General features: G+C 48.0%; 47 protein-coding genes and 2 tRNA genes (1 of these 49 running past the window's edge). 23 read left to right on the top strand and 26 right to left on the bottom strand.

Translation table 11 applies throughout. The features are described 5' to 3' along the window. From DDZ15_RS05850 to ggt, 3 genes are all read left to right on the top strand, one after another. Positions 1 to 1,838, top strand: the 3' portion of a protein-coding gene (locus DDZ15_RS05850; protein ID WP_109646071.1) for an HD family phosphohydrolase. The gene continues 631 nt to the left of window position 1, outside the view; 1,838 of the gene's 2,469 nt are visible here — the last part of the coding sequence; its start codon lies beyond the left edge, outside the window; its stop codon occupies positions 1,836 to 1,838. Next, complete coding sequence (gene xerD / locus DDZ15_RS05845) at positions 1,838 to 2,746, top strand: site-specific tyrosine recombinase XerD (RefSeq protein ID WP_109646069.1); 909 nt, start codon at positions 1,838 to 1,840, stop codon at positions 2,744 to 2,746. Before DDZ15_RS05850 ends, xerD begins: the two co-directional genes overlap by 1 nt. 79 nt (positions 2,747 to 2,825) lie before the next feature. Continuing rightward, positions 2,826 to 4,484, top strand: coding sequence for a gamma-glutamyltransferase (ggt, locus tag DDZ15_RS05840; protein ID WP_109646067.1), 1,659 nt, complete (start codon positions 2,826 to 2,828; stop codon positions 4,482 to 4,484). A gap of 30 nt (positions 4,485 to 4,514) precedes the next feature. On the opposite strand, the gene DDZ15_RS05835 is transcribed toward ggt, so the two are convergent. Beyond that, entirely contained in the window at positions 4,515 to 6,191 is a 1,677-nt protein-coding gene (locus DDZ15_RS05835; protein ID WP_109646065.1) for a sensor histidine kinase, read from the bottom strand. A 156-nt stretch (positions 6,192 to 6,347) separates the two neighbouring features. On the opposite strand from DDZ15_RS05835, the gene DDZ15_RS05830 reads away from it, so the two are divergent. After that, a complete protein-coding gene (locus DDZ15_RS05830) occupies positions 6,348 to 7,340 on the top strand; it encodes a sulfite exporter TauE/SafE family protein (RefSeq protein WP_109646063.1) in 993 nt (330 codons plus the stop codon). Between the two features lie 295 nt (positions 7,341 to 7,635). Here DDZ15_RS05830 and DDZ15_RS05825 read toward each other — a convergent pair whose 3' ends face one another. Further along, positions 7,636 to 8,445, bottom strand: coding sequence for a sulfite exporter TauE/SafE family protein (locus DDZ15_RS05825; protein WP_109646061.1), 810 nt, complete (start codon positions 8,443 to 8,445; stop codon positions 7,636 to 7,638). Then, entirely contained in the window at positions 8,445 to 9,230 is a 786-nt protein-coding gene (locus DDZ15_RS05820) for a PhzF family phenazine biosynthesis protein (RefSeq protein ID WP_109646059.1), read from the bottom strand. Before DDZ15_RS05820 ends, DDZ15_RS05825 begins: the two co-directional genes overlap by 1 nt. A 408-nt stretch (positions 9,231 to 9,638) precedes the next feature. Between DDZ15_RS05820 and DDZ15_RS05815 the strand changes: the two genes are divergently transcribed. Together DDZ15_RS05815 and DDZ15_RS05810 are read left to right on the top strand one after the other, a co-directional pair. Next, positions 9,639 to 12,044, top strand: a complete 2,406-nt coding sequence (locus DDZ15_RS05815; protein WP_109646057.1) for an endonuclease MutS2 — start codon at positions 9,639 to 9,641, stop codon at positions 12,042 to 12,044. 49 nt (positions 12,045 to 12,093) lie between these two features. Further along, positions 12,094 to 12,984 (top strand): alpha/beta hydrolase family protein, encoded by an 891-nt coding sequence (locus DDZ15_RS05810; protein ID WP_109646055.1) that lies wholly within the window; start codon positions 12,094 to 12,096, stop codon positions 12,982 to 12,984. Here the strand turns inward: DDZ15_RS05810 and DDZ15_RS05805 are convergent. Then, on the bottom strand, positions 12,981 to 13,499 hold the full coding sequence (locus DDZ15_RS05805) for a phosphoglycerate mutase family protein (protein ID WP_109646053.1): 519 nt from the start codon (positions 13,497 to 13,499) through the stop codon (positions 12,981 to 12,983). The two genes, DDZ15_RS05810 and DDZ15_RS05805, sit on opposite strands and share 4 nt — an antisense overlap. A 381-nt stretch (positions 13,500 to 13,880) precedes the next feature. On the opposite strand from DDZ15_RS05805, the gene DDZ15_RS05800 reads away from it, so the two are divergent. Further along, the gene (locus tag DDZ15_RS05800) at positions 13,881 to 14,726 is read left to right on the top strand and encodes a glycerophosphodiester phosphodiesterase family protein (RefSeq protein WP_158278632.1); all 846 of its coding nucleotides are present in this window, start codon (positions 13,881 to 13,883) and stop codon (positions 14,724 to 14,726) included. A gap of 157 nt (positions 14,727 to 14,883) precedes the next feature. On the opposite strand, the gene DDZ15_RS05795 is transcribed toward DDZ15_RS05800, so the two are convergent. After that, positions 14,884 to 15,333, bottom strand: a complete 450-nt coding sequence (locus tag DDZ15_RS05795) for a winged helix-turn-helix transcriptional regulator (RefSeq protein ID WP_109646049.1) — start codon at positions 15,331 to 15,333, stop codon at positions 14,884 to 14,886. Between DDZ15_RS05795 and DDZ15_RS05790 the strand changes: the two genes are divergently transcribed. Next, the gene (locus DDZ15_RS05790; protein ID WP_199222893.1) at positions 15,325 to 16,323 is read left to right on the top strand and encodes a nuclear transport factor 2 family protein; all 999 of its coding nucleotides are present in this window, start codon (positions 15,325 to 15,327) and stop codon (positions 16,321 to 16,323) included. The two genes, DDZ15_RS05795 and DDZ15_RS05790, sit on opposite strands and share 9 nt — an antisense overlap. Positions 16,324 to 16,333: 10 nt before the next feature. Beyond that, positions 16,334 to 17,200: an SDR family oxidoreductase gene (locus DDZ15_RS05785; protein ID WP_158278631.1), complete on the top strand. Its 867-nt coding sequence runs from the start codon at positions 16,334 to 16,336 to the stop codon at positions 17,198 to 17,200. On the opposite strand, the gene DDZ15_RS05780 is transcribed toward DDZ15_RS05785, so the two are convergent. From DDZ15_RS05780 to DDZ15_RS05760, 5 genes are all read right to left on the bottom strand, one after another. Continuing rightward, the gene (locus DDZ15_RS05780; RefSeq protein WP_109646043.1) at positions 17,197 to 18,672 is read right to left on the bottom strand and encodes an alpha/beta hydrolase family protein; all 1,476 of its coding nucleotides are present in this window, start codon (positions 18,670 to 18,672) and stop codon (positions 17,197 to 17,199) included. The two genes, DDZ15_RS05785 and DDZ15_RS05780, sit on opposite strands and share 4 nt — an antisense overlap. A gap of 258 nt (positions 18,673 to 18,930) precedes the next feature. Further along, entirely contained in the window at positions 18,931 to 19,665 is a 735-nt protein-coding gene (locus DDZ15_RS05775) for a uroporphyrinogen-III synthase (protein WP_109646041.1), read from the bottom strand. 28 nt (positions 19,666 to 19,693) lie between these two features. Next, positions 19,694 to 20,869 (bottom strand): BamA/TamA family outer membrane protein, encoded by a 1,176-nt coding sequence (locus DDZ15_RS05770; RefSeq protein WP_109646039.1) that lies wholly within the window; start codon positions 20,867 to 20,869, stop codon positions 19,694 to 19,696. 134 nt (positions 20,870 to 21,003) lie between these two features. Next, entirely contained in the window at positions 21,004 to 21,867 is an 864-nt protein-coding gene (locus DDZ15_RS05765) for a bacteriorhodopsin (RefSeq protein WP_109646037.1), read from the bottom strand. Between the two features lie 150 nt (positions 21,868 to 22,017). After that, a complete protein-coding gene (locus tag DDZ15_RS05760) occupies positions 22,018 to 22,743 on the bottom strand; it encodes a M48 family metallopeptidase (RefSeq protein ID WP_109646035.1) in 726 nt (241 codons plus the stop codon). 156 nt (positions 22,744 to 22,899) lie between these two features. Here DDZ15_RS05760 and DDZ15_RS05755 point away from each other — a divergent pair, with 156 nt between their 5' ends. The 3 genes from DDZ15_RS05755 to DDZ15_RS05745 all read left to right on the top strand — a co-directional run bounded on the left by DDZ15_RS05755 (position 22,900) and on the right by DDZ15_RS05745 (position 26,791). Continuing rightward, a complete protein-coding gene (locus tag DDZ15_RS05755) occupies positions 22,900 to 23,547 on the top strand; it encodes a response regulator transcription factor (protein ID WP_146198522.1) in 648 nt (215 codons plus the stop codon). Between the two features lie 404 nt (positions 23,548 to 23,951). Continuing rightward, positions 23,952 to 24,710 carry a DUF305 domain-containing protein gene (locus DDZ15_RS05750; protein WP_109646032.1) on the top strand — a complete coding sequence of 253 codons (759 nt, stop codon included), beginning with the start codon at positions 23,952 to 23,954 and terminating at the stop codon, positions 24,708 to 24,710. Positions 24,711 to 24,766: 56 nt separating this feature from the next. Next, the gene (locus tag DDZ15_RS05745; RefSeq protein ID WP_242978900.1) at positions 24,767 to 26,791 is read left to right on the top strand and encodes an LVIVD repeat-containing protein; all 2,025 of its coding nucleotides are present in this window, start codon (positions 24,767 to 24,769) and stop codon (positions 26,789 to 26,791) included. Between the two features lie 259 nt (positions 26,792 to 27,050). On the opposite strand, the gene DDZ15_RS05740 is transcribed toward DDZ15_RS05745, so the two are convergent. Together DDZ15_RS05740 and DDZ15_RS05735 are read right to left on the bottom strand one after the other, a co-directional pair. Beyond that, positions 27,051 to 27,308: a GIY-YIG nuclease family protein gene (locus DDZ15_RS05740; protein WP_109646030.1), complete on the bottom strand. Its 258-nt coding sequence runs from the start codon at positions 27,306 to 27,308 to the stop codon at positions 27,051 to 27,053. 82 nt (positions 27,309 to 27,390) lie between these two features. Further along, positions 27,391 to 27,464: transfer RNA gene (locus DDZ15_RS05735), tRNA-Met, on the bottom strand. A gap of 587 nt (positions 27,465 to 28,051) precedes the next feature. Here DDZ15_RS05735 and proS point away from each other — a divergent pair. The 4 genes from proS to DDZ15_RS05715 all read left to right on the top strand — a co-directional run bounded on the left by proS (position 28,052) and on the right by DDZ15_RS05715 (position 32,244). Next, positions 28,052 to 29,518 (top strand): proline--tRNA ligase, encoded by a 1,467-nt coding sequence (gene proS / locus DDZ15_RS05730; RefSeq protein WP_109646028.1) that lies wholly within the window; start codon positions 28,052 to 28,054, stop codon positions 29,516 to 29,518. 14 nt (positions 29,519 to 29,532) lie between these two features. Next, positions 29,533 to 31,062, top strand: a complete 1,530-nt coding sequence (locus DDZ15_RS05725) for an NAD(P)H-hydrate dehydratase (RefSeq protein ID WP_158278630.1) — start codon at positions 29,533 to 29,535, stop codon at positions 31,060 to 31,062. Positions 31,063 to 31,064: 2 nt separating this feature from the next. Next, positions 31,065 to 31,478: a VanZ family protein gene (locus DDZ15_RS05720; RefSeq protein ID WP_109646024.1), complete on the top strand. Its 414-nt coding sequence runs from the start codon at positions 31,065 to 31,067 to the stop codon at positions 31,476 to 31,478. Between the two features lie 109 nt (positions 31,479 to 31,587). Continuing rightward, positions 31,588 to 32,244 (top strand): energy transducer TonB, encoded by a 657-nt coding sequence (locus DDZ15_RS05715; protein ID WP_199222892.1) that lies wholly within the window; start codon positions 31,588 to 31,590, stop codon positions 32,242 to 32,244. Positions 32,245 to 32,347: 103 nt separating this feature from the next. On the opposite strand, the gene DDZ15_RS05710 is transcribed toward DDZ15_RS05715, so the two are convergent. Then, entirely contained in the window at positions 32,348 to 32,776 is a 429-nt protein-coding gene (locus tag DDZ15_RS05710) for an NUDIX hydrolase (protein WP_158278629.1), read from the bottom strand. Between the two features lies 1 nt (position 32,777). Next, the gene (locus tag DDZ15_RS05705; protein ID WP_109646018.1) at positions 32,778 to 33,140 is read right to left on the bottom strand and encodes a DUF1844 domain-containing protein; all 363 of its coding nucleotides are present in this window, start codon (positions 33,138 to 33,140) and stop codon (positions 32,778 to 32,780) included. Positions 33,141 to 33,335: 195 nt separating this feature from the next. Between DDZ15_RS05705 and DDZ15_RS05700 the strand changes: the two genes are divergently transcribed. Continuing rightward, on the top strand, positions 33,336 to 34,547 hold the full coding sequence (locus DDZ15_RS05700; protein WP_109646016.1) for a DUF1015 domain-containing protein: 1,212 nt from the start codon (positions 33,336 to 33,338) through the stop codon (positions 34,545 to 34,547). A gap of 19 nt (positions 34,548 to 34,566) precedes the next feature. Further along, complete coding sequence (serC, locus tag DDZ15_RS05695; protein ID WP_109646014.1) at positions 34,567 to 35,646, top strand: 3-phosphoserine/phosphohydroxythreonine transaminase; 1,080 nt, start codon at positions 34,567 to 34,569, stop codon at positions 35,644 to 35,646. Between the two features lie 61 nt (positions 35,647 to 35,707). Here the strand turns inward: serC and DDZ15_RS05690 are convergent, their stop codons facing one another. Continuing rightward, on the bottom strand, positions 35,708 to 36,304 hold the full coding sequence (locus tag DDZ15_RS05690) for a rhomboid family intramembrane serine protease (protein WP_109646012.1): 597 nt from the start codon (positions 36,302 to 36,304) through the stop codon (positions 35,708 to 35,710). Between the two features lie 160 nt (positions 36,305 to 36,464). Between DDZ15_RS05690 and DDZ15_RS05685 the strand changes: the two genes are divergently transcribed. The 4 genes from DDZ15_RS05685 (at position 36,465) to DDZ15_RS05670 (ending at position 44,424) form a co-directional block, all read left to right on the top strand. Continuing rightward, the gene (locus tag DDZ15_RS05685) at positions 36,465 to 37,163 is read left to right on the top strand and encodes a septal ring lytic transglycosylase RlpA family protein (RefSeq protein ID WP_109646011.1); all 699 of its coding nucleotides are present in this window, start codon (positions 36,465 to 36,467) and stop codon (positions 37,161 to 37,163) included. A 126-nt stretch (positions 37,164 to 37,289) separates the two neighbouring features. Beyond that, positions 37,290 to 38,765: a phytoene desaturase gene (locus DDZ15_RS05680; RefSeq protein WP_109646499.1), complete on the top strand. Its 1,476-nt coding sequence runs from the start codon at positions 37,290 to 37,292 to the stop codon at positions 38,763 to 38,765. A gap of 95 nt (positions 38,766 to 38,860) precedes the next feature. Further along, entirely contained in the window at positions 38,861 to 40,924 is a 2,064-nt protein-coding gene (locus DDZ15_RS05675; protein ID WP_109646009.1) for an alpha/beta hydrolase family protein, read from the top strand. 227 nt (positions 40,925 to 41,151) lie between these two features. Continuing rightward, a complete protein-coding gene (locus tag DDZ15_RS05670; protein WP_109646007.1) occupies positions 41,152 to 44,424 on the top strand; it encodes a S41 family peptidase in 3,273 nt (1,090 codons plus the stop codon). A 167-nt stretch (positions 44,425 to 44,591) separates the two neighbouring features. Here DDZ15_RS05670 and fsa read toward each other — a convergent pair whose 3' ends face one another. Then, positions 44,592 to 45,251 carry a fructose-6-phosphate aldolase gene (gene fsa / locus DDZ15_RS05665; RefSeq protein ID WP_109646005.1) on the bottom strand — a complete coding sequence of 220 codons (660 nt, stop codon included), beginning with the start codon at positions 45,249 to 45,251 and terminating at the stop codon, positions 44,592 to 44,594. A 135-nt stretch (positions 45,252 to 45,386) separates the two neighbouring features. Here fsa and DDZ15_RS05660 point away from each other — a divergent pair, with 135 nt between their 5' ends. Further along, positions 45,387 to 45,689, top strand: coding sequence for a YtxH domain-containing protein (locus DDZ15_RS05660; protein WP_109646003.1), 303 nt, complete (start codon positions 45,387 to 45,389; stop codon positions 45,687 to 45,689). 235 nt (positions 45,690 to 45,924) lie between these two features. Here the strand turns inward: DDZ15_RS05660 and rpoC are convergent, their stop codons facing one another. The 10 genes from rpoC to DDZ15_RS05610 all read right to left on the bottom strand — a co-directional run. Then, positions 45,925 to 50,226, bottom strand: a complete 4,302-nt coding sequence (gene rpoC / locus DDZ15_RS05655) for a DNA-directed RNA polymerase subunit beta' (RefSeq protein ID WP_109646001.1) — start codon at positions 50,224 to 50,226, stop codon at positions 45,925 to 45,927. 40 nt (positions 50,227 to 50,266) lie between these two features. Further along, positions 50,267 to 54,082, bottom strand: coding sequence for a DNA-directed RNA polymerase subunit beta (gene rpoB / locus DDZ15_RS05650; RefSeq protein WP_109645999.1), 3,816 nt, complete (start codon positions 54,080 to 54,082; stop codon positions 50,267 to 50,269). A 167-nt stretch (positions 54,083 to 54,249) separates the two neighbouring features. Continuing rightward, the gene (gene rplL, locus DDZ15_RS05645) at positions 54,250 to 54,627 is read right to left on the bottom strand and encodes a 50S ribosomal protein L7/L12 (protein ID WP_109645997.1); all 378 of its coding nucleotides are present in this window, start codon (positions 54,625 to 54,627) and stop codon (positions 54,250 to 54,252) included. A 54-nt stretch (positions 54,628 to 54,681) separates the two neighbouring features. Then, positions 54,682 to 55,206 (bottom strand): 50S ribosomal protein L10, encoded by a 525-nt coding sequence (gene rplJ / locus DDZ15_RS05640; RefSeq protein WP_109645995.1) that lies wholly within the window; start codon positions 55,204 to 55,206, stop codon positions 54,682 to 54,684. Between the two features lie 20 nt (positions 55,207 to 55,226). Next, complete coding sequence (gene rplA / locus DDZ15_RS05635; protein ID WP_109645993.1) at positions 55,227 to 55,925, bottom strand: 50S ribosomal protein L1; 699 nt, start codon at positions 55,923 to 55,925, stop codon at positions 55,227 to 55,229. A 17-nt stretch (positions 55,926 to 55,942) separates the two neighbouring features. Further along, on the bottom strand, positions 55,943 to 56,371 hold the full coding sequence (gene rplK, locus DDZ15_RS05630) for a 50S ribosomal protein L11 (RefSeq protein ID WP_109645992.1): 429 nt from the start codon (positions 56,369 to 56,371) through the stop codon (positions 55,943 to 55,945). Positions 56,372 to 56,430: 59 nt separating this feature from the next. Beyond that, positions 56,431 to 56,997, bottom strand: a complete 567-nt coding sequence (nusG, locus tag DDZ15_RS05625; RefSeq protein ID WP_109645990.1) for a transcription termination/antitermination protein NusG — start codon at positions 56,995 to 56,997, stop codon at positions 56,431 to 56,433. Further along, positions 56,994 to 57,176: a preprotein translocase subunit SecE gene (secE, locus tag DDZ15_RS05620; protein WP_109645988.1), complete on the bottom strand. Its 183-nt coding sequence runs from the start codon at positions 57,174 to 57,176 to the stop codon at positions 56,994 to 56,996. The genes nusG and secE overlap by 4 nt, the downstream gene beginning before the upstream one ends. Positions 57,177 to 57,199: 23 nt before the next feature. Beyond that, positions 57,200 to 57,272, bottom strand: a tRNA-Trp gene (locus DDZ15_RS05615). A gap of 60 nt (positions 57,273 to 57,332) precedes the next feature. Then, positions 57,333 to 57,671: EF-Tu C-terminal domain-related protein (locus DDZ15_RS05610; RefSeq protein WP_479725181.1), on the bottom strand; the 339-nt coding region annotated here is incomplete at its 5' end.

Here is a 57,671-nt window from a genome sequence, read left to right as displayed (position 1 = left end):
CAGGTATCATTGATCGCAATAAAAGCACGCTCAGCCGCAATGATATTACAATACGCAATCTGCAGGAGCGTACGGAGCGGCGTGTGAGCCTTGCCAATACCCGTGATCTTGGAGAAGCACAGGAATATGCCGGAATTATGCTTAACAGAGAGTTTGAATCGGATGTAGCATTGACCGCACTGCAGATATTTACTCAATACATACGGCCTAACTGGATTTACAGTGAGGAGGATACGGAAGCGATTCTGCAGGAGAATTTATCCGAAATCTCCACCACCCGGGGGGCCGTTGAACAGGGCGAAATCATTATCCGCCGGGGCGACATCGTAACGGAAGAGCGTGCCAACAAGCTGCGAAGCCTTGCGGAAGCCCGTTCTGCCACAGCAGGCAACCTGGAGCGCTGGCTTCGCTACGCCGGGGAGGCCCTCATTATCCTGATCGCGTCACTACTTTTTCTGATCTACTTATATCTCTACAGAAGGAGTATTTTTGATAAACCCTCCATGTTTCTACTGGTATTCCTTGCACTGACGCTTATTACGCTCGCGAGTGCAGTTGTTTACCCCATCAGCGGGCTTAACAGCTACATAGTGCCGATAGCCGTTGCCCCGATCATCCTCACCATTATTTTTGACTCGAGAGTGGGTCTGATGGCTACGATAACACTGGCAATCATTACCGGCATTGTTCATGACAACAGCTTTGAGTATCTCGTGGCAACAACGGCCGCGTGTACACTGGGTATATTTTCCGTTCGCGACATTAAAAAACGGTCTCAATTCTTTTTTATCACCCCTGGCATTGTATTCCTCACCTATTTTATCGTTTTGTCCGGCTTTGCACTGGCGCGATACAGCGGTACTGAAGGCCTGCTCACGGATCTGTCCTTTGTAGCCATCAACGCTGTATTTATACTCTTCACGTATCCGCTCATACTTCTTTTTGAAAAGCTGTTCAAGGTTACTACAGACTTTACGCTTTTGGAGCTAGCGGATACGAACCTTCCCTTGCTTAAAGAGTTGATGAACAAAGCACCGGGCACATTTCATCACAGTCTTCAGATTGCCAACATGGCCGAATCGGCTGCCTCCGAAATTGGTGCCAACCCGCTTCTTTGCCGCGTGGGTGCAATGTATCACGATATCGGAAAAATGGAGAAACCCGGTTACTTTATTGAAAACCAAAGTGCCGGCAATGAGCATGACAAGCTCAAACCCCGCATGAGCTCCCTCGTGATCAAAGCGCACGTGAGTGACGGAGTGAAGATGGCAAAAGAACACAATCTGCCGCAGGTGGTGATCGATTTCATTCAAACACACCACGGAACCTCCCTCATCAAGTATTTCTTCAGCCGTGCGAAGGATCAGTCGGATAACGGAGAAGTGGAAGAGAAGGATTTCCGCTATGACGGACCCTTACCGTTTACCAAGGAACAAGGAATTTTACTGCTTGCTGACGGTATTGAGGCAGCTTCCCGGGCTATGAAAGACCCGAATTATAACAAGCTGGAAAGTTTAATCAACCGAATGGTTGAAGATCACATCAGCGACGGCCAGCTGAACAATTGTCCGCTTACTTTCCGACAAATCGAAATCATCAAAAAAGCATTTCTCAATATCCTGGTAGGTGTATATCACAGCCGGATTGACTATCCGGACGAAAAAAAGGAGAAGGAGAAGGAGAAGGAGAAGGAGAAGGAGAAACAGCGCGAAAAGGATCAGCAAAAGTCAAATAAAACCGCTGAACCTGATGGACAAGAGGAAAAGGAGCAAGATGAAAAACCGGACAGGCAAACCAATAATCTGGATTCCGCAATTGAAAAAGGCAACAGGTCATAATGGCTTTTTCGAAGGAACTTCAGCACTACCTTCAGTTTATCAAACTTGAAAAGGGACTCGCAAACACCTCGGCAAATTCCTACGAAAATGATCTGAAAAGATACCTTGGGTTTGTGGCTGAAGAGCTGAAAATCAAAAATCTTGCAGGAATTACCCTGCAGCATATTGAACAATATCTATCGGAATTAACCGACATGGGGCTTGAGGTGAGCACCATTGCACGAAATATCTCCAGTATCAGAAGTTTTCATGAATTTGCCGTTGCCGAACAGATAGCAGAAGCCAACCCGGCAGAGCTTGTGGAACTTCCCAGAAAAGCAAAAAAACTGCCCGAGGTACTTACTGCCGAAGAGGTGATTGCAATTATCGATGAGGCCGATCGCACCGATTTTGCAGGTATTCGGGATGCGGCCATTCTGGAAACACTCTATGCAAGCGGCATGAGAGTGAGTGAACTGACCGAGCTTGAAATGGACCGGCTTTTTTTTGAGATCGGATTTATCCGCGTAATTGGAAAGGGGAACAAAGAGAGACTGGTGCCGGTAGGAGAACATGCCCAGCTTGCAATTGAGCATTATATTGAAACATCCCGGAAAGAGTTTATCAATTCCGATAAACCGGGAAAAACCAAAAACCGGCTCTTTCTGAATCAACGGGGCGGACCATTATCCCGTATGAGCATCTGGAACATTGTTAATAAATATGCAATGAAGGCAGGCATCAGTAAAAATGTGTATCCTCACATCTTCAGACACTCGTTTGCAACACATCTGCTGGAAGGAGGTGCAGACCTTCGAGCCGTTCAGGAGATGCTTGGCCATACATCCATTTTGACAACCGAAATATACACCCATGTCGACCGTTCACTTCTTCATCAGATCCATAAAGAATTTCACCCCCGGGCTTAGGCCGTTATTGACAATTCGCTTACCATTCACGGCAAGAATCACCGCTTCCCCTCTCCTGCTGTTCACTCTGCTGTTTTTAATGATTTCACAACCGTCTGCTGCTCAGGTTGGCAATCCGGTATCGTGGAAAAACGGTGTGGTATCTTCTGCCGACGAATATGCATCAAAAGCAGGCCTTGAAATTCTGCAGAAAGGCGGAAACGCCGTAGATGCAGCAGTTGCAGTGCAATTTGCCCTTTCGGTAACTCTTCCCCGTGCCGGCAATATCGGCGGGGGCGGCTTCCTGGTACTGCACCTGCAGGACGGTACAGCTGCAGCACTCGATTTCAGGGAAAAAGCGCCGATCGCCGCTTCCCGCGATATGTACCTGAACGAAAATGGGGAATATGTATCCCGAAAAAGTAAAATCGGCCACCTGGCAGCCGGCATTCCTGGAACCGTTGACGGCATGATCACCGCCCTGGAACGGTACGGAACACTGCCGCTCGAAATTGTAATGGAACCCGCAATACGCCTGGCACGGGAAGGGTTCATCCTGTCGCATTCTGCTGCACGAAGCCTGAACAGCGCCTCAGAGCGTTTGTCGGAGTACCGCGGTTCTGCGGATGCATTTCTGAAGCCTGGCGGCACTCCATGGGAACCGGGAGATCTTTTCCTGCAACCCGATCTGGCAGAAACACTGGAACGTATTGCCACACTGGGCCGAAGAGGGTTCTATTCGGGAATTACCGCAAGCCTGATTGTTGAAGAGATGAAAAGAGGCGGTGGACTCATCACAATGCGCGACCTTCGTGATTACAGAAGTATCTGGCGTGAGCCGGTCAGGACCAATTTCAGAGGGTACGAACTCATTATGATGCCTCCCCCGTCGAGCGGAGGAATTGTAATGACACAGGTACTTGGAATGATTAATCGACCCGAATTGGATACAACCGCATTTAATTCTGCCGCTTACATCCATCTGATATCCGAAGCTCTGAGACGCTCATTTGCTGACAGAAACTATTGGCTTGGCGATCCCGATTTTGTCCCTGTTCCGGCCGACAGTTTAACCAGCCCGCACTATCTGCGGCTGAGAATGCAGTCGTTTAGTCCGGATACGGCATCAGATAGTGAACGGATTTCTCATGGAGATGTAATACACACTGTACAGGAAAGCAGTGAAACCACGCACTTCAATGTCGCTGATCGGTTTGGAAATGTTGTCAGCGTAAACACAACCTTGAACGGCTCATTTGGAAGTTTTGTAACCGTAACAGGTGCCGGCTTCCTGCTCAACAATGAAATGGACGACTTTTCAGCCAAACCCGGCGAACCCAATATGTTTGGTCTGATCGGTGCCGAAGCCAACTCCATTCAGGGGGGCAAGCGAATGCTGAGCAGCATGAACCCGGTTATCGCGTTGAAGGATGGCAGGTTTCGGTTTGCGGGTGGCGCTGCAGGAGGACCAAGAATTATTACGGCCGTTCTTCAGAACTTTTTGAATATGGCGCTGTTCGGCATGAATGCAAAAGAAGCCATAGCAGCACCCCGGTTTCATCACCAATGGCTTCCCGATCAGATACTGGTGGAAAATCTTTGGTTCTCGGAGGATACCATTGAAAAACTCAATAAAATGGGACATAACGTGCGTCGATCCGGAAATCTTGCTATCGTACACACTATCGCATCAGACCAGGAAGGTAATTACGTAGGTGCAGCTGATCCCCGTGGGCCGGGTTACGTTGCAGGGTACTGAACGGATAATTTGGCTCTTCAGAACCTGAATTTATCCGGTCAATTCTGATGCATTCATTGACTCGTATGCAAACTTATGCTTGCCGGCCCAGATCGCGTCAAAGGATTTTTGGGGAGACTGGCTCACCAGGTTTGGAAACACTACGGCAATGGAATTTTTGGAATCATCTACCAAAAGCTCTCCCTTGATTTGTTTGGTTAATGAGCGTATCAGTTTGTTTCCGAGGTCTACAGTCGATGACCAATCAAAATGGCTGGGCCCGAAGTTTCCGTTTTCACGAACCACGACATAAAAAGCCAGGTCATCGGTATAAAGATCAATACTTATCGCCGAACTTTCCGGGTTACCGTATGTTTTTTCAAAGACACGGCTGATCACTTCATTAATGATCATGCAAACCGGAACAGCCCGTTCGATATCCAGGATCAGGTCTTCAGGATGCACCGTAATATCCGAATCACTTTTGACGTGGCGATAGTCCTGATTGAGCCTGTTGGTGAGCCGGATCACATATGATTTCAGATTGATTGTCCTGTACATGCCCGAATGTGACATAACCTCGTGAATCAGGGAAATAGAGCGTATCCTTGATTTGGAGTCCCTGAGCGTCTCAACCAGGGCTTCGTCGCCGGTTCGTTTAAGCTGCAGTTCGAACAGCGCAAGAATGATGGATAGATTGTTCCTGACCCGGCCGTGGATTTCATTGAGCAGAACACCCCTCTCCTTCAATGACTGTTCAAGTTCCTTTTCGCGTAGCTGCAGGTCGGTCGTTTTTTCATTCACTTCTCTCTGCAGCATACGGTTCCATGATGAAACGATATAGATACCCGTAAAGCCCACCATCAGAATGATGCCCAATGAGATCCAGAAGATGAGCTGATACGATTCCGTTGCCTGCATGACTTTCAGAACCAGGGTCGGATCGCTCTGCGCCACGGCCTGTGAAATACTTTCAGACCCCAGAAATCTGCCACCGATTACAAAAAGAGATACAACGACAACGACGCTGCCGATGGCGCTGTAGACCCAGCCCAGGGTCACTTCCTTGCGCGGGCTGTCCTCAAAAACGGAATTCTTAATACGGCTGATTTTCGGACTGAATATCATCATTATCGGACCGATAATCAGCATCGATTGTAAAAATGCGCCGGTCCACCAACCATTCCATATTTTGACCGTCATAACCGGGTCGAGTCCCTGTTCAAAACTCCAGATAAACGATCCGAGTGAGCTTGCCATGGCAGCAATAAGGGAAACCACGGTAAAAAATGCGATGCTTTTAATATCTCTCAGGTCAATTCGGACACGGACGCAATAATAGGCCAGTGCATAGATACCGAGGCCCAGAATAAAGGAAAAGGCAAACAGCAGTGCCCAGTATACCTGCATTTCGGCCGAGAATGCGATCACAAATGAAGAGAGGAAAACCGGTATAAATCCCCATTCAAAACCCATCCAGAAAACCAATAGAATTCCGATAATCAGCGGGGGATAGATTAGGAAGAATGTCTGGATCGCATTGGTCTCAATTCCCTCCGATACCCAGCTTCCGGGCAGCATCAGCAGCACCGAGTAGATCGACGCTCCGATCATTAGAACCCATCCCAGCAGTATCATCACGGTTCTGTAGTTCGCAAATCCGTACCTGTTTAATAGCTCGTCCAGACCTGTCGGTCTCCAGCTTCTGTCTGTATCTGTACTTTTCATCTTGCCTGAATATTTGACTCTCTCATGATTTATGTAACAATATATTAGAAATTTTTAATAATTCATCTGGTTCGGAAAAATTTTAATTTTCTGGCCGGAATCCGGAACGAAAAAAGCAGCCGGAACTTTCGTCTGTAGAATCCAACATGTGAATCATTGCTACCTGCGAATCTGAGAAAAAAACCACTGCGAATATTTCTGGCCGGCTGCCTCATCGTACTTGCCTCATGGGCTATCTACATGTCGTATATGGATAGCTGGGGCTTGTTTGCAGAGAACTGGTTCATGACGCTGGTTATGATCTTTGGCTCACTTATCGCCGGTGCCAGTTCGGAAGGCGGCGGGGCCATCGCCTATCCGGTAATGACGCTTATTTTCAGCATTGAGCCCGATGTTGCGCGCAATTTCAGTTTTGCGATTCAGAGTTTTGGTATGACCTCTGCTGCCATATGGATCCTCCTGTCAGGTATACGGGTCGAAAAAACCTACCTCTTACTGGCCGGATTAGGGGGATTGGCGGGAATCGTTTCAGGTTCATGGCTGGTTGCGCCTTTTGTAGTGCCATCTTATGCCAAAATGATGTTTGTTTCATTCTGGCTGAGCTTTGGACTTGCTCTTTGGGCCGTAAATTTTTCCAAAACCCGCAAAAAAACCGACCGGCTTCCTGCTTTGACCCGCAATCAGAAACTGGAGCTGGTGCTGGTAGGAGTTGCAGGGGGTGTGTTCAGCTCAATTTTCGGCAACGGACTCGATATATGTACCTTTTCTTATGTTGTACTGAAGTATGGTCTGTCGGAAAAGGTAGCCACCCCAACATCCGTGATCCTGATGGCTTCCAATGCGGTTGCGGGTTACTTTATCCAGGGAGCTGTGCTACAAAATATGCAGCCCGAAGCTATCGGTTACCTGTTGGTTTGCATTCCCGTTGTCATTTTCGGAGCTCCCGTAGGCGCCTATACCATCAATCGATTTGGGCGGAGGTCGATAGCTTTTGTGCTGATATCGATTATTGTCCTGCAGTTTTTCACCGCTATTTATGTGATCAGGCCGGATCTGACTCTCTCTCTTTTTTCAGCAGGAGTCTTTGTTTTCGGGGTGATCTTTTTCTTCCTGCTCACCCGGAATAACAGGGGCATTCATAATAAATAACCTGAGTTTAGGCAGTGAGTTTTTGTATTGTCCATCAATTGTCATGTCTCCCAATTGGGCAATCAATCATCAGGTCTTTCCCGTGAACCCCTCGAAACAAATCCGGGGGGTTGATCAAAATACGGCCTCGGGGTTAGAATGGTTGCTTCTTCTTACCGCGCGCTTCGCGCGCGGCTGTCGATTGCGCGCCTGCAGTGCTTGAGAAATGCCCCATGCAGCAAGCCACTCGCTGCAGGCTTGATAAAAGCGGAAACTTCATAGATCACTATTCGTTATTCGTCCATCAGATATCTCTTTAAATCTGGCTCCAGATCAGCGAAAGGGCAATGAGAAGTACCAATATTGAAAAACCCATCTGCACGCTCTCACTTTTCACCTTCTCATTGATCTTTACACCGAATAACCCTCCGATAAACGCACCGGCAACCAATGGCAGGCTGGTCCCAAAATCGACGAAGCCCGAAGTATAGGGCGATGCGCCGGCTCCACTCTCTGCGAGAAATGCATACTGAGTCCAGCCTGAAAAAGAGATAATAACAATGGCGAGGGATGAGGTACTCACGGCCCTGGCTATCGGAAGCCTGTACCACAAATTCATGACAGGAACCAAAACAATACCGCCTCCTACTCCGGCCAGGGATGCAACGAAACCGCCGAACCCGCCTGCAGTGAACATTTTTAACCAGCCCATATCACCGGCTTTGAGCTGCAGGGTTACTTTGGTCCGGCTTTTTCTGTAGAAGAGTACCGATACAAAAACCAGCAAAATCACAAACAGTGAGACAAACACATCCTCCGTAAAAAAATCTGACGTTACGATCCGCTTGCCCGCATTCACGCCCAGTGCACCGAACAGGCCAATAATGATTCCATCTTTCCAAAATGTATTTTTCTGTCGATTCTGCTGTATGCTGCTGCTTATGGACGCAATGAACGTACAGAAGAGAGACGACGCAATTGCCCAGCTTGCAGGCGACTCCACGCCCGTTCCGGTAAATACAAAAAAGAGAATCGGTGTAAAAAGAAGACCTCCCCCAACTCCAAAAAAGCCTGCTACAATGCCGGCAAAAATACCCAGAATGAGGAGTAATACGAAGAGCAGCATCAATCCAGGCGAATGTTACCGGTCATGTATGTAATTGCTGAACCGCCGATCTGAACGCGGTCTCCGGCCCATTCACACCTCAGAAGTCCGCCTCTTTCAGAGATCTGCCGAGCCTCCAGCTCATTTTTTCCAAGCCTCTTTCCCCAAAAAGGCGTAAGTACCGTATGCGCCGAGCCTGTAACCGGATCCTCCGGCACACCCACTGCAGGTGCAAAAAAACGGCTCACGAAGTCGGTTTCATCACTGTCGGCAGGCGCTGTTACAATAACACCCCTTACCTCCATTCTTTTAAGAATGATCAGATCGGGGTTCATCTTTTTTACGGTCTCTTCATCCTGAACCAGCACCAGAAGGTCAGTATTTACGCCGGTATAGATGGGAACCGTACCCAGTGCCTCGGGAATCAGTTTCGGAACCGGAATCGGATCGGGGGGCTGTGATGGAAAGTTAAGCCAATAAAGCCCTTTTCTTCTTGATACTGTCAGTTCACCGCTTTTTGATGCAAAGCGTATCACGGAATCTTTATAGTTAAGATGGGTAAACAGAACATGGGCCGACGCCAGGGTTGCGTGCCCGCAAAGATCAACTTCGGTAACCGGTGTAAACCAGCGAATCCGGTACCCATCATTCCCTTCAGGAACAAAAAAAGCTGTCTCCGAAAGATTATTTTCCCCGGCAATTTGCTGCATTACACTCTCCTCAGGCCAGCTTTCGAGCGGAACAACTGCCGCAGGGTTGCCCGAAAAGATTTTATCGGTAAAAGCGTCTACCTGGAAAATTTTCATGAAGAGGGATCTGTTCTGGATTCTTTCTGTCTGTTTAATGTAATGTCAGTTCGAGATAAGGAAATGAACCGAAAAATTCCCCCTCTCTCCGTAGGGATCCCTATGGGAGAAGGGTGAAGAGTCCGTCCCGAATGTCGGGACGGACGAGGGGGGATGACCCGCCCCGTAAAGGATCCCTTCGGGGCTGAGCGTTGATTTGACTCTAATAATTAAATTTAGTCGATAATTTCACTACTGTTCATCCCCCATTGCCCACAGTCAGCCGACGTTGGGACACTCTTCAACAAGCTCTTATCTCGAACTCACGTTAATGTAGTAAATCGGTTCATTCAATTCACACCTCTATTGCCCACAGAGTCTGCCTGAAATCATCATTCAAAATTCAACAAAAGATTGCGACCTTTAGGTATGAGTATTCATGCATCTGTTTACCCCGATAGTACCCTTCGCAAAACCGGCTTTGAAACGGTAAGGGAAGCTACGCTGAGAAAGTGCTTTACCCTTTATGGAAAGGAAGAGATCTCATCCTTCAAACCGTTCTCCGATTCAGAGAAAGTCAGGAACGAACTGGGGCGGTCATCTGAATGGATGCATCTGCTGCAAAGCGGCCTTAACCATCCGCTTACTAACCTTGATGACGTACGCCCCCACCTGAGAGAGAGCCGCGCAGGCGGATCCCTGCTGCCCCTCGAGAGCTTTCCCATTATCCTTGCAAATGCTCGTCAGGCCCGCATTATCAAACAATTTTTTGTCCGAACAGAAGTCACATACAAAGCCCTTCAAGAAATTACAAACCGCCTTGTAAATCTCAAGCCTCTTGAGGAGGCCATACAGAGAGTGGTAACCGACAGGGGCGAACTTAAGGATGATGCCAGCTCCGAACTGAAAAGAATCAGGGGTAAATTAAACCGCGAACGAAGCAGGCTCCGGAGCACCATACAACGCGTTATGAAAGATCTGGCCAAAAAAGATGTCGTTTCTGACGAAGGCGCCACAATTCGTGCCGGACGCATGGTAATTCCTGTACAGGCCGAGTTTAAACGCAAGGTTGAAGGCTTTGTGCATGATGTGTCATCCACTGGACAAACCGTTTATATCGAGCCGGTTCAGGCGCTCCAGATCAACAATGAAATCCGGCAGCTTGAATTGGAGGAGGAGCGCGAAATTGAAAAAATTATACGGCAACTTACAACTGAGGTTCGCACCTACAGGGAAGAACTGGAGCTCAATTGCGGGTATATCGGAGAGCTCGATGCCATTCATTGCAGGGTCAGCCTGGGTCTCGATCTGGACGGTGTGATCCCTTTGATTTCCGACTCCGGAAAATTGAACCTGATCCGGGCAAGAAATCCGAATCTGCTGCTAAAGCAAATCGGATCAAAAGATAACAAGGAACCTGTAATTCCGCTGAATCTGGAGATGAGCGGGACCGAGCGGGCGCTGATCATTACCGGGCCCAATGCAGGCGGTAAATCGGTAGCCATGAAAACAGTAGGACTGATTTCTGCCATGCTTCAGTGCGGATACCCTGTGCCTGTTCAGCCCGACTCCGAAATTCCGGTGATATCAGGCCTTTTTGTGGATATCGGTGATGAGCAGTCGATCGAGAACGACCTGAGCACCTTTTCCTCCCGGCTTGACTGGATGAAACATGTGCTCGAAGACGTACCTCGCAGGTCCCTGGTACTCATCGATGAGGCCGGTTCCGGAACCGATCCGGAAGAGGGAGGCGCCCTTTTTCAGGCCTTTATTGAAGCGATGATTGACTCAAATTCACGCGTTATCGCAACCACACATCACGGATCGCTTAAAGTGTTTGCTCACGAGCACCAACAGGTTATAAACGGTGCAATGGAGTTCAACCAGGAGAGCCTCTCCCCCACCTATAGATTCAAAAAAGGAGTGCCTGGATCCAGTTATGCTTTCGAAATCGCTGACCGAATGAACCTGCCCGGCTCCATGATGAAACGCGCACGATCACTGCTTGGTGAACAGCGCGATAAAATGGGTGATCTTCTGGTTAATCTGGAGAAACAGATGCAGGAATCGGAAGAGTTAATGGCCGATTACAAAGAGAGGCTGAGCAATCTTGAAAAGCGTGAAAAGGTGTACATCGATAAAGCATCCAATTTTGAGAATAAGAGGAAGAAAATCCTTGAAAGAGCCTACAAGGATGCGGAAGAGATCATGAAAGGGGCCAACAGCCGAATAGAAGAGGCTGTTCAAAAAATTGTGGAACTTGGCAAAGAAGACAAAGACGCCATTCGTGAAGCACGCTCTGATGTGAGGGATGCGAAGAAGGAGATCAGCCTGAAACGCAGCCTTGCGGAGGAGGAGAAAAAACCGGTACGAACCGGCGAAACTCCTGCGGTGGGCGATACCGTTGTGATCGGTGACAGTGATACAACCGGCGAGCTCATTGACCTTTCCGGTAAACAGGCTACCGTGCTCGTTAACGGAATGAAGATAAAGTCGAAGCTGAATAAACTTGTTAAGACGGAGCCTCCAAAAAAGAAGAAGAAATCACCTGCGAAGCAGAGGTCGTACGGCGGGTCTGAAGCAATTGATCTCTCTGTGAAACCGCGGCTCGACCTTCGCGGTAAGCGAGGTGATGAAGCCATTAAAGAGCTAACCCTCTATCTTGATAAAGCGGTTGCCCGGGGCCTGAATGAAGTTGAAATTGTGCATGGAAAGGGCGAAGGCATTCTGCACAAGCTGGTTCATGAATACCTGGAGCAGCGTAAAGAGGTAAAGGAATTTGATATTGCTCCCTGGGAAAGTGGCGGCAGCGGCTGTACCATTGTCAAACTTTGACTATCTATAGCGTAAACGAGTACCATCCGATAATCCTTATCAAATACAGATGATTCGAGTCTTTTCACTTATACTTGTGCTCTTCTTCATCACCGATACCCTTCAGGCACAACTAATCTCCTGGAGCGATCTGATTGAGAGGGAATTGCCGCAGCCTGATGAGCGCATCCGGTACGGGTCCGACTCTCTGCAGTTCGGTGATCTTTGGATTCCGGAAGAAGAAGCCCGCGCCACAGTGATTCTGGTGCACGGAGGCTGCTGGCTTGATATCTACCCGGGCGTAGAGATCATGAACCATATGGCAAATGCTCTGCGCAGTGAAGGATTTGCCGTATGGAACGTGGAGTACCGGCGGCTGGGACACGACGGGGGCGGCTATCCGGGCACATTTCTTGATGTAGCATCCGGTGCTGACCATCTCACTCAGATTGCTGAACGGTATGAACTACCCATCAATACGGTACTTGTGGCGGGGCATTCGGCCGGCGGACACCTGGCCACGTGGCTTGCAGGCAGAAAAAATATTGACCCGACAAGTCCTCTCTACACCGCAGAGCCCATTCAGGTTCAGGGAGTAATTTCCCTTGCGGGCATCAATGACCTTGAGAGGTATGCAAGCTATGGTGCATCACCCTGCGGAGAAAAAACCGTTGAACGCCTCGTTGATCTGGACTCCCGCGGTGAGAGTGCCTATCTGGATACCTCGCCTCTGCACCTTCTTCCACTCGGAGTGACGCATGCCGAAGTAAACGCTGCATTCGACGCTCCCGTACCACCCTTTTTCGGCTACCGCTTCAATCAGGCCCTGAGCGATGCCGGCGACAGTTCGGTACATGTTGTACTGGCAAACGCAGGGCATTTTGAGATGATTGCTCCGTGGAGTGAAGAGTGGAACCGCGTACTCCGGCTTTTTACCACAATGACGTATGTCAAAAACTAATACCTCAAGTGAAGAAGCCGTGCTTCCCCGACTGGGGTGATCGTGATGATCAGCAGATTGCCGTAATCGGATTCATCAAATGTTTCTTTAAAGTGCTCACGGCCCAGCAGCGCATTTGCAAATGCAGGTGTGGTATTGGAATGGCCGCTGATCAGCACAATATCTCCACGGTGAAGACTCCGCCATTCCGGAACAGTCTCATCCGGTGAGCCCGGGTCGTACTCTGAAAGTTCCAGCCCGTTGTTTTCAGCCAGCGGACGAGCCGTTTCCCGCGTGCGGATATAAGGTGTGGAGTAGACCGCATCAAAATCGATTTCAGCAAGCATTTTGGCCAGCCGCTCTGCACGTTCATAACCTTCCTGAGAAAGATCCGGATCCCTGCTGTTGTCTTCCTTCTCTGCATGGCGCACCAATATGAAGGTGCTGATATTGTCTGCCTCCTGAGCATTACCCTTAAGTGGAAACAATAGGCAAAACAGGGAAATGGCAACGATTGATTTACTCGTACGATTCATATTTGTCCTGGATCTTTGGTTTAAAATGGTATTGAATGGTGAACGAAATTATCATTCAGGCCGGCAGGTTTACAGTTTGAAAATACAATTTTCAAACTGTTTTAGAACCCATTAATTAGATACGATTCATTTCATTTTTCTCGCTGTATTTCGCTGGGTTAGTCACTGATTCAGGCTGATGATTTACTCTATTGGGATGCCTGTATCGTGAGAAACACTGATGACCATTCAATTCCTGTGCCAATTGTACAGTTGATTCTTGAAATAGATAACTTTCACAATATATTGAATCCGGAACAACGCAATCCTGAACCTGACGCACCAGAACATATGAAATCTATTTGCATCCTCCTGTGCACGTTCCTTTTAACATCCTGCACCATGAATGATAACAGCTACAATTTTGATTTACAGGGGCATCGCGGAGCACGCGGACTGATGCCCGAAAATACGATCCCCGCTTTTCTGAAGGCGATGGACCTCGGCGTGGATACGATTGAGCTGGATCTGGTGGTCACAGCCGATGGCCGGATACTGGTGTCACACGAACCCTGGTTCAGCCATCTATTTACAACCCGGCCCGACGGCGAACCGGTAACCGAAGAAGAAGAGCGCTCGCTCAATATTTTTAATATGACCTTTGAGGAGACGCAGCAGTACGATGTGGGAAAGAGGGTAAATCCCAATTTTCCGAACCAGGAAACGATGGAGGTAACCAAACCTCTTTTTTCAGAAGCTGTTCGCACCATTGAACAATATGCGGAAGAAAACAACTTCCCTAAGCCATTCTATAATATCGAAACCAAAAGTAATCCTGAATTTTACGGAGAGATGGTTCCGCAGCCGGAGGAGTTTGCACGTCTTCTTTATGAAGAGCTCACCCAGCTTGATTCACAGCTGGGAGTTGCAGAGCGCATAATCGTTCAGTCATTCGATCCCCGCACGCTAATTGAATTCCGAAAACTGAATAGCGCAATCCCGCTTGCCATGCTGGTCTCCGACCAGCGACCCATGCAGGAGTATATCAGCCGGCTTGGCTTTACACCTGAAATCTGGAGCCCGAACTACCGATTGGTAACACCTGAAATGATTGCCGAAGCCAGGGAAAGAGGCATGCTGGTGATTCCATGGACAATCAACAGGGTTGACGAGATGAGAAGGCTGCTGATGATGGGTGTGGATGGTATCATCACCGACTATCCGGATAGCGCTGCGGTGCTCAGATAAAACATTCACCTCCTCATGCGCAGTTCCACTGCGCATGGCTCCCGGCAGCTCCGCTGCCATTACAAAAACCCCACCATTAATCTATAAGGTAGCCTGACTCTGGAAAAACAGCCCCCCTTATGCTTGCACCCATGTGAAGAAGAATAAAATCGGCACCTTAGTTTATATTCGGAACAGCTGTTGTATCTGCAAGTTTTTTACGATATGCCCTCACCAGTGCATTCGTAAAAGCCGCCTTGTCACTTCTCAACAGCTCCATCTCCTCTCCATTTACAATGGAAGGGTTAAAATCCCGGAGATGGGTATCGCTCCAAATGGCAAGCTCCACGATGATAGGTGCAATTGCCAGCCCCCTCTCTGTTAAGAGATAGAGGTTCGACTTTTTGTTTTCGGGCAGCTTATTCTTGGTAACAATTCCTGCTTCTTCAAGGAGCTTCAGTTTTGCGGAAAGAATATTGGTAGCGATAGCCTCCTCACTCTCTGTAAATTCCTTAAAGGTTTCCTTTCCCTCTAAAAGCATCTGTTTTACTATCACCAGCATCCATTTATCACCCAGAATGTCAAGTGCTGAGGTAATCGGGCAATCACATCTGAATTCATGTTTCATATTATTTCATCAAGATTTACTTGCATCATGCAATTAATTTTATTTATTGCTTGCAATTTAAAAGCAAAAACGTATCTTTACTTGCGAATTAAAAGTAATCAATTTTCACCAACCAAAAAAAGTACTCTATTTCCGGGTACAGGCCTTCCCGCATGCTGCAGTTCAACAAATTCAAACAGCGGGAGCAACCTCAATAATCCAATTACAAAAATGAATAAAAAAGAAACTGTGGGCACTTTCCTGAGTGCTGTATTACAAAATGATCCTGCAACCATGCGTGAACTGGCAAATGCCGATTACATCCAGCATAATCCATTTATTCCAACAGGGCTGGAGCCGTTCATACAGATGCTGCCCTTACTGCAGGAACACGGTACTACTGCTGAGAATATCCGGATGTTCCGTGATGGCAATTACGTTTTCATGCACAATATCTGGAAAAATGCCACACCTTTTGGTGCCGATGAGATGGTGTCATTTGACATAATCCGCCTGGATGACAATGGTAAAATAGCTGAACATTGGGATGCCATGACTCCACTGGTGCACGAAACGGCCAGCGGAAGAACACAAACAGACGGACCTGCAGCTGCTGAGAACCTGGATAAAACAGAGCTGAACAAAGCGGTGGCTGTAGCATTGATAGAAGATGTGCTCATGGGCCAAAACCCCGAAAAAATTACCGAACACATCAGTGCTGAGCAATATCATCAGCACAATCCCGGTATAAAAGACGGCCTTAAGGGGATACTGGAAGCCGTAGATTATCTCACCTCACAGAACAATTTGTTCAAATACACCAAAATACATAAGGTACTGGGGGAGGGGAACTTTGTGCTCACAGTAAGTGAAGGTGAATGGAGCGGGAAGAAGCAGGTCTTTTACGATTTATTCCGGATAGCAGATGGTAAGGCCGTTGAACATTGGGATGTGATTCAACCGATACCAAACGAAAATTTAGCGAACCACAACACAATGTTTAATTTTTAAATAGATGAAAATGAAAAATGTAATCATCACGGGAAGCAGCAGTGGTTTCGGCTTACAGGCTGCTAAGGATTTTGCCGATAAAGGCTATTATGTATTCGCTACAATGCGGAACCCCGGCGGGAAAAACGCATCAGTTAAAGCGGAATTGGAAGAACATTCGGCCCAAATAAAAGTTGTGGAGATGGATGTTACGGATGATTCTTCCGTTCAATCGGCCTTCGCTGATATACTTGCCGAAGAAGGCAAGGTGGATATTCTGATCAACAATGCGGGCATAATGTACGTAGGTGTTACGGAGGCCTATAGCGTGGAACAGGCCCATCAGCAGATGAATACAAATTATTATGGGATCATTCGCGTAACGCAGGCAGTCTTGCCCACAATGCGTAAAGCAGGCAAAGGCTTGATAATTAACACCACTTCCGTAGCAGGCAGGGTCTCATGGCCGTTTTTTGGAACGTATAATGCCACCAAGTTTGCCGTTGAGGGCTACAGCCAGGCGTTGAAATATGAAGTAGCACCTAAAGGCATCGAAGTGGTGCTGGTTGAACCCGGTCCGTTCGGTACGGGACTGATAGGTTCTATTCAACCGGAGGAACGCACAGAAGTGGTGGCAGAGTATTCTGAGCTCAATCAAATAAAGACAGGAATGATTCAACAATTCGAACATTTCCTGAATACACCTGATGCCCCTCAACCGCAACTGGTGGTGGATGCCTATCTGGACTTAGCGGAGATGGAGCGGGGAACCCGTCCGACACGAACCGTGGTGGGGCTGGACTATGGTGCTTTTAAGATGAATGAACTGACGCAACCCCTGCAGGATGAGGTTTTAAACTCGTTGCAGCTTGAATTTATGCTCGAAACAAAGGTTTAGCGTGCTTTATTAATGGAGTCACCCCGAAACACGGTCAAATCCAGCAAGTCGTACTGCTCACTAATGGCTTGAGGGTCAGCCTCCGGTATATTTTTTAAATGCCGGTCAAAAAAAGAGGTGACCAGATTCGTCACGATTTCCGTTCCAAGACGGGGATCGATATCACCGGAGCCGGAGAGTGACGGATATGGAATCATGAATGGAATATCCATAAAGTCAGGGTGACCCGATTTCAGTAATTTTGCCTCGTAGAAGTAGTCGCTGCTTTTATGGATGTAGATATGCGAATTAATGTCTTCATGGTCTTCGGGCCAGTCGGCAGAAACGTAAAGGTAGGGTATCGAATACGTGGTGTCGATCATACTGCCCCACTGAATACCGTCCAGATTTACTGCAGCTTTCACCCTGTCATCCCTCATGGCAACATTACCTGCCGCTCCTCCCCCCACAGAGTGCCCAAATACCCCAATTTTATTGAGATCAAGCCTTCCTTTCAGCAATCCTTCGGTGTTCCATTCCTCAAGAAGGTCCATCGTAAGAATCATGTCTTCGGCCCAGCGATCCTGGATTTCGCCTTCGAAATAATCTTTAACAGCTTCCCTGACGATTGGGTGTCTTTCCCGGTAATCAAAGCCATTTTTGAATGCATCCCGGATCGGCTGAACCAGCTCCATGGATCCGGACGAAATCTCTCTCTGGTAGTCATAATCAAAGTACTCCTTTCTTCCGTCGGGAAAGGTTACCCCAAGGCTTTCAAAGGTGTGATTCATATTGACGATCACATATCCCCGGCTTGCAATTTCAGTCAGTAGCGCATAGTAGCCGGTGGCTTTTGACCCGTAACCGTGTGAAAAGATCAATACCGGAAAGGTATCCTTAGCAACGGGAATATCAGCAAATGCATAGGTCTCCACGTAGTCCAGATAATTGAGCGCCGATGGCGGCAAACCGTATTTAACGGCAAAACCTTCCCTGCCGGCTTCATCAAGATATTTCTCCCCTTTTAAGGATGAAACGTCTGATTCACCCGGGTACCAGATCTTCAGCATCAGCTCGCGCTCATCTGCGGGTTCTGAGGTTATTCCCTCCTCTTCACCCGTTTTAACATGGATCATTTCAGTTCCCACACTATAGATTCCGCGAGGTTCGGGCAGTGAAAAGACGGGAAAAACAGAGGGTAACAACCAGCCTGTAAAGATCAGAAAGGTCAGGCTTATAAAACCCACAACCCTGGCGAAAGATAGTCGGGCCGGCTTATTGACATCCAAAACCTGAATACTCCACCCAACTGTGAGGATCAATACATACGCAGGGATCATCTGCCAGCGCCATCCTTCAATCAAAAGATGCAGTAATATCAGGATACCAAGAAAAAACAAAACGTAACCTGACTGTATCCGCATCAACAGAGGCCGCTTCACATACGGCAAAACGGTTCCGGTCAGAAGAAGGGCAACTTCGAAAATTCTCATAAAATCAGGGATTATCGTGTGGGTTTACTTGCTACCCTAAAACTCTGCGGATCAAAACAGAGTTGCCACGTCAAATCCCTTCATAAACCGGTAACTCATCGATAATTAAAACATTATCAATATCTATTTCATAACAATTGGATATTAAACATTATATATCGTTCAGACTGCAACCTGTCAGAAAGTAAAAGCCGGGAGGTCTGATCATGAAGTACCTACACTGCATACCCGGAGCGTTTGAAATACCCGGTGATGAAGTTACAGGTCCGTGATTGTTTCACGTATCGATACCCATGTGCCATCAGCTTCCCTTACAGGCTCAAGACCCTCTTCGATCAACCGGTTGGTTACGCCCGGGCTTCCGGAAATAATGCGAAATTTCTTCAGATTTAGCTGCGGAAATACAGTTCGCAATCGTGTAAATGATCCTTGGTTATGTATCAGGATGTGCGAAAAATCTTCTTTCGCCGCCCGCTTCCTGTAATTTGAAAGCTCTGACTTCGAAAGGGTTCGCTCTCTGCAAACAATAAATTCCAGAACCGGCAGATCCAGCTCTCTCAGAAGGGCCGGCAGTTCCTCCTGCTCCCCATCCCGGGCCGGATAGAGTGATGCACCCTCTTTCGTAATGCGAAGCATAAACTCCAGAACGTCAATCGGCTTACCTCCTCTCTTGGGTAGTATGGCCGGAATGCCCTCCGATTCCAGGTATGAAGCAGTTGGTGCATCACAGGCAAGATGTATACGATTTTGAAGCGATTGCAGCATCCCCTCTTGGTTCACCCACTCCATAAAATATCGCGTATTAAGCAGGTTCCCATGCAAAACAAATTCGAACGCATCCGGCTTTTCGGTAAACTGTACCGCAGCTTCGTGATCCGTTTCTGCCGAATACGCTTCAAGGGGCAGATGCAGTAAATTTTTGTGATCTGCTGACCCGGCAAACAGTTCCGAAGCAAGATCACGGTTCGCTGTAATCAGAATATTCTCTTTCATGAATATGGCAGTAAGCCGCTTGTTTTATCTAAAAATTGTATCCGATTCCCGCATATATTCTGAAGGTATCCTCAGAAAAACCCAAATCACCCGTCATAATAAAATCCGGGTTAAATAGTGAAATAGCCCCGCCAACACCGAATGTATGTTTCCAGTTGTTGAAGAATTCACCGGAGTCGCTGTCTGTAAAAACCCGGCCGGTATCCCAGAAAAGCTGCGATCCGAATCTGATCTGTTCATCAAGTATTGAAAAAAGCCAGGTCCTCGCTTCAAAAATGTTCAGGATCGAACGATCTCCCCGAAAGCGATCTTCATGATAACCTCGCAGGCCGGCTTGATGCCCAAGGGTTGAAAGCTCCCAGAACGGCGTACTGCCCGTTACCGCCTCCCCTCGCAGCTTGTGGGCCAGTACCACGCCTGGAAGAATCTCAACATAGTTTCTCAGCTCACCCCAGAATGAGGCAAAACGATACTCACTGGCAAGCAGCGGGTGACTGAAAGACATGCCGGCCTCGTATCGATACCCTTCAGTGGGGTTGAATTCGCTGTCGCGATCATCTGCGATGATACCAAAGCCGGCCATATTGGTCCATCCTGTGAACTCTTGCTGCTGTCGTTCCTGGAACGTTGCAAAAATCGAATTCTCATCAATAGATGTCGTCTTGAAAAAAGATGCCTCAAGGTCTGAAAAAAGTTCAAGAGTGCCGTTAAACCCGTACTCCGTAATCACTTTTCTGACTCTCCAGCCGAGGGAGATGTTCTGGTTCTTGAAAAAAAAGTAGTCCTGGTTGTACAGGTCTTCAGAATAGGGGGCGTTATTTCCAAGACCAAAGAAATGGCTGATTGAGGAGCGAAAAAGATTCATGCTGAGCCTGCTGCGTACTCTCCCGTTGAACGCCTGCGTATGCTCATAGGCGGCCTGTGCCTGCAATTCGCCCCTGAATGAACCTATCATATCAACCTGAAGCCTGCTCAGAAATGGCTTATATGGTTTGCTCCCGTAATTGATCCTCTGGAATAGTCCGCCTCCAAACAGGCCAATATCCGACGTATAACCTGCAACCGGCAGTACCGAGTACTGGATGGGGGCTCCCTGTTCTCCTGATCCGGGTGTTAAGGTTACTTGTCCATAAACGCTTGACCCCTGAAAGATTACGGCAAGCAATACGGGTAATGTGATCAAGTATCGAACTAAATGCATCATGGCGCTAAATATAAGACAGTAACGCAACAGATGTGTCGATATTCAAACCATGGTGATATTAACAGTATAAAAAAAGAGCCCTGACCGTAACGGCCAGAGCTCTTACTCATTAACCAAAAATGAATTATCTCTGCTTAGAGAGCATTTTCCATTTTTTCATAATCGTATCCTTCCGCTTTACTCATTTCCTGAGCTGTCAGCGTCAACAGGATACCGTAAATCACTTTTGATCCGATATCAGCTACTGTGTAGGTAATATGACGCGCTACTACAGCTGTCTCTGTGAGAGCCGGCTCCAAACCAAGGCTAAAGAGGTACGGCATCAGGTAAGCGCCCGGATAGAGCATCCAGGTAACAAGAAAGAGAGTCCAGATAGAACCCAGGTATTTTTGCGCTGCCGGTGGTGCGCCTTCTTTACCTTCTGTAATTACTTTCTTCATCAGCCACAGAATGTGGAAGAAGAAAAGAGTTGAAATAAAGCCCCAGATGAAAAATGTGGAAGGGCTGGTTACTTCATAATACTGTCCGATATAACCGGTCACAATCATACCTGTACCGGAAAACCAGAAGCCGTTTCGTATTGAACTGAAACTGCTTTTCGTTAGCGTAACAACAAAAAGAATCTGAAACAGCAGCATCGGTACATCAATCAGCCAATTCAGATATCTGTACCCGTTATTAAACAGGTCATTTCCATCACCGAGAATATATCTCGCTGATTCAGCGTCGTAAATCATTGCGCCGGTCCAGTTTTGTTGCTGTACAAGAAGCAGCAGAAAAGCTGAAACCATTACAACCACAGAAAGAACAGATGAAATTCTGTATTTCGGTGCGACAGTTTTAATAGTTAGAACGAAATAGAGCAGGCCGGCAAGCATAACGGCATAACCGAGCGTCAGTACGTGTGACGACATCTGGTACGCCATCTCTGTGAAGCCGGATCCTGCACCTACGTAATTTTCGAAGGTCGAGTTGCCCAAAAGACTTATTAGATCCATAATGTTATTTGGTTAGTTTAGGTTTGTGAAACCGCTTTTGGTTTCACTTTCGACCCAACAGTGCAGAGAGGCGCAAAGTTCATTCGCAAGGCAGAAAATCGCTTTTTTTATTTAAAACTATGGAGCACAGTAAGTTAAAAAATTCAACATCTAGCATATTTCGTGGCCGTTTTTCAGCAGCCCATCCTGTTTCCTCCAATCGGGAAGGTAGTGGTCCATAAACCGATAAAATCTCCTGTTATGCAGACGCTCAAGGAGATGCACCATTTCGTGTACAACCACAAACTCCAGAACAGACGGTGAATAAAGAGCAAGCTCCAGGTTGAGCCATATTCTGTTTGCCCTCGTGTTGCAGCTGCCCCATCTTGTTTTCATTTTCTTTACACCAAACTCATTTACGCGAACACCCATTCTTTGTTCATACACTGATATGATCTCAGGAATCTTCTGCTTCATCTCTTTGCGGTAAAACTCACACAGCAGGCGGTGCACTTCAGCCTCTCCATCACCTTTTAACAGGCCGAGCATTAGCGTTTCATCCGCGTAAACATTTGCCGATCGGGGTTTGGTTCTTTTATATCGTACTCTGTTCTGTACTCCCCATACCGGTACAGTCTCACCTTCACGGGCACGCAGTGTATCAATCGTCTGCCTCCGTTTCTTCTGAGACAGGTGTCTGGAAATCCACTCCCTTTTATTCTCTATAAATGCTTCCATCTCGGCCAGTGCTGCCCCAATGGGTGCACTGAGCACAACGTTGCCTTCGTCAGGATACACTCTCAGATAAAAATTCCTGATCTGTTTCTGCCTTACTTCAACGTCCAGATCACCACACGAAATTCGGGTGATCCGGGATTTCTTCTTTTTCCAAAACATGGATGCAATGATACATAAAATGACGGAACTCCGAATTGCAATGAGTATAAATTCAGCTTTTTCATAAAGAGCGGTAACATTCTTAAAATATTTTACTCTTTACATTTTGAAATAAACAAGTATATTCTGTGTCCCACTCAACGAAAGTTGGCTTACATGGACAAAATAAAGGTTTTAGTTGCAGACAGTTACGACATTTATCGTCGTGGACTGCACTCTGTTCTTACCGGGTATGGCAAGTTTACGCTTTTTGAGGCTGCCAAAAACGGGAAAGAACTGATTTCTGCATTCAAAAAAAACCCGGACTCCCTCTGTCTTATTTCGTCCAATATTGCTGATGCCAATATTCACGATCTGCTTCTGAAGTTGCGAAAGATCAATGAAGATGTACCTGTGATTGTACTCACATATTCCACCGACATCTCTCATCTCAATCAATCGCTCAAAGCAGGCGTAAAAGGATACCTTACGAAGAACTGTACATCCGATGAGCTCATCCAGTCTGTGTTGACGGTTGCAAACGGCGAGCAGGCATTCAGTAAATCCATATCCCAGCTGATGATTGGCCGATATGCAGATCAGGCCAAAAAAACCACGTCCAAACCAGTCAGACAGATCACAAAGCGGGAGCGTGAAATTCTTAAACTGATCGTTGAAGGATACACAAGTCCCGAAATTGCAAAAATTCTTTACATCAGTACACGAACCGTCGAAACGCACCGATCCAATCTGATGAATAAGCTGGAATTGAAGAATACAGCTGCACTGGTTCGCTTTGCACTGGAAGAGGCTAATATTACGTAAAACGTGCACTACGTAGTTCTACGTAGTCAAATTACGATCTTTTACCTATTGCCATACCGGGTTGATAAACCTATGTTTAGAGTGCAAATGGGGTAATAGCCGTCTGTAGATGATATTTAGCAGCTCTCTTTGAAAGGAGGGCTGCTAATTTTTTATGTGCCAGGCCCATCTTTTTCTTAACATGGCAGTATTTTTTGATCCCCTCCTGTCCGGAATGTGCTTCTGCTTGGATTATTTAGAGAAACCAGCATGTTTTAAAAATTTTTACTCTCACCTTCTTTCTGAAAAAATTAGATTAAAGGCTAATTTGCTTCAGAATTGTTATCGCTCTATAATCTTGACTCAATGAATATCAGATATATTCGTTATCGACGGGAGATCGAAACCTTTAAATTTACGCTAGTATGAGCTTATTTAACATGAAGTACATTTTCCACATCTGCATGCTGTTTGCTCTAACGTTCATGCTTACTGACTTAACAGTGGCTCAGGAACGTTCTGCCGAAGAGCTCGAAGACCTTTACTGGACCAGAATCCAGGAATCAAAAATGAATTTTACCCAGGCTGATGTGGATTTCATGACCGGCATGATTGGTCACCACGCCCAGGCACTTGTTATGTCCGACCTGGCTCCGGAAAATGGAGCAAGTCCTACCATCCAGACCCTCGCAGCCCGGATTATCAATGCACAAAAAGACGAGATTGCGACCATGCAGACATGGCTGAAGGAAAGAAATCAGCCTGTTCCGATTGTTAATATCGACGGTCTGAACCTTACCATTACCATGGAGCAACCGGATTCAGATGATATGCATCATGATCAGCATGATACAGGCGAAGATGACCATCAAAAGATGGATCATGGCGAAATGGATCATAGCGACATGGGAACGCACAACCACCATGATATGCCCGGAATGCTCACTCAGGCTCAGCTTGAAGAGCTTGCTGCAGCCAGGGGAGCTGAGTTCGACCGGAAATTTCTCTCGTTTATGATACAGCATCATGAAGGTGCTGTAATTATGGTAACGGATCTTTTTGATTCAGATGGTGCCGCACTGGATGAGCAGGCATTCCGGCTTGCTTCCGACATTCAGGTAGACCAGATCACTGAGATTGAGAGAATGAAACTGATGCTTTCTCAGATGAGTGATGCTCCCTGAGAACGCATTGCCCACAAATATGTAAACAGAACCAACAACCAAACATAAAAATCAGAATGAAACGAAGCATGCCATCGAATCGCACAATCGTGTCGGATACATGGGGATTTGCCAGACACTGGATTGTGATCTCACTTGTTGCTTTTTTCGGAGCCTACAGCTGTGCGCCGCAAGAAGCAACTCAGCAAAATACAATGACAGCCTCCTATTCGGTAACGCCGCTTTCAGCAGCTACGCACCCCTCACCCGACCCTCGTGTGGGTCTTGAGGCAGGACTATTTGACGCGGAAGAGGCCATTTGGAATCTGAATATGATTTCAACTACTCCTCCTCCATCCGATTTTGTCGGCGCCTTTAATTCCGACCTTGCGTTTAAAGACAATTACGCAATTCAGGGCAACTACAATGGATTCATGGTATGGGACATTTCTGACCCTGCATCTCCCGAGCTGGTGGTTGACTTTCTCTGTCCCGCCTCTCAGAGTGACGTTTCCGTTTATGAGAACCTCCTTTTTGTTTCAGGTGAGGGTTTGGGCGGACGGCTCGACTGCGGCACGGAAGGAGTTCGTGAAACAGCGAGCCCCGATCGGCTCAGGGGAATACGCATTTTTGATATTTCAGACATCACACAGCCTGAATATATCGCCAACGTACAAACATGCCGCGGCTCTCATACACATTCAGTGTTGAAAGATCCGAACGATGATGAAAATGTTTTTATCTACGTATCAGGTTCAGCGCCGGTAAGGCCTGACGAAGAACTTCCGGGCTGTTCATCTGCTTTTCCGGAAGATGATCCAAACAGTGCGCTTTTCCGCATTGAGGTGATCCAGGTTCCGCTGGCAAGTCCGGAGGATGCCGCTATTGTGAGTTCACCAAGAATTTTTGAAGATCTTGCCGCTCCTCCAACACACGGCTTGGCCCCCGCAGAGATCGCTGCCATTGAACGCGCCAAGGCGGAAGGAGCCTACGTTGCCGAAATATTTGGTCAGGAACGCGTACTTCGCGGCGGTATGGTGAGACAGTTACTCAACGTAATTGTACAGCAGCGAGGCGGTGAAGGTGAGCCAACGGCTGCCGACAGCACGACACTTCGAAACAACCTGCAGGACATGGTGGATGCGATGATGGCTAACTGGGATCGCGGAGGAGACCGCGGGCCCGATCAGTGCCACGACATCACTCTCTATCCTGAAATCGGCCTGGCCGGCGGTGCCTGCGAAGGCTACGGACTGTTGCTTGACATCTCTGATCCGGTTAACCCTGTACGGATCGATGCGGTTGCCGACTCAAACTTTGCCTACTGGCATTCAGCCACATTCAACAATGACGGATCCACCGTTATTTTCACCGATGAATGGGGCGGCGGAACACAGCCGAAGTGCCGGGCTTCCGACCCAATGGAGTGGGGTGCAAATGCCATCTTTTCCATCAATAACGGCACCATGGAGTTCGAGAGCTACTTCAAGCTACCCGCTGCACAAACTACCCGTGAAAACTGTGTAGCGCACAACGGATCTCTGATTCCGATTCCGGACCGTGATATCATGGTTCAGTCGTGGTACCAGGGTGGAATTAATGTTTTTGATTTTACAGATCCCGAAAATCCGGTTGAAATTGCCTTTCATGACCGCGGCCCCGTCAGTGCAGACGTGATGCAGCCTGCGGGAAGCTGGTCGGTTTACTGGTACAACGGCGTTATCGTGAACTCTGAAATCGGCCGCGGGCTCGACATTTTTGAGCTCACACCAAGCGACTTCATCACTGCGAATGAAATTGAAGCGGCCAATACGGTTACCTTTGATTATCTGAACGCACAGGGACAGCCACAGTACAGCTTCCCCTCCTCATTTGCGCTTGCCAGAGCCTATGTGGATCAGCTCGACCGAAACCGTGAGCTGGATGCCAATACACTTGCAATGGTTCGCAACCAGATCAGCGAAGCTGAAAGCAGCAATGGGAACAGCCGATCCCGGGTACTCAATAACCTGGCATCCGAACTGGAAAGACAGGCAGCATCGTCATCCAATTCAGCAAAAATTCAGAAGCTGGCAGGCACACTCAGGGATCTGACATCCTGATAATCTGTTAACTTCATTTAATTCCTGAAAGCCTGTTCGGTTTATTCTGAACAGGCTTTTTTTATTCTCAATGAATTCCCAAGCAGGTTTTTGGGATAGTCGTTTCACAATTCTTTGGGAAGTACGTGCTCTCCAATAAAAAAGCCCAACCCAACTTTCATTGGAGTGGGCTTTCAATGTAGCGTGGGAGGGACTTTGCCAAAGGCATTCCTTCGGAAGAACCCTCGTCCGCCAGCCGGCGGATATGAATCCGACGCTCTTACACCCAGCAAGCCCTGATCAACTCCTCGCGAATCCACCTTCTGCCACGTGCGCTTTTGAGTTGTCTCTCTCGGATCATCGCTTCTTTCTTGCCTTGGTAAGCTTCCAGCCAGATCAAATACCACGGGCGATAGCGGCTGGACCACCCTTTTTTTGGTCCCTGGTTATGATAAATGAACCTGACTCCTACATCAGAAGAGTACCCGATATAGATTTTATCGTACACCGGTGAATGCAGCACATAGACATGATACATGATTCCCCCTTTTTTTTATTTCTCTCCCTTTCTCTTTATAAAAAAAGCCCAACCCAACTTTCATTGGATTGGGCTTTTAATGTAGCGTGGGAGGGACTTGAACCCTCGGCCTCCGGGTTATGAATCCGACGCTCTTACCACCTGAGCTACCACGCCTTGTATTCAATAAAATCAAAAATTCACATTTACAAGGCTTGAACCCCCGTCCGCCAACCGGCGGATATGAATCCGACGCTCTTACTCCTCCCGACATTCGGGAGGAAGCTGCCACGCCTTGTATTCAAAAAAATCAATAAATGAAACTACATCACATATGACGGGACTTGAACCTTCGCCCCGAAAGCATTCGGGATATGAATCCGAGGCTCTTACTCCTCCCGATCTTTCGGGAGGAAGCTACCACGCCATAGCTGATTAATCATCAACCTTTTTCAGATTGTTGAGAGCACAAAATATATCACTTTTTCCAATCAATGGTGAAACCGAATTCCAACCTTTTTTCTGTAATTGAGATGGGACACGGATAAGTTGAATGTTTTCCATTGTGATATCCAAATCGCCAGTCACCAGTCACAAGTCACACATCGTCCATCGTCCATCGTCCATCGTCCATCGTCCATCGTCCATCGTCCATCGTCCATCGTCCATCGTCCATCAAACATCTCACAACTCCCTCTTTATCTTCACTCATTCTTAGGGTATTTTATCCCATATACAATTTTACCCATAATTAAACCGGACAGATGGCTAAACGCATTACCAACCGCAGCGAAGACTATTCACAATGGTACCTGGATGTCATAAAAGAGGCTCAGCTTGCAGAACACTCCCCTGTAAGAGGCTGCATGGTGATTCGGCCAACCGGCTACGCACTGTGGGAAAACATGAAAGGGGCGCTCGACCAAATGTTCAAGGAAACCGGTCACGAAAATGCCTACTTTCCGCTCTTTATACCGAAATCCTTTCTTTCCAAAGAGGCACAGCACGTGGAGGGTTTTGCCAAAGAGTGTGCTGTTATCACGCATAGCAGGCTGCAAAGTGCTGAAGGCGGAGTTGAGGTTGATCCGGAATCAAGACTCGACGAAGAGCTGATTGTACGGCCAACGTCCGAAACCATTATCTGGGACTCCTACAGAAACTGGATTCAATCCTATCGCGATCTGCCCATATTGATCAACCAATGGGCTAATGTAGTGCGCTGGGAGATGCGCACCCGCCTTTTTCTGAGAACCATGGAATTTCTCTGGCAGGAAGGCCACACTGCTCACGCAACCGAAAAAGAAGCGGTGGAAGAGGCAGAACAGATGCTCGAAGTGTACAGAACATTTGCCGAGGAATATATGGCTATGCCGGTTGTGACCGGACTGAAAACCGAGTCGGAGCGTTTTGCAGGTGCCGTTGATACCTACTGCATCGAAGCACTGATGCAGGATGGCAAAGCACTGCAGGCAGGAACGTCCCATTTTCTCGGGCAGAATTTTGCAAAAGCATTTGATGTGAAATTTCAGGACCGTAACGGTGAACACCGGTATGTCTGGGCTACCAGCTGGGGAGTATCCACGCGGCTTATCGGGGGACTCATCATGACCCATTCCGATGACAACGGCCTTGTGCTCCCCCCAAAATTGGCGCCGGTTCAGGTTGTGATCGTTCCTATCTACAGGGATGATGAACAGCGCGAAACAGTACTTGAGTATGCGCGCCCGATCCAAGAATCACTCAAAGAGAAAGGGATTACCGTTAAGCTGGATAATCGCGACAACTACAAGCCGGGATGGAAATTTGCCGAACACGAAGCCAAGGGAATACCCGTTCGTATTGCCGTTGGCCCACGCGATGTAGAGAACGGCAACCTGGAGCTTGCCCGCCGCGATACTCTGGAAAAATCGATTATCCCGGCCGCAGGCATCTCGGAACATGTGTCAGAGCTTCTGGAAACCATTCAGGCTGAACTTTACGGCGCTGCCAAAAAACGTATGGACGAAAATACGCGCGAGGTTGACAGCTATGAGGAATTCAAAAAAGAGATAGAAAACGGCGGCTTTATATATGCCCACTGGGACGGGTCCGCTGAAACGGAATTGCGTATCAAGGAGGAGACCAAGGCAACCATTCGCTTGATCCCCTTGAACAGTGATTCCGCTGAAGGAGCATGCATGGTAACCGGAAAGCCTTCCAAACAAAAAGTTCTTTTTGCCAGATCCTATTAACCACCTTGGTAATAATGAGCGATCAAATTCACATACCACCGGAAAACAAGCTCTTCACGGTTGCACAAAGCCGTGAAGCAGATCGCTTTACAATTGATGAATTTGGCATCGATGGGTTTACCCTCATGGAGCAGGCAGCCTCCGGTGCGGCTGAAATTATTCGCAAGGAGGCCGGTATCAGTAAAAAAGGCCTCTTTATTTGCGGAAAAGGAAACAATGGCGGTGATGCACTTGCAGCAGCACGTTATCTCTCTGAACAGTCGGGGCATAGCATACACGTCTGGATGTGTATGGGCAGTGAGAATCTATCGGCAGATGCGGAGAAAAATCTGAAGCTGATACATAAACTGATCGGTTACCAGTCAAACATTACTATACTTGACTCCTCTCCATTCAATGATCCCGAGGAAAATAATTACGATTACATCGTAGACGGAATCTTTGGGTCCGGGCTTACAGACGACGTCAGGGAACCGGTTGCCGGGATTATCGAAAAAATAAATGATTCCGGGTTGCCTGTTTTTGCAATGGACATTCCTTCTGGGCTGGATGCGGATAGCGGCCTGATCCGGGGAGTGTGTGTGCAAGGCAGCCATACCATTACGTTCGGAACCGTTAAAATCGGATTTTACCTGAATGGTTCCGATAAGGTTACCGGCCAGGTGCATCTGGTGCCCCTCCCCTTTCCGGAGTACGGTATGACGTACGATTCCGTATTAATTAATAATCGTCTGGAAAGCACAATTCCCGCCATAGACCGGAAAGCGGAACATAAGTACGATGACGGGGTGGTTCACATTATTGCAGGTTCAAAAGGGCTGACCGGTGCAGCAATCATGGCTGCCAAAAGTGCCTGGAAATCGGGTGCTGGAGCGGTCATACTATATACTACGGAAAACCTTCTGCAGATATACGAAAAGAACCTGCCTCAAATCATCAAAAAAACTGTCGGAAACCCCTCGGATGATCAGTTCAAGCCGGGTCATGCAGAAGAAATACTTTCATCTGTACTATCAAAGCCGGGAGTGGTTTTGGCCGGTCCCGGTATGGGCACCGATTCAGAGACGCGTAAATTTTTGACGGAGCTCCTTGAACGGTATTCGGGGCCATTGATTCTGGATGCCGATGCTTTGGCCGGTTTCGATGAACTTAAAGACATCAGTTCAGAGCAAAAGAAAAACTGGATTCTGACTCCACACATTGGCGAAGCCGTAAACTATCTGGGTATGGTATTTGACAAGGAGAATGATTCTGAGCGGTTAGCGGCTGCCGTAAAATTTTCGGAAAAATTTGAATGCTCTATAGTTTTAAAGGGTAATCCAACATTTTTAATACATTACGGAAATAAAAAATATATAACCGGATACGATACATCCCCTTTTACACGGGCCGGATTTGGCGATGTGCTCTCGGGAACCATTTCAGCAAACCTAGGAATAACTCATAATATCCCGGTCTCCGTAGTACAGGCGCTACTATCCGGCCATCAAAAATATAACCAACTAGCAGAAGACGACGTTTTCGGCCCCGAGCATCTTACCTGAACATGATCGATCGTATCATTCAACTATTTATCCGCCATAAACAGATCTCTTATGCTCTGTTTTTCCTTACCACACTGGCCATTCTGCTGCTTACCCTTATGCCTCCCGACAACCTTGGAAGCCATTCACTTTTCCAATACGACAAACTTGGGCATTTTATGATGTTCTTTTGCTGGACTCTTATTTACGGCATTCTTTCATTTGCCCGAAAAGGGTCGAAAAAAACAAATCTGATTGCCATTTTTATCGTTGCATCGCTATTCGGAGTTACAATTGAGTTTCTTCAGAGAGTGATGCCATACGGCCGCAGTGCCGGTTTATATGATGTGATTGCAGATATTCTTGGCAGCTTTAGTGCCACAGCCCTTCTCAAGCTGCTGAAATTACGCCTGCAAAGATATAACGGGAACGGTTGAGGTCTTTACGAGATTTATAATATAAACCCGGCCTGTCCGTTGGACAATTAACGCGAAATCATTTATACTTCGCCTTGTCTTCAGTTAAACCGCAATATTTATACGCATTATGAGTGATCGCAAAAAACCAGATGCTGATTTAAGAAACTATTATACTGTTTTCTGGGAGCTTGGACTCCTTGTAACTCTTGTTATATGTATTATAGCCGTCCGTGTCGACATTACAGGTGCCGAAACGGAAGAGTATGTACTGGAAGAACAGGAGATCGTTGAAATGGAGGAAATTATCCAGACGAGACAGATTGAAACACCTCCCCCGCCACCGCGACCCCCAGTCCCGGTAGAAGTTCCCAACGATGAAATTATCGAAGATGTTGACATCGACATTTCCGCTGATCTCGATTTTGGAAGCACCCTGGACATGCCTCCTCCACCACCACCCGCTGAAGATGAGGAAGAGGAAGATTTCTTTGTGGTTGTTGAAGATATGCCCGAACTGATTGGAGGTCTTGAGGGACTACAGAAGAAGATTCGCTATCCCGAGATGGCACGACGTGCAGGAATCGAAGGACGCGTTTACATCCAGTTTATTGTGAATGAACAAGGCCAGGTTGAAAACCCTCAGGTTGTCCGCGGTATCGGCGGCGGCGCTGACGAAGAAGCCCTGCGAGTAGTAAGCCAGGCACAATTTAAGCCCGGCATGCAGCGCGGACGCCCGGTTCGTGTACAATACAGCCTGCCCATTTTCTTCAGACTGCAGAATTAATTAACCTGAAGTCAACCTAACGTTTTAAGCGCCCTCCGGAGACGGGGAGGCGCTTTTTTTATTAAACCTCACCCAGCTCACTTTCCCCCTTGTCAACGATTTCTTAACCACCAGCCCTGTCTTCGGTTACTCCTGCAAACGCAATCAAAACGGTTTTCAGGTTTTCGTAGCCGGTTTTATTAATCGCTTCATGCAGTGAAGTCCACTCCACTTTTGTAATTCCTTCCTCTCTCTGCGGCTGCATTTCTGATACGGTTGCTTCTCTCATACTGTACCAATGGGTGGTCTTGCCGTACCTTTTACCGTTCATATCGTACTCATGATAGGTTGAGCACAAAAATGTTTCAATAACCGGCTCAGGTATACCCGCCTCCTCGGCAACCTCTCTGGCTGCGCACTCCTCTACGCTTTCATCTTTTTCGGCTTTGCCTTTTGGCAGGTCCCAAACCCCATTTCTGAAGATTAGAAGAACAAGCAGTTCATCGTCAGCAGGCCGATACAGTACACCGCCTGCTGCAGTAAGTTGTGTCACATCAATTCTCTTTATCGTTCGAGCCCTCCGTATCGGCCTTTTTATTCTCTTTTTGATCAGAACCGTCTCCCTTCTTTTTCTCATCCGCATAGTTAAGCCGCAGATTGGTCAGGGTTTGATTGAGATAGGATCCCAGTTCACCCGGAAGATTCCCTTCCGTAAACTTTTGCAGCATCATCAATGTATCGATGGCATATTTGGCGGCCTTCAGGTCCCGCTCCGATTTACCGGTTGCAGGATTCTGGACTTTCCCCATGCCCATCATCGCGATCTGCTCGTGCTGCTGAATAAGCATAACAAACAGAAGCTGCTGCTGTTGATCAGGGTTAAGCTTATCTCCGTTTTCTGGTGTCGATTCACTCATAATGTCACTTTCTTTTTCTTAAACGGTTTTCCTCAAAATTGAACCTCTTTACCCGTACAGAGTCTTTTTGGCTAAGCCGGTTTTCTGCCTGATGCCTAAAACTGCACTGAATATCACTTCGAATTTAGTACGATGATGTGATAAAGAGTTTGTATACTTAAGACCTACCAAAAATACAAAAAACTAACCGATTGTATGGCAATCATTCATCCCTTCAAGGGCTGGCTTCCGCGTCCTGAGCATACCGACGAAGTTGCCTGTGTTCCTTATGACGTGATCAGTACCGACGAAGCCCGTGAAATGGCTCATGGTAAACCAAACAGCTTTCTTCATGTAATCAGGCCGGAAATTGACCTGCCTGAAGATGTCGCCTTTAATGATGACCGTGTATATGAAAAAGGTGCGGAAAATCTGAAAAACTTACTGGATTCAAACCTTTTTTATCAGGATCAAAAACCGGCAATTTATATTTACCAGCTTGAAGCGGGTTCTCATACTCAAACCGGCGTTTTTACCTGCGCTTCCGTTCAGGATTATGATAACGATGTGATTCTGAAACATGAACTAACTCGACCTGACAAGGAGGATGACCGGACTCGTCACATCCTTACACAAAGTGCGCATGCCGAACCTGTGATGCTTACGTTTCAGGACACAGAAGATATTTCCTTTCAGATTGAAAAAGTGATGATTACCAATTCACCAATAATTGAGCATCAGGGTGAAGGCGGAGTAGTGCACAGGATCTGGAAAACCCATACCACAGCCGATTTTGTAGAACAATTTTCCCGCATTGCACATTTTTATGTAGCTGACGGACATCACCGTTGCAAAAGTGCATCAAGAGTGGCCGAACAGCTAAGAAATAAAAAGGGCATTTTTCCCGGCGAAGGTGAGTCGGAATACTTTCCCGTCGTGCTCTTTCCGATGAAGGAAATGCAGATACTGCCATACAACAGGCTTATCGTAAAAGTAACTGACGATCAATGGACAGCGCTCGAAAATGAATTTATCCTGAAACCTTCAGAGGCCGAAGCACCCGGCGAAAAAGGTATCGTTTGTATCTATTATAAGGGAACATGGTATGAAATAAAGCTTCCAGAAGCTGCTTCCGGTGCAACCGTGGATTCATTGGACGCTGCAAGACTGCAGAATTTCGTCCTGAACCCAATTTTCGGGATCGAAAACCCGCGGACAGATGAAAACATCCGTTTTGTAGGGGGTATTCGCGGCACGGCGGAGCTGAGGCAGCGAGTCGATTCAGGCAAGGCAGACCTGGCTTTCAGCATGTACCCCACTTCCATACAGGAATTGGTGGACGTATCCGATAACGGAGAGCTGATGCCGCCCAAGTCAACATGGTTCGAACCCAAAATTAAATCCGGATTCATCGTACATACTTTTTAAATAAAAATAGGAGATCACTATGAAACGAGTGCATAACTTTAGTGCAGGCCCGGCAACTCTTCCTCTTTCTGTACTCATGAAAGCACAGGAAGAATTACTGGACTACCGTGACAGCGGCGCGTCCATCATTGAGATGAGCCACCGGAGCCCACAGTACACTGAGGTAAACGAACAGGCGGTAACCAGATTGAAAAAGATTCTCGGTGCCGGCGACGAATGGCACGTGCTGTTTCTTCAGGGTGGTGCTAGTTCACAGTTCATGATGTCCGCCCATAACTTTTTAAACAGTGAGAGGACAGCCAATTATATTGATACAGGCACCTGGTCTGCCAAAGCGATCAAGGAGGCGAAACACTATGGAAGCGTTCATACCTCCTTCTCGGGCAAAGAGAGCGGATACACTCATATTCCGTCCAATTCCGAACTTACTTTCACAGATGAATCCGTTTATACCCACTTTACAAGCAACAATACAATTTTCGGCACCCAGTTCAGATCCGAACCTGCTTCGGGCGGAGCACCACTTGTCTGCGATGCCTCATCCGACTTTTTATCACGGTCACTCGACCTCGACAAGTATGGCCTTATTTACGCCGGAGCTCAAAAAAATCTGGGGCCCGCAGGAGTAACTGTGGTTATGATTCGTACATCCTTCCTGGAACGCCAGCGGCCCGAAGCTATACCCACTATTCTGAATTATAAAACCCACACTGCAAAACTCTTTAATACACCACCCGTTTTTGCCGTATATATGGTAAATCTCGTGCTTGAGTGGATTATCGAAAAGGGAGGGATCAGTTATTTCGAAAAAATAAACCGCCAAAAAGCTGATTCTCTATACGGAGAAATTGATAAAGATGATTTTTACCGTGGAACGGTTGAAAAAGAATCGCGCTCTCTCATGAATGTAACATTCCGAATGGACAATGAAGACCTGGAAAAACTGTTTCTCACAGAAGCAGCAAAAGAGGATCTCGTTGCACTGAAAGGCCACCGCAGCGTGGGAGGTATTCGTGCCAGCATCTACAATGCCTGTCCAACCGAAAGTGTGCAGGCACTGGTGGAATTTATGAGTGAGTTCAGAAAAAAGAACGGATAAATAGTATCTGAAGCCGTCAGCCTGTAAAGGCTGAAGGCGGCGGAAAGCAGGTGCCCGGCTGCTAAAGCAGCCCGAATACCGTCAAAATATGATCTACGCTGTTGGGGACAAAGAGAACCATATACACCACACCCCAGAATGCACCCGCAATATGTGCTTCGTGATTTACATTGCCTGTTTTCCGTTTTCCTTCATATACGCTGTACAGCACAAATAGAATCCCGAACACCCATGCCGGAATAGGGATCGGAAGCAGAATCAGCATGATCTTCTCAGTAGGAAAGATAAATATGTAGCTGAACAGAACGCTCTGTACGGCTCCCGAAGCTCCAACGGTTGCATAGTTTGGATTGTCCCGGTGGCGGATCAGCGAGGGGGCGGATGATATGATCAGGGAGCTGAAATAAAGGGCCAGAAAATGAACCGGGCCGAGCGTCTGCTCTATCACAATACCGAAAAAGAAAAGTACAAACATATTCACCAGCAGATGACTGAAATTGGCATGCAGAAATCCCGATGTGATCATTTCGTACCAGGTCTGACTGCGCAGGGTGCGATAGGGGCGCAGCAGGCCCTTCTCAAATATTCGTTGATCCAGATAGAGCGCACTCAGTGAAACGATAACGTTCAGTGCAATGAGGGTAATGGTGAGGTTCATGCCTGTAATGGGGTTTATAAAGAGCGAAATATAAGAAATGCACTATCAGGTATTTGATCAATTAAACCCTGGAAAACACGACGTCAGATATTTCACTTATACGGCGGATGTTGTACATTCCCTGAATCATCTACAAAAAACACTGTAAAATTCCCCGGTTATGAACTCCGCATCTGTTATTGTCCGGATTTTATCTGCGTTGTCCATCGCATTTCTTCTCTCTTCATGCGGTGTGATACGGACTACTGCGCCATCCTCAACTCCTGACGCACCCGCTCTGAGCGCTTCAGAACTGGAAACTGCTAGGGAAATACAATCGGGAACGGCAAGCTGGTACGGGCCCAATTTTCATGGCAAGCTGACGGCCAACGGCGAAACCTTCAACATGAACGACCTCACCGCTGCGCACCGTACACTGCCGTTCAATACGGTTGTTCAGGTTGAAAATGTGGAGAACGGGCGTTCGGTTGTCGTCAGAATCAATGACCGCGGACCTTATGTGGGCGATCGCGTCATTGATCTTTCAAGACGCGCAGCGCAGGAGATTGACATGGAAAATGCCGGTACGGCGGGCGTACGAATATTCCTTCTGAAAGAGGGCGACAGGCCGGTTACTGCTCAGAATGCGAGCAGCCGGGAGACCTTCACGGTGCAGCTTGCCTCCTTCAGCAGTGAAGCGGAAGCCCTTGCTTTTTCCCGGCGCGTTGAGGGAACAAGAGTCGAGCCGGTTCCCATTTCCGGCACGACCGTGTACAGGGTTTATTATGGGCGCTACAACCTGGCCGATGAAGCCAGGGAGGCACAGCTGAAGCTTGAAGCACGCGGTATCGAAGGATTTGTGAAACAGAAAGAGAACTGAGTTCCCTCCAAAGGCTGCTCTCTCCTTTTATCCGGATTTCTCTCTGGGAAGAAAAAAACCGAATTCCGGCGGATTGATTCAACCGCAATTTAGGTTATGATGCCATCCATAAATCATACCGATACAATGAGTAAACATATTATCGTTATCGGAAGCGGCTTTGGCGGTCTTGCCACGGCTTCCCGATTGTTATCCAAAGGTCACCAGGTAACCGTTCTCGAAAAACGCGACAAACCCGGAGGCCGCGCATACGTCTACGAAATCAACGGCTTTAAATTTGATGGCGGACCCACCGTGATCACCGCCCCGTTTATGTTCGACGACATTTTTGAGGCTGCGGGCAGGAAACGAAGCGACTACATTGAGTTTGTGCCCTGCAATCCGTTCTACAGAATTTTTGATCACAACGGGGAAAAGTTTGACTACAACAATGATCACGAGTTTACGCTGAATGAAATCCGTAAACGGAACCCGGGCGATGTGGAAGGGTACGAGAAGTTTCTGGGTACCACCAAGGCTATTTTTGACAAGGGTTTTGTAGAGCTGGCCGATAAGCCCTTTCTGAAGTTCACCGATATGCTGAAAGTGGCTCCGGACCTGATTAAGCTTCAGTCCTATAAAACCGTTTACAAGTATGTTGCACAGTTTATTGAGGACGATTTCCTCAGACGCTGTTTTTCATTCCACCCGCTGCTTGTGGGCGGTAACCCTTTCGACACAACCTCCATTTATGCGATGATCCACTATCTGGAGCGGGAATGGGGTGTGCACTATGCTATGGGTGGAACCGGAGCCATTGTGAAAGCCATGACGGATCTGATTGAGGATCAGGGCGGAAAGATTCACCTGAGTACCGAAGTTGATGAAATTCTGGTGGAACAGGGCAAAGCCGCCGGGGTTCGCCTGAAGGATGGAAGCGTTATGAAGGCTGATGCGGTGGTCTCGAATGCAGACGTGGCGTTTACCTACAAGAATTTGATCGACAAAAAACACCGCCGCAAGTACACCGATCGAAAAATTGAGCGCACCAAGTATAGCATGTCGTTGTTTGTGATCTATTTCGGAACCAAAAAACGGTATCTGGATTCCGGCCTGGCACACCACAATATCATACTTGGGGAGCGATACAAGGGCCTGCTGAGCGACATATTCCACAAAAAGAGTTTGTCCGATGATTTCTCACTCTACCTGCACATGCCTACCATCACCGATCCGTCGATGGCACCGGAGGGCCACGAAGCTTTTTATGTGCTTTCGCCCGTGCCTCATCTCGACAGCGGCACCGACTGGAATGAGATGGCCCCCAAATACCGGGATGCCATCATGCAATTTCTGGAAGAGAATTATCTGCCCGGCTTACAGGAGAACCTGGTTGCCGAACATTACATCGATCCGCTCCATTTTCAGGACACGCTGAACAGCTATAAAGGCTCTGCCTTTTCCGTGGAACCGATCCTGACGCAGTCGGCCTGGTTCCGTCCGCATAATCTCAGCGAGGATGTGGATGACCTCTACTTTGTAGGTGCAGGAACCCATCCCGGGGCGGGCCTGCCCGGCGTGCTCTCTTCGGCAAAAATTGCGGAAAACCTGATCGGGAGTTAGCGCAAGCACCAATATGCGATATTTCTTTCAGAACTGAAGCCCGGGTACTATATTCTGGTTGTTAGAATATTTGATTTCAACCAATCGGAATAGACATGCCTGCCAAACTGCGTACACTCCTTTTTTCAGCTTCCCTTTTTATCTATGTATTGAGCTCCGTTTCACCGGCAAAGGCCCAGGTGGATCAGAGCTACTTTGACTACATGGATCTTTTTGAGCTCCAGATGGTTGCCAATCCGGTAATTTCTCCCGACGGCAACACCATTATTTATGAGCGTCACCAATTCGACGTGATGACCGACAGCCGTTTCACCAATCTTTGGAGCATTTCGTTCAGCGGTGAGAATCATCAGCCTCTCACGTCCGGCAAAACCTACTACGGAAATGTAACCTGGTCGCCCGATGGCAGCCGGATTGCCTATACCTCCACCGAAGAGGGATCAAACCAGATTTTTGTACGCTGGATGGATTCCGGAGCTTCGGCCTCCATCACCAACCTGAGCGAGAGCCCCGGCAGTTTGAGCTGGTCACCCGACGGCTCAATGCTTCTGTTTTCCAAATTTGTTCCGGGTTCGGCTTCCGATCGAATTGCATCCCTGCCCTCACCCCCTGATGGCGCCGAGTGGGAAAAACCTGCCCGAGTAATTGACAAGGTAACCTATCGCCGTGACGGAGGCGGCTATGTTGAAGACGGATCCACACACCTGTTTGTTATTCCGGCCGAAGGCGGTGCCGTGCGGCAATTAACCATGGGTGACTATGACCACGGCTCGCCGTCATGGGCACCCGATGGACAGCATATCATGTTTACGTCCGATCGATCCGGAAATGCGGATATTGATCCCAATAATGCGCAGATTTATGAGATGAATATTGAAACAGGCGAGATGATTCAGGTCACTGACAAGCGCGGACCTCACAACTCTCCGAGAATCTCTCCCGACGGCAACCTGATCGCCTACACGGGATATGACGACCGGTTTCTGGGCTACCAGGAGACGGATCTCTATGTAATGAATCGTGACGGATCGAATCTTCGGGTCATTTCAGACGATATTGATGTGGATCTATCATCCATCACCTGGGCAACCGACAGCCGCTCTATCTTCTTCCGCTATGATGAAGAGGGAAACAGCAAGGTTGGAAATATCCGGCTCAATGGTAATGTTACAATGATAGCAGAGAATCTGAACAGCCCTTCCACGGGCCGGCCATACGGAGGCGGATCCTTTTCAATGGCTGATAATGGTCGTTTTGCATACCCCGAGGGTACTACAGACCGGCCTGCGGAACTTGCTGTGGGACATTTTCCGACGCGAATGGCCAACAGGGTCCTCACCGATCTGAACAGCGAACTGTTCAAAGCCAAAAAAACGGGAACTGTGGAAAAGTTCTGGGTAGACTCCTCTGTCGATGATTTCCGCGTGCATGGCTGGATTATCACTCCTCCGGATTTTGATCCCGATAAAGAATATCCGATGATCCTGGAAATTCACGGCGGTCCGCATACCAATTACGGTCCAAGATTTTCACCCGAACTGCAGTTCATGGCCAGCCGCGGATATGTGGTGGTGTACACCAATCCCCGGGGAAGTACCAGCTACGGATCCGATTTCGCAGCATATATCAACCACAACTATCCAAGTGAAGATCACGACGATCTGATGGACGCCGTGGATTACGTAATAGACCAGGGATACATTGATGAAGACAACTTGTTCATTACAGGCGGCAGCGGCGGCGGGGTTCTCACAGCCTGGGCGATCGGAAAAACGGACCGCTTTGCAGCTGCAGTTGTAGCCAAACCGGTGATTAACTGGTACAGTTTTGTCTTAACGGCAGACGGAATCCCATTCTTCAGCAAATACTGGTTTACCGAAAAGCCATGGGACGACCCCGAACAATATCTCGAACGATCACCAATCTCTTTGGTAGGCAATGTTACTACTCCTACAATGCTATTGACCGGTGAAGTGGATTATCGCACGCCAATGAGTGAAACCGAGCAGTACTACTCGGCCCTGAAACTGCAGGGTGTGGATGCAGTGATGGTTCGCATAGCGGGGGCCAGCCACAGTATCGCTTCAAAGCCAAGTAACCTGTTCCGGAAAGTGGCTTACATTACCGGGTGGTTTGACCGGTACAAGAGTACGGATTAACAGCATTCCAATTTGGTCATTTAGGGTATGAGGTTGAGGTTGAGAAAGTGAGTAAAGATTGTTTTGCCCCATACGGCAGGATTCTGACCGTTTTCACAACCTCACCCACCTGCTGCAAATCCTTTATTTGCGGGTAGAAGATTCAATGCTTATATCTAAGTGAAACTGCTTTTGTTGTTCTTCGTGTAATCACTTTTATCTGCCATATACAATTCAATCAATTTGCCATGAAACGACTTCTCTTGGTTCTCGTTCTATTCATTATTTCTGAGCAGGTATTTGCTCAAATTAACGCTAAAATGATGCGATATATGGATGTCTCGGACTCCCATATCACGTTTGTTTATGGAGGCGACATCTGGATTGTTAACAAGGACGGAGGGACAGCCTCACAGCTAACAAGCTCACTGGGTGAAGAGTCCTGGCCCCAGTACTCGCCGGACGGCGATTACATTGCCTATACGGCAAGCTATAACGGAAATCAGGATGTATATGTAATCCCTGCAATGGGTGGTGTACCTACCCGCGTTACCTATGCTTCCTACCCGGATCGTATGGTTGCATGGCATCCCGATGGAGAGCGACTTCTCATTGCCTCCCGTCGCACTATGGGCCAGCGCTCCGCTAACCAGCTGTTTATGGTTCACAGAGATGGAGGCATGCCCGAAGCCCTTCCCCTTCCATACGGCGAACTGGCCAGTTTTTCACCCGATGGCAGTCAGCTTGCCTACATCACAAAGATCACGGAAAACTATCCTTTCAAACGATACAAGGGCGGACTTGCTTCAGACATCCTGATCTACAATATGGATGAAAACCGTGTGGAAAATATCACTGAAAACGAGTATAACGACGGTAAACCGGCATGGGCAGGTAACATCGTCTACTTTTTATCTGATCAGGGGCCTGAATTTCGGCTGAACATCTGGATGCACGATACCACAACGGGAATGCAGCGGCAAATTACACGGTACGATGAGTTCGACATATCCTACCTGTCCGCCGGACCCGATGAACTCGTGTTTGAGATGGGCGGAGGGCTTTACCTGATGGATCTGGAATCACGAAATGTCCGTCAGGTAAACGTGGACGTTGTATCGGATAAATCCCTGGAAATTCCGCGGCGCACGGATGTAAGCCGCAGTATAGCTCGCATGACGGCAGCCCCAGGCGGCAAGCGCATTGTTTTCGAAGCACGCGGAGAGCTGTTTAACGTGCCCGCTTCCGATGGGTATACCTCCAATCTCACCCGTTCAAGCGGGGCTTTTGACCACAATCCCGCATGGTCACCCGATGGTACCACTCTCGCATACTGGAGTGACAAGGACGGAGAATATGAAATTTATCTGCATAACATGACCGACGGCAGTGAGCCGCAAAAACTTTCCGATCGCGGTGAGGGATACGGGTATTCACTGAATTGGTCGCCCGATAGTGAAAAACTGGCGTTTATTGATGAGACCAACACCATTTATGTTATTGATGCGGAAAATGGACGCGTCAGGGAGGCCGGTCACACCAACTGGAATATCGGCCATAATGGCCGTTACGGTTACGTACTCAGCTGGTCGCCCGACTCAAAATGGCTCGCATTTACACGCGGCCTGGAAAATGCACAGTATGCCGTTATGCTGTATGATACAGAGGAGAATGAACTGCACCAGGCCACAACTGGATTCTACAGCGACTCCTCTCCCGTTTTCAGCGCGGACGGAAACTACCTGTTCTATGCTTCCAACCGTGAATTTTCATCCGTTTACTCTGATATGGACAACACCTGGGTTTATCCCAATTCCACTCAGCTTGTAACGGTGAGCCTTACCGGCGACATCCCTTCCCTTCTGCCCCCTAAAAACGATGTGGTAGAAGTAACCGGCGGTGAAGAAGAAGCCGGTGAGAATGGAAACGGTAACGGTGATGACGAAGAGGAGATGTCCGTTTCAATTGATTTCGATGGTTTTGAGTCACGCATCACGGAGATTCCGGTTCCAGCCGGCAACATCGGCAACCTGATGGCCTTTGACGGTAAATTGGTCTATCTGCGATATCCCAATTCGGGATCTGGCGGCGGTTCTCCATCGCTGATGGCATTCGATTTCGAAAAAAGAGAACAGATAACCATTATGGAAAGTGTGAATCGTGCACAACCTACCGCCGACGGCAAAGCCATCCTGGTTCAGTCGAACGGACGTTTTGGTGTGATTCAGCCTCAGCCGGGACAGAATATCGATACGCCCGTTTCAACCGACGGACTGGTGATGCAGCTTGAGGTTCGCAAGGAGTGGGAACAGATTTTCCATGATACATGGAGGCGGTACCGTGATTTCTTCTACGATCCGGAGATGCAGCAGGTTGACTGGGATGAGATGCGTGAGCGCTATGGGGCCCTGCTTCCGGATGCACGTACACGGTGGGACATCTCAAACATTCAGTCGAACATGCTGTCGGAGCTGAGCGCAGGCCACACCTATACGCGCGGTGGTGATACGGAGAGCATTGATTTTATCAGCACCGGATACCTGGGTATCGATTGGGAACTGGATGACAACATGTACCGCATCGGCCGAATCGTACGCCCTGCCGATTGGGATACGCAGGTGCGTTCACCATTCGACCGACCCGGAGTCAGCGTAAATGAGGGAGACTATATTCATTCCGTTAACGGAATTGAGCTTGACCCGAATCAGGATCCCTACATGGCCTTTGAAGGACTCGACGGCAAGACCGTCTCGCTTATGATCAGTGAAAACGGACGCATCGATGATGCGCGTGAGGTAGTCGTTACGACGCTGTCACTGGGCCAGGAGTCCAACCTGCGGTACCTGGAATGGATCGAGAACAACCGCAAAATGGTGGATGAACTCTCCGACGGCAGGCTCGGCTACATCTATATGTCGAACACATCCGGTCAGGGACAGCAGGAGCTGGTTCGCATGTACTACGGCCAGCTTCACAAGCAGGGTTTTATTATCGACGAGCGCTTTAACGGCGGAGGCCAGCTGGCTGACCGTTTCCTGGAGCTGCTGACACGGCCGGTGGTCTACAACCTTCACTGGCGCCATGGACGCGACCACACTCAGCCGGTTCACACCAATACAGGTCCGATGGGAATGCTGATCAATGGCTGGGCCGGTTCGGGAGGAGACGGACTCCCCTGGGCTTTTCAGGAACTTGAGGCAGGTCCGATCGTTGGGGAACGGACTCTTGGTATTCTGGTGGGCCCGGCTACAGGTCATTCGCTAATTGACGGCGGAGGAATCACTGTGCCCGGTGCACGCCTGTATGACAATGACGGGCATTGGTTCTGGGAGGGTGAAGGTGTCCGGCCCGACATCCCCGTCTGGGATGACCCGAATATGCTGATGCAGGGGCGCGATCCGCAAATGGAGCGCGTAGTACAGGAAGTGTTGCGTAACCTGGAAGCGAACCCTCCGCGCATGACCCCCGCCCCGCCCTACGAGGACCGTACGGCCCGGGGACTGCGAAGAAACAGGAATTAATTCAGCAGAATATCAGCGTAGTGTGAATGCCGGTTGCCACGGAGGCACGGAGATGATCCATTGCCTCTGTGGCATTTTTTTAGATCTGAATTGCCTCTACTCTGGATTCGATACAGAATTTTTCTCAAAAAAGGGTACTCTATTATCAGTCGTTCAATAAAGTACTCTTATTTCTTAAGCGTTTCCTGCAGCTTGTCCCAGTCGGCCAGGAACCTCTCGAGCCCAATATCGGTGAGCGGGTGTTTAAGCAGGCCTACGATTACTTTCAACGGCATTGTGGCTACGTCTGCACCCATTCGTGCGGATTCAACCAGGTGCATCGGATGACGAATACTTGCAGCCAGAATTTCGGTCTCAAGTCCGTAATTATCGTAGATCATCCGGATATCGGCAATCAGGTTCATTCCTTCACTTGAGATGTCATCCAGCCGGCCGATGAACGGTGAGATGTATGTGGCTCCGGCTTTTGCAGCTATCAGCGCCTGTGATGGTGAAAAGCATAGTGTACAGTTGGTTTTAATCCCCTCATCACTCAGCGTCTTTATCGCTTTGATGCCATCCTTGATCAAAGGCACCTTGACCACCACATTGTCTGCAATGGATGCAATGTTCCGGCCTTCGGATACGATATCCGCGAATTCAGTGGAGATTACCTCCGCCGAGACGTCACCGTCCACAATATCGCATATTTTAGCAATATGCCCTTCAAAATCCTTTACTCCTACCTTGGCGCACAGACTGGGGTTGGTTGTAACTCCGTCAAGCACACCCATGTCATGGGCTTCATGGATTTCTTCAAGGTCGGCGGTATCGATGAAAAATTTCATATAAAGAGAATGTTTTTTGGGGATTTTCGTTTTTTAGAATATAATGAAACAATAGAAGCATCACATTGCTTAAGATGCATTCACCAAAGAAGTTTTGGAATAAAATAACAGTAAAACTACCAAATTTATATCACCATGAGCAGTTCTGGAAAAGACTTCACAATTGGGCTGGTAGCCGGCGCACTGATCGGTTCGGCAGTCGCCATTCTTTATGCTCCCGACTCCGGTTCCAATACAAGAGACAAAATATCCTATCGCCTGAGCACATATGTTGATGAGCTCAACAAGCTGATTGACGAACTACAGAATGAGAAGGAAAAATATGTGTCTGACGCCAAAAAGAAAGGCGACGATGTTGTAAGTGATGCAAAAAAACGTGCAGATGACCTAATCCGCGAAGCTGAGTCACTTCTTGAAAACATTGAGAAAAAAAGCTGATTCATACCGTTTTATAATGTAACAGGTCCATGAGGTCACTCTCTGCCCGGGCAACAAGCCAACACGGATTCTGCCCATTTTTGCTCCGCGCCGGGATCCTGTTGCTTAGTAAAATTCAGGCCAGTTTTTATGCTGCGGGGTAACCGGAATAATTGCAATATCGGTTAGAACCCGCAAACGAGATGGTAAACATACTCCCTATACAAAAAAAGCCTCCCGGTTGGGAGGCTTTTTTTTATTCGTTCTCTTCTTCCGGATTATCGGCTCCAAGTGACTCAAACACTTTTTCAATCTCCTCATCGGTTTCGTCATAATCGGCTTTGGAACCAACAATGAGTTCATCGTATTTGAGTAGGCCTGTACCGGCAGGTACCTTATGGCCAACAATCACATTCTCCTTCAGTCCGCGCAGAAGGTCTTTCTTGGCTTCAATGGAAGCTTGTGTAAGAACCTTCGTCGTTTCCTGGAAGGATGCTGCCGAGAGCCAGCTCTCGGTAGAGAGCGATGCCCGGGTAATTCCCAGAAGTATCGGTTTTGAAATGGCAGGCTCAGCCTCACGTGTCTGAAGCTCATCCTTGCCGGCCTTAATCAGTTCGTTGTTCACTTCCCGGACCTCGCGTCTGTCGAGGATTGCACCCCGCTTCAGCTCACTGCCGCCCGGATCAGTTACTACAAACTTACCGATCAGTTCATCATTTCTGTTATTAAGCTCAAAGCGGTCAACCTTATCGCCCTCAAGATACATTGTATCTCCGGGATCGGTTACTTCCACTTTCTGCATCATGGTGCGAACAATCACTTCGATGTGCTTGTCATTAATTTTCACACCCTGCAGCCTGTAAACCTCCTGAATCTCATTTACGAGATAGGACTGAACCGCAAACGGACCGAGAATATTCAGAATCTCCTGTGCCGGTATGGTACCGTCACTCAGAGCCTGACCCGCCTTCACGAAGTCGTTCTCCTGAACAAGGATATGCTTTGAAAGAGGAATCAGGTACTTCTTCTCATCTGTTCCGTCCTTGCTTTCAACAATCACTTCCTGAGAGCCTCGCTTCCGACCGCCCATTTTCACGATACCGTCAATTTCGGTAACGGCTGCGGGATCGCTCGGTGAGCGCGCCTCAAACAGTTCGGTTACACGAGGCAGACCGGCTGTAATGTCCTTCGATTTGGATGCAGCTCTTGGAATCTTGGCAAGAATCTGACCAGCCTGAACTTTTTCACCATCTTCGACCACGATATGTGTGTCGACCGGAAGCGTATTTTCCCGGATACGGTCGTCGACGCCTTTCACTACAAGTGTAGGCACCAATGACCTGTCTCTCGAGTCAATAATCACTTTTTCACGGTGACCCGTTTGGGCATCCGTATCGGCTGTATAGGTGATCTCTTCGATGATGTCTTTGTACTCTACTGTACCTTCCAGCTCACTGAAGATCAATGCGTTGTAGGGATCCCACTTACAGAGCGGCATTCCTTTCGGTACGCTGTCACCTTCCTCAACGAGCATTTCAGCACCATAAGGTACGTTATACGTATTCAGCACCTTGCCGTCTTCGTCGATCAGCTTAAGTTCACCGGCGCGGCTCAGTACCACATTGTGAATCTCTTCACCGTCGTCATACTCTACTACACGCACATTTTCGAACTCAACTTTACCGTCAAATTTGGCTTTGTGCTGTGAATCCGACTCCATGCGTGAAGCTGTACCTCCAACGTGGAATGTACGAAGCGTAAGCTGGGTACCCGGTTCACCAATCGACTGTGCTGCAATAACGCCCACGGCTTCACCAACCTGTACCAGGCTGTTCCGGGCCATATCGCGACCGTAGCATTTGGCACACACGCCCCGCTCGGTTTCACAAGTCAGTACAGACCGGATCTCCACCTCTTCGATGGATGTCTCAGCCACTTTCTTGGCAATTTTTTCCGTGATCAGCTGATTCGCTTCACAGAGTATCTCGTCAGTAATCGGGTCACGAACTTCGTGCATGGATACACGCCCCATAATTCTGTCTTCCAGGCTTTGTATCACGTCCTCATTATCCTTGAGAGCCTGCATCTTGATACCCCGAAGCGTACCGCAGTCCTGCTCATTGATAATAATATCCTGTGAAACATCAACCAGGCGACGGGTAAGGTATCCGGCATCGGCAGTTTTCAGGGCCGTATCAGCAAGACCCTTACGGGCACCGTGAGTCGAAATAAAGTACTCAAGAACCGTCAGGCCCTCACGGAAACTGGAGAGAATCGGGTTTTCAATTACCTCGTTCCCCTGCTGCATGGAGCTTTTTTGCGGTTTGGCCATCAAACCACGCATACCACCCAGCTGACGGATCTGTTCTTTCGAACCCCGTGCTCCCGAATCGGCCATCATAAATACAGCGTTGAAACCGTCTTTATCATCAGCCAGACTTTGAAACAACGTTTCAGATACACGGTTAGTGGTACTCGTCCACTTGTCAATAACCTGATTGTAGCGTTCATTATCCGTAATGAAACCCATCTCGTACCGATCCTGAATTTCAGATACTTCGTCCTGAGCTTTCTGGATCAGTTCACGCTTGGCTTCCGGAATGATGATATCCTCGAGGCTGAACGAGAGTCCGCCTGTAGTGGCACGTTCAAAACCAACCTTCTTCATCTTGTCCAGAAACTCTGCGGTTTCCCTGGTTCCCACTTCTGTGTGGATATCAGAGATCAGAGTTCGCAGTTCTTTCTTGCCGAGAGTTTTATTAACAAACTCAACACCTTCTGGCAGAATTGTATTGAAGATTACGCGCCCTGTTGTGCTTTTAATGATCTCATATTCCGTTTCACCCTCATCATTGGTTATCGGAATCCGCACATTAATCTTGGCGTGAGTATCCAGCTTGCCCTGATCGTAGGCTACAATGACCTCATCCGGGTCGGCAAATGTTTTACCTTCACCCAATTTGCCATTGCCCATTTTTGTGAGGTAATAAATACCCAGAATCATATCCTGGGACGGAACGGCTACGGGACCGCCACTTGCAGGGCTCAGAATATTGTGTGAGCCAAGCATTAGTATAGACGCCTCCAGTACGGCATCGTGGCTTAAAGGAAGGTGAACCGCCATCTGGTCACCGTCAAAGTCAGCATTAAACGCTGTACATGAGAGCGGGTGCAGACGGATCGCTTTCTCCTCGATCAATACAGGCTGATAAGCCTGAATACCCAAACGGTGAAGTGTAGGTGCACGGTTCAGAAGAACAGGATGTCCGTCAATGACGTTTTCCAGAACTTCCCAGACTACCGCATCGCGGCGATCAACAACCTTTTTAGCGCTTTTCACCGTTTTCACGTATCCGCGTTCAATCAGCCGTCGAATCACGAATGGCTTGTAGAGCTCAACAGCCATCTCTTTGGGGAGCCCGCATTCATGCATTTTAAGCTCAGGACCAACAACAATAACGGAACGACCTGAATAATCAACCCTCTTTCCAAGCAGGTTTTGACGAAAACGGCCGCTCTTGCCTTTCAGCATATCGCTGAGTGATTTCAGCGGACGGTTATTGTTTCGAACTGCGTTCGATTTTCTTGAATTGTCGTACAGAGAGTCCACAGCTTCCTGAAGCATGCGTTTCTCATTACGCAAAATCACATCCGGGGCCTTGATGTCGATCAGACGCTTCAGCCTGTTATTCCGGATAATCACACGGCGGTAAAGATCGTTAAGATCAGACGTTGCAAACCGGCCGCCTTCCAGGGGAACAAGCGGGCGCAGTTCGGGTGGTATAACCGGTATCACGCTCTGAATCATCCACTCCGGATGATTCTCCGTGTGCTGATTGGCAGCACGGAATGATTCGATTACCTGCAGCCTCTTCAGCTTTTTCTTCTTGCGCATCTGCGAGGTTTCATTCTTCACCTCATCGCGCAGCGTGTACGCCAGGCTGTCAAGATCCATGGTAAGGAGCAGTCCCTGTATGGCTTCCGCTCCGTCTTTGACAAGAAATTTATCCTCATCGTCATCCTCAAGCTCGTAATGATCTTCAGGAAGCTGGTCGAGGATGTCATATTTCTCCTCTTCTGAAATCAGGTCACCCCTCTTGTAACCAAGATCGCGAGCCAGACCCGGATTGATTACAACAAATGTTTCGTAATAAACAATTCGCTCCAGGTTTTTGGAAGAGTATCCAAGCAGGTAGGCAATTTTACTTGGCAATGATTTGAAGTACCAGATATGTACAATGGGAACCGTCAGGGTTATATGGCCCATTCGCTCCCGCCTGACGGCTTTTCTGGTTACTTCAACACCGCACCGGTCACAGATAATGCCTTTGTACCGGATACGCTTGTATTTACCACAGTGGCATTCATAGTCTTTAACCGGACCGAAGATCTTTTCACAGAAAAGACCATCCATTTCCGGTTTGAATGTTCTGTAATTAATGGTTTCCGGTGTCAGAACTTCTCCGTGAGAACGGGATAAAATGGTCTCAGCCGAAGCTAGAGAGATCCCGATGGTGGAAAAGTCTTTGGTAACAGTTAATGTTTTTGTTGACGGCAAGGGGTTACCTCCGTTATAGATTTATTAATCAGAACAATCGTTAGTCAATGTGGATTTCGAGACCGAGACCCATCAATTCACGCAGCAATACTTTGAACGACTCAGGTATATCGCCTTCCGGCAGATTTTCGCCTTTTACAATGGCTTCATATACCTTGGAGCGTCCTTTTACGTCATCACTTTTAACCGTGAGCATCTCTTTCAGAATATTGGCGGCACCGTACGCGTAAAGTGCCCAAACTTCCATCTCACCCAATCGCTGTCCGCCAAATTGCGCTTTACCGCCCAATGGCTGTTGTGTAATGAGTGAATATGGACCGATAGACCGTGCATGCATCTTGTCTTCAACAAGGTGATTCAGCTTGAGCATGTACATGTAGCCAACGGTGGTCTTCTGATCGAGCATTTGGCCCGTTTGACCGTCGTACAAGTGTACGCGGCCGTCTTCGGGAAGGCCGGCTTTCTTGAGCTCTTCCTGAACCTGGTCGTAGGAAGCGCCATCGAAGATCGGTGATGCATATTTCACACCCAGCTTCATGCCTGCCCAGCCCAGAATCGTTTCGTAGATCTGGCCAAGGTTCATACGAGATGGTACACCCAGCGGATTAAGCACAATATCAACCGGAGTACCGTCTTCCATAAACGGCATATCCTCCATCGGCACTACTTTAGCGATAACGCCTTTGTTACCGTGGCGGCCGGCCATCTTGTCACCCACCTGAATCTTTCTCTTCTTGGCAACATATACTTTTGCCTTCTGAATAATTCCTGGGGGCAGCTCATCTCCTACCTGAATCTGATATTTTCGACGCTTGGCTTCCGTATCGATGTCCCTGCGAAGGTCACGATAATTTTTGAAAAGCAGTTTTACATGCTTCACAAGCTCTTCATCAGTAGCCCAGTCGATGTTTTCGTTAATATTGACCGGGTCAAGCTCTTCGAAGACTGATTTTTTATATTTCTCGCCTTTCGGTATCAGCTCTACATTGCTGTAGTTGTACACACCCGGAGACGTTTTATCTCGCAGCAGGCTGTACATTTTGTCTGCCCATTTGGAGTTGAGATCAGCCAGTTTTTGCGCGTGACGCTCATTCTCCTGCTCCACAAGTTTTTTCTCCTCCTTGCGTGAGATCTGCTCATCGCGTTTTCGGCTGAAAAGCTTGGTATTGATTACCACGCCCGACACTCCGGGAGGTGTTTTCATCGATGCATCTTTCACATCTCCAGCCTTGTCGCCGAATATGGCACGAAGCAGTTTCTCTTCGGGGGTAGGATCGGTTTCACCTTTCGGAGTAATTTTACCCACCAGTATGTCCCCGTGGTTTACTTTGGCACCAACGCGAATAATTCCCTGCTCGTCAAGGTTGCGGGTTGCTTCCTCACTCACATTTGGAATCTCACGAGTCAGTTCCTCTTCTCCACGCTTGGTATCCCGAACCTGCTGTTCAAATTCGGTGATGTGTATGGATGTATAAATATCATCCTGAACCACGCGTTCGCTGATTACAATAGCATCCTCGAAGTTATAGCCGCGCCACGGCATGAAGGCGACAAGCATATTCCGGCCGAGGGCAAGCTCTCCTTTTTCGGTAGCATAGCCGTCAGCAATTGCGTCACCTTCTTTCACCTTGTCACCGACGCTTACAATAGGCCGCTGATTGATGGTGGTATCCTGGTTGCTTCGCTCAAACTTTTGCAGCGAGTAGGATTTGATCCCTTCATCAAAGAAGCAGTTTTGCTCAAGCTCGCTTCGATCATATTTGATGCGGATCTCATTTCCACTCACGTACACCACTTCACCATCTCCCTCGGCTGTAATAATCGCCCTGGAGTCTTTGGCAGCGCGCTGTTCAAGGCCTGTTCCCACTACGGGAGACTCAGGCCGCAGAAGCGGCACAGCCTGACGCTGCATGTTCGAGCCCATTAATGCACGGTTGGCGTCATCGTGCTCGATAAATGGAATGAGTGCGGCCGCCAGCGAGGTAATCTGGTTGGCGGAGACGTCCATGTACTCAACCTGATCAGGTTTTGCAAGGCCAACGTTACTGTCTCTGAATCGCGAAAATATCGATTCATTCATGAAGTTGCCTTTCTCATCGATTGGCGCGTTCGCCTGCGCAATAACGGTCTCATCCTCCTGCTCAGCAGCCAGGTATTCAACGTCTTTGGTTACAATACCTTCTTTTACCTTACGGTAGGGAGTTTCGATAAACCCAAAATCGTTAACCTTTGCATGGATACACAGCGAGGTAATCAGTCCGATATTCGGCCCTTCCGGCGTCTCGATCGGGCAGAGCCGGCCGTAGTGCGTATAGTGAACATCACGAACCTCAAAACCTGCCCGCTCACGGGTCAGACCACCCGGACCCAGTGCCGACATTCGCCGTTTGTGAGTCAGTTCAGCAGCAGGGTTAGTCTGATCCATAAACTGCGAAAGCTGGTTCGTACCAAAGAAGCTGTTGATTACGCTTGATATGGTTCTTGCATTTACAAGATCCTGCGGTGTAAGCTGCTCTGCATCGCGTGAATTCATCCGTTCGCGGATGGTACGCGCCATTCTTGCGAGTCCAATGGCGAATTGCTGACCAAGCTGCTCTCCCACTGTACGAACACGCCGGTTGCTCAGGTGATCAATATCATCCACCTGGCTCTTCATCTCCTTGAGGCGAATAACCTCTTTGATGATGGCAACCACATCTTCTTTGGTGAGATACTGTATATCATTTTCGATATCAAGTTTCAGACGCTTATTCAAGCGGTACCGTCCAACTTCACCCAGATCATATTTCTTGTCACTGAAGAACAGTCGTTCGAGTACCTGACGCGCTGTTTCGGGATCGGGCATCTCACCGGTTCGTATTTGCTGATATACTTCAGCAAGGGCGGTCACTTCATCATGAGAGGAATCCTTGCGGAGAGTATTCATGATCACAGATCGCTCTGACTCTTCCACACCGATCTTCTGCACCAGTACTTTCTTAGCATCAGCTTCCTTCAGGAGGCCGTAATCGTCTTCCGTGAGTTCATGGTCACGTTCCAGTACAAGTTTCCGGTTGGTGGCTTCCGTAACTTCACCCGTCTCATCATCCACCACTTCTTCCGTAACTTCCATGGTAATGTCGGTAGCCAGTCGTTTGCCAACAAGCTTGCTGTTGTAGGTTTTCTTGGTACCGAAGTCGATCTCTTCCGAAAGATCGAATAGACTCAGTATCTCCAGATCGGTTGAGTATCCAAGTGCTCTCAAAAGCGTAGTTGCTGGAATCTTCTTCTTCCGATCGATATACGCCCAGAGAACATCGCGGATATCGTTTGTAAATTCAATCCAGGATCCTTTGAATGGTATGACTCGCGCCGAATAGAGCTGCGTTCCGTTCGGATGTACGGACTGCCCGAAAAATACACCCGGCGACCGGTGAAGCTGGCTAACAATCACGCGCTCTGCACCGTTGATGATGAATGTACCTCTGTTGGTCATCCATGGAAGGTCACCAAGAAAAACTTCTTGTTCGATAGTTTCAGAGGCTTCATCAGTTTCGTCGGCTGACGAAAGTCTGAGTTTGGCCTTCAGGGGTATCGCGTAGGTGAGCCCTCTTTCCTGGCACTCTTTGATATTATATTTCGGTGTATCGACAGAATAGTAAAGGAATTCAAGAATATGAGTTTCCCGTGTATCCTGAATGGGGAAATTCTCATTGAAAATTCTCTGAAGTCCTTTGTCATCCCGGTCGTTTGGAGCAACATCCAGCTGAGCAAAGTCATTAAAAGACTTGAGCTGAATATCTAAAAAGTCCGGGTAATCGATTACATTTTTAATTCTGCCGAATGAAAGGCGGTCGGTAAACGGGATTTTCTCCATAGTATTACTCAAAAGGATGATCTCCTTTAGGTTAAAAATAAGGTGCGGAATTTCTTCCCTGGGAAGAAAGAGGTACGAGCTACCTCAAGCTGTTCTCTAAATAAGACGCCAAAAGCCAATACCCATTTACAGGGTATTGGCTATGGCAAAAGGGTACTATGCAGGGATCACTTAAGTTCTACTTCAGCGCCTGCCTCTTCGAGTTTAGCCTTGATCTCTTCGGCTTCTGCTTTTGGAGCAGCCTCTTTGATCGTATTGGGAGCACCGTCAACCAGTTCTTTGGCTTCTTTCAGTCCAAGACCGGTAATTGCACGTACTTCTTTGATCACGCCGATTTTCTTGGCACCTGCTGAGTTCAGGACAACATCAAATTCGTCCTTCTCTTCTGCAGCGCCACCTTCACCGCCGCCGGCAGGTCCTGCCACGGCAACTGCAGCTGCAGCCGGTTTGATGTCGTATTCCTCTTCAAGAACTTTTGCAAGTTCATTAGCCTCTTTGATCGTTAAGTTAACGAGTTGTTCTGCTATTTCTTTAACGTCAGCCATTGTTCGTATTCTCCGTTCGTCGGTTTTAATTAAAAAATTGTTGTGTGTTGGATTTTATTCTTCGCCTTTCTCGGCAATAGTTTTCACAGCACCGGCAATATTTCCGCCTTGTGCCTGAAGTCCGCTTACTACGTTGGTTATTGGTGAAAGCAGCAGTCCCATGATATCGCCGATTACTTCGTTCTTCGACTTCATAGCCGCGAGTGAATCAAGCTGATCCTGACTGTAGTAGTCACCGTCAATTAAAGCCGCTTTAAATTCGGGCTTATTTTTTTCCTTAATGTAGTTTTTGAGCACTTTAGCAGGTGCTGCCAGCTCTTCTTCCACAAATGCAAAACCATTTTGGTCTTCCAGGTGAGGGTAGAGATCTTCATATCCGCCAATTGTATCCATGGCGCGTTTGATGAGCGTATTTTTATACACTTTAAAACGCACGTTACCTTCTCTGAATTTACCCCTGAGCTCGCCCATATCATCAACCGACATGCCGGTGTATTTTGTGATATAGACAGCGTTTGAGTTATTCAGCTGTTCGGTAATTTCTTCAACAATTGCCTTTTTGTCTGATAGTGTCGGCATTTTGTTAACCTGTTAAAATTCTAAATTGAGGTAATGGATGAACGGCTGATCGGTATGCCGGGCCCCATCGTTGTGCTTATGTATGCACTTTTGATGTAGGCTCCCTTTGCGGATGCAGGACGAAGTTTGATAATCGTCTGCAGAAAGGAGATCAGGTTTTCGCGAATTTCATTCGGCTCAAAACTAGCTTTACCGATTGAGGTATGCAGGATTCCTGCTTTGTCTACCCTGAAATCAATTTTTCCTGATTTAAATTCCTTTACTGCATCCGCAACATCCATCGTTACGGTGCCGCTCTTGGGATTAGGCATCAGACCTCTCGGGCCGAGATGACGGCCGAGTTTTCCGATTTTACCCATTACGTCTGGCGTGGCGATAATCACATCGATATCTGCCCAGCCATCTTCAATTTTTTCAATGTACTCATCCAGGCCTACATGATCGGCTCCGGCCTCTTTCGCTTCTTCCTGTTTTGCTTCGTTAACCAACGCAAGCACACGTACCGACTTCCCGGTTCCGTGAGGTAGCGAAACAGTACCACGAACCATTTGATCGGCGTGTCGCGGATCTACACCCAGCCGAAGATCGAGATCTACGGACTCATCGAAGCTTGCAGTCTTGGTTTTTTTAACCAGGTCGCACGCTTCTTCAATAGTGTATTCTGCTTCACGGTCAATCAATTCAGCGACCTGCTGATATTTCTTGCCTCGTTTTGCCATTTCTTACATCCTAATTATTAATCTCGGATTACACGCAAACCCATACTACGCGCGGTGCCGGCGATCATTTCAGCAGCATGTTCAACCTCGTATGCATTAAGGTCTTCCATCTTCTGCTCAGCAATCTCCTTGCACTGCGCCCAGGTTACCCGTCCTACTTTATTTCGGTTGGGCTCACCCGAACCGGACTTGATTTTCGCCGCTTTCTTGAGAAGTACAGCTGCCGGAGGAGTCTTTGTTTTGAATGTAAAAGACTTGTCCGCAAACACCGTAATCTCAACGGGGATAATCGTGCCCGCTTTATCCTGGGTTTTTGCATTAAATGCTTTACAAAACTCCATAATGTTGATTCCGGCCTGGCCTAAAGCAGGACCTACCGGTGGCGCAGGATTTGCCTGGCCGCCAACAATTTGAAGTTTTAGCACTTTATCTACTTTTTTTGCCATATAGAATCAATTAGCGATTCGTGCTTCTGTTTGCTGCGTAATAGCTCACGTTTAAGTTCTCAAGTGGTTGATTCAACCTGATTCAGGTCAACCTCAACCGGGGTTTTTCTTCCGAAGATACTTACAAGTACCCGAAGCTTAAGCTTGTCGGGCAGCACCTCTTGTACAGTACCGTCAAATTCTTTGAATGGTCCATCAATAACCTTAACCAGATCTCCTTCCTTGTAGGGGATATCCACGACACCGCCCTTCTCAGCAGCCTCCTGATTGTCCATAACACGTCCGATGATTCGATCCACTTCCCGCTGTTTAAGAGGGGTGGGAATGACATCGCTCCGGCCGGCTTTCAAAAAACCAAGACATGAAGGTGCGCTCTGGATAAGGTTATTGACCTCCTCATCGTAGCGTGTGTGTACGAGTATATACCCGGGAAAGAAATTTTTCTCTTTCGTCTTTTTCTTACCTGATCTGATTTCAATAACCGTTTCAGTAGGTATCAGTATTTCATCAATTTTGTGTTCCAGCCCCTGCTCTTCAATTTCACGCTCCAGAAATTCTTTTACTTTGCGTTCATGGCTTGAAAAGCACCGAACCACATACCAATCGAAGCTATTATCAGAACTCATCTGTAAATCGCCTCCAAAATTGTACTGTAAACCTGGTCGATACCAAAGATGAATGCTGAAATAATTATGGTGAACACGACAACAATAATGGTATTGTCTATGAGCTCCTGCTGTGTAGGCCAGGTTACTTTGGCCATCTCTTTTCGCACACCGTCAATAAAATTCTTAATCTTTTCCATATTCTTTCAGGCAGTTACTGTAGCACGGGCGGAGAGACTCGAACTCCCGACACCTGGTTTTGGAGACCAGTGCTCTACCAACTGAGCTACGCCCGTAGATAGCATAAAAGGTGAAACCGCAAGCGGCTTCACCTATATGCAATCCGTAAGACTTAATTAGTCATTAATTTTGGTTACTACGCCGGCACCCACGGTTCGGCCTCCCTCGCGGATGGCAAACCTCAGTCCCGACTCCATCGCTACCGGCTGGATCAGGCTTACGTTCAGCTTCACGTTGTCGCCCGGCATAACCATCTCCACTCCGTCAGGCAGCTCACACGAGCCCGTTACATCCGTGGTCCGGAAATAAAACTGCGGACGATATCCCTTGAAAAACGGCGTGTGACGCCCGCCCTCATCCTTGCTCAGTACATACACCTCGCACTCAAACTCCTTGTGCGGGGTAATTGAGCCCGGCTTGCACAGTACCATCCCGCGCTGAAGCTGCTCCTTGTT

This window comes from Rhodohalobacter mucosus, assembly GCF_003150675.1.
Taxonomy (GTDB): Bacteria; Bacteroidota; Rhodothermia; order Balneolales; family Balneolaceae; genus Rhodohalobacter; species Rhodohalobacter mucosus.
Note: the sequence above shows the minus strand (reverse complement) of the source record. Positions and strands in the feature narration are given on the sequence as shown.

Excerpts from the sequence above, each read along its gene's own strand:
- DDZ15_RS05835 (WP_109646065.1), bottom strand. The coding sequence starts at position 6,191 with ATGAAAAGTACAGATACAGACAGAAGCTGGAGACCGACAGGTCTGGAC.
- DDZ15_RS05750 (WP_109646032.1), top strand. The coding sequence starts at position 23,952 with ATGAGCTTATTTAACATGAAGTACATTTTCCACATCTGCATGCTGTTT.
- DDZ15_RS05795 (WP_109646049.1), bottom strand. The coding sequence starts at position 15,333 with ATGAAACATGAATTCAGATGTGATTGCCCGATTACCTCAGCACTTGAC.
- serC (WP_109646014.1), top strand. The coding sequence starts at position 34,567 with ATGAAACGAGTGCATAACTTTAGTGCAGGCCCGGCAACTCTTCCTCTT.
- DDZ15_RS05690 (WP_109646012.1), bottom strand. The coding sequence starts at position 36,304 with ATGAACCTCACCATTACCCTCATTGCACTGAACGTTATCGTTTCACTG.
- rplL (WP_109645997.1), bottom strand. The coding sequence starts at position 54,627 with ATGGCTGACGTTAAAGAAATAGCAGAACAACTCGTTAACTTAACGATC.
- DDZ15_RS05785 (WP_158278631.1), top strand. The coding sequence starts at position 16,334 with ATGAAAAATGTAATCATCACGGGAAGCAGCAGTGGTTTCGGCTTACAG.
- rplJ (WP_109645995.1), bottom strand. The coding sequence starts at position 55,206 with ATGCCGACACTATCAGACAAAAAGGCAATTGTTGAAGAAATTACCGAA.
- nusG (WP_109645990.1), bottom strand. The coding sequence starts at position 56,997 with ATGAGTTCTGATAATAGCTTCGATTGGTATGTGGTTCGGTGCTTTTCA.
- rplA (WP_109645993.1), bottom strand. The coding sequence starts at position 55,925 with ATGGCAAAACGAGGCAAGAAATATCAGCAGGTCGCTGAATTGATTGAC.
- DDZ15_RS05675 (WP_109646009.1), top strand. The coding sequence starts at position 38,861 with ATGCCTGCCAAACTGCGTACACTCCTTTTTTCAGCTTCCCTTTTTATC.
- DDZ15_RS05805 (WP_109646053.1), bottom strand. The coding sequence starts at position 13,499 with ATGAATCGTACGAGTAAATCAATCGTTGCCATTTCCCTGTTTTGCCTA.
- DDZ15_RS05810 (WP_109646055.1), top strand. The coding sequence starts at position 12,094 with ATGATTCGAGTCTTTTCACTTATACTTGTGCTCTTCTTCATCACCGAT.
- DDZ15_RS05780 (WP_109646043.1), bottom strand. The coding sequence starts at position 18,672 with ATGAGAATTTTCGAAGTTGCCCTTCTTCTGACCGGAACCGTTTTGCCG.
- DDZ15_RS05770 (WP_109646039.1), bottom strand. The coding sequence starts at position 20,869 with ATGATGCATTTAGTTCGATACTTGATCACATTACCCGTATTGCTTGCC.
- ggt (WP_109646067.1), top strand. The coding sequence starts at position 2,826 with ATGATTTCACAACCGTCTGCTGCTCAGGTTGGCAATCCGGTATCGTGG.
- rpoB (WP_109645999.1), bottom strand. The coding sequence starts at position 54,082 with ATGGAGAAAATCCCGTTTACCGACCGCCTTTCATTCGGCAGAATTAAA.
- DDZ15_RS05725 (WP_158278630.1), top strand. The coding sequence starts at position 29,533 with ATGAGCGATCAAATTCACATACCACCGGAAAACAAGCTCTTCACGGTT.
- proS (WP_109646028.1), top strand. The coding sequence starts at position 28,052 with ATGGCTAAACGCATTACCAACCGCAGCGAAGACTATTCACAATGGTAC.
- DDZ15_RS05755 (WP_146198522.1), top strand. The coding sequence starts at position 22,900 with ATGGACAAAATAAAGGTTTTAGTTGCAGACAGTTACGACATTTATCGT.
- DDZ15_RS05705 (WP_109646018.1), bottom strand. The coding sequence starts at position 33,140 with ATGAGTGAATCGACACCAGAAAACGGAGATAAGCTTAACCCTGATCAA.
- DDZ15_RS05740 (WP_109646030.1), bottom strand. The coding sequence starts at position 27,308 with ATGTATCATGTCTATGTGCTGCATTCACCGGTGTACGATAAAATCTAT.
- DDZ15_RS05760 (WP_109646035.1), bottom strand. The coding sequence starts at position 22,743 with ATGTTTTGGAAAAAGAAGAAATCCCGGATCACCCGAATTTCGTGTGGT.
- DDZ15_RS05700 (WP_109646016.1), top strand. The coding sequence starts at position 33,336 with ATGGCAATCATTCATCCCTTCAAGGGCTGGCTTCCGCGTCCTGAGCAT.
- DDZ15_RS05775 (WP_109646041.1), bottom strand. The coding sequence starts at position 19,665 with ATGAAAGAGAATATTCTGATTACAGCGAACCGTGATCTTGCTTCGGAA.
- rplK (WP_109645992.1), bottom strand. The coding sequence starts at position 56,371 with ATGGCAAAAAAAGTAGATAAAGTGCTAAAACTTCAAATTGTTGGCGGC.
- DDZ15_RS05790 (WP_199222893.1), top strand. The coding sequence starts at position 15,325 with ATGTTTCATATTATTTCATCAAGATTTACTTGCATCATGCAATTAATT.
- DDZ15_RS05765 (WP_109646037.1), bottom strand. The coding sequence starts at position 21,867 with ATGGATCTAATAAGTCTTTTGGGCAACTCGACCTTCGAAAATTACGTA.
- DDZ15_RS05660 (WP_109646003.1), top strand. The coding sequence starts at position 45,387 with ATGAGCAGTTCTGGAAAAGACTTCACAATTGGGCTGGTAGCCGGCGCA.
- DDZ15_RS05825 (WP_109646061.1), bottom strand. The coding sequence starts at position 8,445 with ATGCTGCTCTTCGTATTACTCCTCATTCTGGGTATTTTTGCCGGCATT.
- DDZ15_RS05670 (WP_109646007.1), top strand. The coding sequence starts at position 41,152 with ATGAAACGACTTCTCTTGGTTCTCGTTCTATTCATTATTTCTGAGCAG.
- DDZ15_RS05820 (WP_109646059.1), bottom strand. The coding sequence starts at position 9,230 with ATGAAAATTTTCCAGGTAGACGCTTTTACCGATAAAATCTTTTCGGGC.
- DDZ15_RS05800 (WP_158278632.1), top strand. The coding sequence starts at position 13,881 with ATGAATGATAACAGCTACAATTTTGATTTACAGGGGCATCGCGGAGCA.
- DDZ15_RS05745 (WP_242978900.1), top strand. The coding sequence starts at position 24,767 with ATGAAACGAAGCATGCCATCGAATCGCACAATCGTGTCGGATACATGG.
- fsa (WP_109646005.1), bottom strand. The coding sequence starts at position 45,251 with ATGAAATTTTTCATCGATACCGCCGACCTTGAAGAAATCCATGAAGCC.
- DDZ15_RS05680 (WP_109646499.1), top strand. The coding sequence starts at position 37,290 with ATGAGTAAACATATTATCGTTATCGGAAGCGGCTTTGGCGGTCTTGCC.
- DDZ15_RS05715 (WP_199222892.1), top strand. The coding sequence starts at position 31,588 with ATGAGTGATCGCAAAAAACCAGATGCTGATTTAAGAAACTATTATACT.
- DDZ15_RS05815 (WP_109646057.1), top strand. The coding sequence starts at position 9,639 with ATGAGTATTCATGCATCTGTTTACCCCGATAGTACCCTTCGCAAAACC.
- xerD (WP_109646069.1), top strand. The coding sequence starts at position 1,838 with ATGGCTTTTTCGAAGGAACTTCAGCACTACCTTCAGTTTATCAAACTT.
- DDZ15_RS05720 (WP_109646024.1), top strand. The coding sequence starts at position 31,065 with ATGATCGATCGTATCATTCAACTATTTATCCGCCATAAACAGATCTCT.
- DDZ15_RS05685 (WP_109646011.1), top strand. The coding sequence starts at position 36,465 with ATGAACTCCGCATCTGTTATTGTCCGGATTTTATCTGCGTTGTCCATC.
- secE (WP_109645988.1), bottom strand. The coding sequence starts at position 57,176 with ATGGAAAAGATTAAGAATTTTATTGACGGTGTGCGAAAAGAGATGGCC.